The 57,671-nt window shown below is 49.4% G+C and carries 51 protein-coding genes (2 of these 51 only partly in view); 46 read left to right on the top strand and 5 right to left on the bottom strand.

Annotated elements, in window-relative coordinates:
• Together L6H65_RS16525 and L6H65_RS16520 are read right to left on the bottom strand one after the other, a co-directional pair.
• Positions 1 to 201, bottom strand: partial view of an NAD-dependent malic enzyme gene (locus L6H65_RS16525; RefSeq protein WP_236343692.1) — the beginning only. It extends 1,215 nt beyond the left edge of the window; the window shows 201 of its 1,416 coding nt (coding positions 1-201); it begins with the start codon at positions 199 to 201; the stop codon falls past the left edge of the window.
• A gap of 97 nt (positions 202 to 298) precedes the next feature.
• Entirely contained in the window at positions 299 to 1,414 is a 1,116-nt protein-coding gene (locus L6H65_RS16520; RefSeq protein WP_236343691.1) for an MGDG synthase family glycosyltransferase, read from the bottom strand.
• 186 nt (positions 1,415 to 1,600) lie between these two features.
• On the opposite strand from L6H65_RS16520, the gene kapB reads away from it, so the two are divergent.
• The 3 genes from kapB to L6H65_RS16505 all read left to right on the top strand — a co-directional run bounded on the left by kapB (position 1,601) and on the right by L6H65_RS16505 (position 3,268).
• Positions 1,601 to 1,993 carry a kinase-associated lipoprotein KapB gene (gene kapB, locus L6H65_RS16515; protein WP_236343690.1) on the top strand — a complete coding sequence of 131 codons (393 nt, stop codon included), beginning with the start codon at positions 1,601 to 1,603 and terminating at the stop codon, positions 1,991 to 1,993.
• A gap of 17 nt (positions 1,994 to 2,010) precedes the next feature.
• On the top strand, positions 2,011 to 2,547 hold the full coding sequence (locus tag L6H65_RS16510) for an orotate phosphoribosyltransferase (RefSeq protein WP_236343689.1): 537 nt from the start codon (positions 2,011 to 2,013) through the stop codon (positions 2,545 to 2,547).
• Between the two features lie 67 nt (positions 2,548 to 2,614).
• Positions 2,615 to 3,268 (top strand): TetR/AcrR family transcriptional regulator, encoded by a 654-nt coding sequence (locus tag L6H65_RS16505; protein WP_236343688.1) that lies wholly within the window; start codon positions 2,615 to 2,617, stop codon positions 3,266 to 3,268.
• A 653-nt stretch (positions 3,269 to 3,921) separates the two neighbouring features.
• Here L6H65_RS16505 and L6H65_RS16500 read toward each other — a convergent pair.
• Positions 3,922 to 5,379, bottom strand: a complete 1,458-nt coding sequence (locus L6H65_RS16500; protein ID WP_236343687.1) for a stalk domain-containing protein — start codon at positions 5,377 to 5,379, stop codon at positions 3,922 to 3,924.
• Positions 5,380 to 5,732: 353 nt separating this feature from the next.
• On the opposite strand from L6H65_RS16500, the gene gltB reads away from it, so the two are divergent.
• The 4 genes from gltB to L6H65_RS16485 all read left to right on the top strand — a co-directional run bounded on the left by gltB (position 5,733) and on the right by L6H65_RS16485 (position 12,080).
• Entirely contained in the window at positions 5,733 to 10,337 is a 4,605-nt protein-coding gene (gene gltB / locus L6H65_RS16495; protein ID WP_236343686.1) for a glutamate synthase large subunit, read from the top strand.
• Between the two features lie 1,034 nt (positions 10,338 to 11,371).
• The gene (locus L6H65_RS26610; RefSeq protein WP_290370440.1) at positions 11,372 to 11,506 is read left to right on the top strand and encodes a hypothetical protein; all 135 of its coding nucleotides are present in this window, start codon (positions 11,372 to 11,374) and stop codon (positions 11,504 to 11,506) included.
• 135 nt (positions 11,507 to 11,641) lie between these two features.
• Positions 11,642 to 11,815 carry a hypothetical protein gene (locus L6H65_RS16490; protein WP_236343685.1) on the top strand — a complete coding sequence of 58 codons (174 nt, stop codon included), beginning with the start codon at positions 11,642 to 11,644 and terminating at the stop codon, positions 11,813 to 11,815.
• A gap of 103 nt (positions 11,816 to 11,918) precedes the next feature.
• Positions 11,919 to 12,080 (top strand): hypothetical protein, encoded by a 162-nt coding sequence (locus tag L6H65_RS16485; protein ID WP_236343684.1) that lies wholly within the window; start codon positions 11,919 to 11,921, stop codon positions 12,078 to 12,080.
• A gap of 223 nt (positions 12,081 to 12,303) precedes the next feature.
• Here L6H65_RS16485 and L6H65_RS16480 read toward each other — a convergent pair whose 3' ends face one another.
• On the bottom strand, positions 12,304 to 12,672 hold the full coding sequence (locus L6H65_RS16480; RefSeq protein WP_236343683.1) for a helix-turn-helix domain-containing protein: 369 nt from the start codon (positions 12,670 to 12,672) through the stop codon (positions 12,304 to 12,306).
• A 313-nt stretch (positions 12,673 to 12,985) separates the two neighbouring features.
• Between L6H65_RS16480 and L6H65_RS16475 the strand changes: the two genes are divergently transcribed.
• From L6H65_RS16475 to L6H65_RS16315, 33 genes are all read left to right on the top strand, one after another.
• A complete protein-coding gene (locus tag L6H65_RS16475) occupies positions 12,986 to 13,735 on the top strand; it encodes a YveK family protein (RefSeq protein WP_236343682.1) in 750 nt (249 codons plus the stop codon).
• A complete protein-coding gene (locus tag L6H65_RS16470) occupies positions 13,716 to 14,405 on the top strand; it encodes a CpsD/CapB family tyrosine-protein kinase (RefSeq protein ID WP_236343681.1) in 690 nt (229 codons plus the stop codon). The genes L6H65_RS16475 and L6H65_RS16470 overlap by 20 nt, the downstream gene beginning before the upstream one ends.
• 250 nt (positions 14,406 to 14,655) lie before the next feature.
• Positions 14,656 to 15,549: a UTP--glucose-1-phosphate uridylyltransferase GalU gene (gene galU, locus L6H65_RS16465; protein ID WP_236343680.1), complete on the top strand. Its 894-nt coding sequence runs from the start codon at positions 14,656 to 14,658 to the stop codon at positions 15,547 to 15,549.
• A gap of 11 nt (positions 15,550 to 15,560) precedes the next feature.
• Positions 15,561 to 16,259: a sugar transferase gene (locus L6H65_RS16460; protein ID WP_236343679.1), complete on the top strand. Its 699-nt coding sequence runs from the start codon at positions 15,561 to 15,563 to the stop codon at positions 16,257 to 16,259.
• A gap of 29 nt (positions 16,260 to 16,288) precedes the next feature.
• Positions 16,289 to 17,227 carry a GDP-L-fucose synthase family protein gene (locus L6H65_RS16455; RefSeq protein ID WP_236343678.1) on the top strand — a complete coding sequence of 313 codons (939 nt, stop codon included), beginning with the start codon at positions 16,289 to 16,291 and terminating at the stop codon, positions 17,225 to 17,227.
• A 20-nt stretch (positions 17,228 to 17,247) separates the two neighbouring features.
• The gene (gene gmd / locus L6H65_RS16450; protein ID WP_236343677.1) at positions 17,248 to 18,237 is read left to right on the top strand and encodes a GDP-mannose 4,6-dehydratase; all 990 of its coding nucleotides are present in this window, start codon (positions 17,248 to 17,250) and stop codon (positions 18,235 to 18,237) included.
• Positions 18,238 to 18,261: 24 nt separating this feature from the next.
• Complete coding sequence (locus L6H65_RS16445; protein ID WP_236343676.1) at positions 18,262 to 19,653, top strand: O-antigen ligase family protein; 1,392 nt, start codon at positions 18,262 to 18,264, stop codon at positions 19,651 to 19,653.
• A 96-nt stretch (positions 19,654 to 19,749) separates the two neighbouring features.
• Positions 19,750 to 20,814, top strand: coding sequence for a glycosyltransferase family 4 protein (locus tag L6H65_RS16440; RefSeq protein ID WP_236343675.1), 1,065 nt, complete (start codon positions 19,750 to 19,752; stop codon positions 20,812 to 20,814).
• A 4-nt stretch (positions 20,815 to 20,818) separates the two neighbouring features.
• Positions 20,819 to 21,379, top strand: coding sequence for a putative colanic acid biosynthesis acetyltransferase (locus L6H65_RS16435; protein ID WP_236343674.1), 561 nt, complete (start codon positions 20,819 to 20,821; stop codon positions 21,377 to 21,379).
• Positions 21,380 to 21,381: 2 nt separating this feature from the next.
• Positions 21,382 to 22,617, top strand: a complete 1,236-nt coding sequence (locus tag L6H65_RS16430; protein ID WP_236343673.1) for a glycosyltransferase family 4 protein — start codon at positions 21,382 to 21,384, stop codon at positions 22,615 to 22,617.
• Between the two features lie 50 nt (positions 22,618 to 22,667).
• Positions 22,668 to 23,945 carry a UDP-N-acetylglucosamine 1-carboxyvinyltransferase gene (locus tag L6H65_RS16425; RefSeq protein ID WP_236343672.1) on the top strand — a complete coding sequence of 426 codons (1,278 nt, stop codon included), beginning with the start codon at positions 22,668 to 22,670 and terminating at the stop codon, positions 23,943 to 23,945.
• A gap of 41 nt (positions 23,946 to 23,986) precedes the next feature.
• Positions 23,987 to 25,279 (top strand): oligosaccharide flippase family protein, encoded by a 1,293-nt coding sequence (locus L6H65_RS16420; protein WP_236343671.1) that lies wholly within the window; start codon positions 23,987 to 23,989, stop codon positions 25,277 to 25,279.
• 26 nt (positions 25,280 to 25,305) lie between these two features.
• Positions 25,306 to 26,346, top strand: coding sequence for an NAD-dependent epimerase (locus tag L6H65_RS16415; protein WP_236343670.1), 1,041 nt, complete (start codon positions 25,306 to 25,308; stop codon positions 26,344 to 26,346).
• A 14-nt stretch (positions 26,347 to 26,360) separates the two neighbouring features.
• Positions 26,361 to 27,383: a glycosyltransferase gene (locus L6H65_RS16410; RefSeq protein WP_236343669.1), complete on the top strand. Its 1,023-nt coding sequence runs from the start codon at positions 26,361 to 26,363 to the stop codon at positions 27,381 to 27,383.
• Between the two features lie 13 nt (positions 27,384 to 27,396).
• Entirely contained in the window at positions 27,397 to 28,341 is a 945-nt protein-coding gene (locus L6H65_RS16405) for a glycosyltransferase family 2 protein (RefSeq protein WP_236343668.1), read from the top strand.
• Positions 28,342 to 28,346: 5 nt separating this feature from the next.
• A complete protein-coding gene (gene murB / locus L6H65_RS16400; protein WP_236343667.1) occupies positions 28,347 to 29,228 on the top strand; it encodes a UDP-N-acetylmuramate dehydrogenase in 882 nt (293 codons plus the stop codon).
• A 47-nt stretch (positions 29,229 to 29,275) separates the two neighbouring features.
• Entirely contained in the window at positions 29,276 to 30,649 is a 1,374-nt protein-coding gene (locus L6H65_RS16395) for a sugar phosphate nucleotidyltransferase (RefSeq protein ID WP_236343666.1), read from the top strand.
• Positions 30,650 to 31,783, top strand: a complete 1,134-nt coding sequence (locus L6H65_RS16390; protein ID WP_236343665.1) for a hypothetical protein — start codon at positions 30,650 to 30,652, stop codon at positions 31,781 to 31,783.
• 42 nt (positions 31,784 to 31,825) lie between these two features.
• Positions 31,826 to 33,163 carry a UDP-glucose dehydrogenase family protein gene (locus L6H65_RS16385; protein ID WP_236343705.1) on the top strand — a complete coding sequence of 446 codons (1,338 nt, stop codon included), beginning with the start codon at positions 31,826 to 31,828 and terminating at the stop codon, positions 33,161 to 33,163.
• Positions 33,164 to 33,681: 518 nt separating this feature from the next.
• Positions 33,682 to 34,932, top strand: coding sequence for a sulfotransferase family protein (locus L6H65_RS16380; RefSeq protein ID WP_236343664.1), 1,251 nt, complete (start codon positions 33,682 to 33,684; stop codon positions 34,930 to 34,932).
• Positions 34,932 to 36,866 carry an asparagine synthase-related protein gene (locus L6H65_RS16375; protein ID WP_236343663.1) on the top strand — a complete coding sequence of 645 codons (1,935 nt, stop codon included), beginning with the start codon at positions 34,932 to 34,934 and terminating at the stop codon, positions 36,864 to 36,866. The genes L6H65_RS16380 and L6H65_RS16375 overlap by 1 nt, the downstream gene beginning before the upstream one ends.
• 41 nt (positions 36,867 to 36,907) lie before the next feature.
• A complete protein-coding gene (locus L6H65_RS16370; RefSeq protein ID WP_236343662.1) occupies positions 36,908 to 37,075 on the top strand; it encodes a hypothetical protein in 168 nt (55 codons plus the stop codon).
• A gap of 38 nt (positions 37,076 to 37,113) precedes the next feature.
• Positions 37,114 to 37,242: a paeninodin family lasso peptide gene (locus L6H65_RS16365; RefSeq protein ID WP_236343661.1), complete on the top strand. Its 129-nt coding sequence runs from the start codon at positions 37,114 to 37,116 to the stop codon at positions 37,240 to 37,242.
• 50 nt (positions 37,243 to 37,292) lie between these two features.
• Complete coding sequence (locus tag L6H65_RS16360; RefSeq protein WP_236343660.1) at positions 37,293 to 37,430, top strand: paeninodin family lasso peptide; 138 nt, start codon at positions 37,293 to 37,295, stop codon at positions 37,428 to 37,430.
• A gap of 101 nt (positions 37,431 to 37,531) precedes the next feature.
• Entirely contained in the window at positions 37,532 to 38,458 is a 927-nt protein-coding gene (locus L6H65_RS16355; protein ID WP_236343659.1) for an HPr kinase/phosphorylase, read from the top strand.
• Positions 38,459 to 38,463: 5 nt separating this feature from the next.
• Positions 38,464 to 38,781, top strand: coding sequence for a lasso peptide biosynthesis PqqD family chaperone (locus L6H65_RS16350; protein ID WP_236343658.1), 318 nt, complete (start codon positions 38,464 to 38,466; stop codon positions 38,779 to 38,781).
• Positions 38,782 to 38,843: 62 nt separating this feature from the next.
• Positions 38,844 to 39,281 (top strand): lasso peptide biosynthesis B2 protein, encoded by a 438-nt coding sequence (locus L6H65_RS16345; RefSeq protein WP_236343704.1) that lies wholly within the window; start codon positions 38,844 to 38,846, stop codon positions 39,279 to 39,281.
• On the top strand, positions 39,274 to 40,470 hold the full coding sequence (locus L6H65_RS16340; protein WP_236343657.1) for a nucleotidyltransferase domain-containing protein: 1,197 nt from the start codon (positions 39,274 to 39,276) through the stop codon (positions 40,468 to 40,470). Before L6H65_RS16345 ends, L6H65_RS16340 begins: the two co-directional genes overlap by 8 nt.
• Positions 40,471 to 40,492: 22 nt before the next feature.
• Positions 40,493 to 42,295 (top strand): ABC transporter ATP-binding protein, encoded by a 1,803-nt coding sequence (locus tag L6H65_RS16335; RefSeq protein WP_236343656.1) that lies wholly within the window; start codon positions 40,493 to 40,495, stop codon positions 42,293 to 42,295.
• Positions 42,296 to 42,329: 34 nt separating this feature from the next.
• Complete coding sequence (locus tag L6H65_RS16330) at positions 42,330 to 44,057, top strand: right-handed parallel beta-helix repeat-containing protein (RefSeq protein WP_236343655.1); 1,728 nt, start codon at positions 42,330 to 42,332, stop codon at positions 44,055 to 44,057.
• A gap of 335 nt (positions 44,058 to 44,392) precedes the next feature.
• On the top strand, positions 44,393 to 46,294 hold the full coding sequence (locus L6H65_RS16325; RefSeq protein WP_236343654.1) for a right-handed parallel beta-helix repeat-containing protein: 1,902 nt from the start codon (positions 44,393 to 44,395) through the stop codon (positions 46,292 to 46,294).
• Positions 46,295 to 46,533: 239 nt separating this feature from the next.
• Positions 46,534 to 49,080, top strand: coding sequence for a Calx-beta domain-containing protein (locus L6H65_RS16320; protein ID WP_236343653.1), 2,547 nt, complete (start codon positions 46,534 to 46,536; stop codon positions 49,078 to 49,080).
• Positions 49,081 to 49,413: 333 nt separating this feature from the next.
• Positions 49,414 to 51,699 (top strand): Calx-beta domain-containing protein, encoded by a 2,286-nt coding sequence (locus tag L6H65_RS16315; protein WP_236343652.1) that lies wholly within the window; start codon positions 49,414 to 49,416, stop codon positions 51,697 to 51,699.
• A 123-nt stretch (positions 51,700 to 51,822) separates the two neighbouring features.
• Here the strand turns inward: L6H65_RS16315 and cysC are convergent, their stop codons facing one another.
• Positions 51,823 to 52,455 (bottom strand): adenylyl-sulfate kinase, encoded by a 633-nt coding sequence (gene cysC / locus L6H65_RS16310; RefSeq protein WP_236343651.1) that lies wholly within the window; start codon positions 52,453 to 52,455, stop codon positions 51,823 to 51,825.
• A 188-nt stretch (positions 52,456 to 52,643) separates the two neighbouring features.
• On the opposite strand from cysC, the gene L6H65_RS16305 reads away from it, so the two are divergent.
• The 6 genes from L6H65_RS16305 to L6H65_RS16280 form a co-directional block, all read left to right on the top strand.
• Positions 52,644 to 53,585 carry an LCP family glycopolymer transferase gene (locus tag L6H65_RS16305; protein WP_236343650.1) on the top strand — a complete coding sequence of 314 codons (942 nt, stop codon included), beginning with the start codon at positions 52,644 to 52,646 and terminating at the stop codon, positions 53,583 to 53,585.
• 69 nt (positions 53,586 to 53,654) lie between these two features.
• Positions 53,655 to 54,161, top strand: a complete 507-nt coding sequence (locus L6H65_RS16300; RefSeq protein WP_236343649.1) for a hypothetical protein — start codon at positions 53,655 to 53,657, stop codon at positions 54,159 to 54,161.
• Between the two features lie 335 nt (positions 54,162 to 54,496).
• Positions 54,497 to 54,958: a hypothetical protein gene (locus tag L6H65_RS16295; protein ID WP_236343648.1), complete on the top strand. Its 462-nt coding sequence runs from the start codon at positions 54,497 to 54,499 to the stop codon at positions 54,956 to 54,958.
• Positions 54,959 to 55,061: 103 nt separating this feature from the next.
• Complete coding sequence (locus tag L6H65_RS16290; RefSeq protein WP_371877709.1) at positions 55,062 to 56,375, top strand: UDP-glucose dehydrogenase family protein; 1,314 nt, start codon at positions 55,062 to 55,064, stop codon at positions 56,373 to 56,375.
• Between the two features lie 197 nt (positions 56,376 to 56,572).
• A complete protein-coding gene (locus tag L6H65_RS16285) occupies positions 56,573 to 56,860 on the top strand; it encodes a hypothetical protein (RefSeq protein WP_236343647.1) in 288 nt (95 codons plus the stop codon).
• A 220-nt stretch (positions 56,861 to 57,080) separates the two neighbouring features.
• Positions 57,081 to 57,671, top strand: partial view of an ABC transporter ATP-binding protein gene (locus tag L6H65_RS16280; protein ID WP_236343702.1) — the 5' portion only. Its footprint extends 282 nt past the window's final position; only the first 591 of its 873 coding nucleotides appear in the window; it begins with the start codon at positions 57,081 to 57,083; its stop codon lies off the right edge, out of view.

The following is a 57,671-nucleotide window of genomic DNA, read 5'->3' as shown; positions in this document are numbered from 1 at the left end:
TCGCTGCGAGGTGTCCGAATGGGCAATCTTCACGGTAAGGTCGCGTGTCGTTCGTTCACGGCTTGTATGTATGACGTCAATCGCGATGATATCGCCGCCTGCACGTTCAATAGCTGTTGCCGCACTTCCGAATTGCGCTTTCCCCGTATCCAGCTCAAGACGCAATATGATCGTTTTTCCATCCAACGGTTGTTTTCTCATCTTCATCATGCCTCCTGTAGCCATCATAAGCATCTCACGTTTGTTTACCCTTCAGAAGAGCAGCCTATTCAGAATCATATAGAGAAAAAACATGCCGTCATTGCATAAGCTGCAAGACGGCACGGGAGCATTGCATCGGATTATATTGAAGATTGCGCTTGGATAGAAGGTCCCGTCTATGCTGAATTGAGGTATAGGGCTCTTGAATAAGCGAGAACCATTTGTCAATTGTGTCTGAAGAGATGAGCATTTCGCCAAAGCCGCTTTCTACGAAATATTCGCAATTGACCTCTTCCTGACCGGGAATCGGCTCATAGAACAGCATCGGAATCCCTTTGCTCAGCCCTTCTGTACAGGTCATGCCGCCAGGCTTGGTAATAAGCAGGTCGGACACGTCCATCAGCTTGCTGACCTCACGGGTAAAACCGAGCACTTTAATGTTGGGATGCTGGTAAATGGGGTCGGCAAGCATCTTCTCTCTGGCCTTCTCGTTGCTGCCAACGCAGTAGATCAACTGGATCGAGTCCCGCCATCCCGCCATATATTTAAGCAGATTGTCACTGTACATGATTCCCCAGCCTCCGCCCATAATAAGGACTGTTGGCATTGGCTTCAAGTCGAATTGGGGCTGAATCTCCGACTTGTCATTCGTGCGCCAGAAGTTCGGGTGGACAGGAATGCCGGTTACTTCTACTCGACTGGAAGGAATGCCGCGATCCGTCAGCTTCTTCTTGACTAGTGAAGTAGAAACCAGATATTTGGTGACCTCAGGACTGGTCCAGGTTCCGTGGGCATCGTAATCTGTAATGAGCGTATATAAGGGAACATCCAATCCAAGCCGCTTCAATCGGCATACGACCGCATTCGGAACAGGGTGCGTACAGACGATGAGATCAGGTTTGAGCTGGGAGATGACTTGTGCTGTTTGGGTATAAAATATGCGATGAAGAGCAAGTTGAGTGAATCGATTCAACGATTTCTTGTATTGTCTCCGATATACAATTCCGACGAGCTTAGGCTGCTTGCTGACGGTCTTCTTATAGGCGGAAATAATTAATGGACCGATAACCGGGTTCAGGAAATTACCCAGTTCAATAACTCGCGTAACAATATTAGGATTCAGTTCCCTAATTCCGACAGCAAGTGCATAGGCTGCCTGGGTATGTCCGGAACCGAAACCTTCAGAGAGCAGAAGCACTCTTTTTTTACGCATCTTCTCACCTACTTTTCCTTATACTCATTTTACGATGCAACATGACCTGAATACAAGACATGAAATTAGGTTTGCTTGCTATTTGTACATTAATTTATGTTAAAATTTATTTGTAAATTAAGTTTTGCGGCGGGACGTATTATCGTAATCTCGCTATCCTATACGACGAAAGGAGATACGGAAAAGATGCACAACGATGATAAATTTCTGCCGGAGGCGGGATCAACCGTTTTCATAAGCGTGAAATCAGGCGAATATATAGGTGAGGTAGTGGAGGAGGGCACGCCTCGCGCGCTTGTAAAGGTGCTTGCTGTATTGAAGCATCCCGAACAGGGGGATTTGCACAATCCGTATAATCCGGATGTTCCGATGTTCCACGAACGGCGCGCGCTCAGCTACACAGAGAAGACCAATGTGCCGCTAAGCGACATCCGTCCTTATTATGGAGCAGTGCCGGAATATAAGGCGTCGCTGCTGCAGGCTGTGGAGAAGGAAATTGCGGCGCTTGATCGTTTGAAGCGCTGGGCTGATCGTGGATTGGAGCAGCTTGAAGGACTCGCTCAAGAATATCGCAAGTAGGAGAGGGGCTGGGATGAATGAATAGAATAAGTCTTTCGATGGCGAGGGATATTTACGCCCGAATTACAGACATCTCAAAAAATCCTGTAGGTGAAGTCACGGATGGCCCGCAATTTGACAAATATTTGCTGATGTCCAATCCCCGCTTGCTTGGGAGCATCTCGGCCGAGCTGGCGACACGGATTCCGGTGGGGACCGAGGTGCTTGCCGGCATAGAGCTGGGCGGCATTCCGCTCGTGACAGTGCTATCGATGGAAACGAATATTCCAGCGGCATTCATTCGCAAGCAGGCCAATGATGCATTGAATTGCAAGCTCACTGAAGGAACCAATACGATCGGGAAGCGCGTATGTATTGTGCATGATGTGGTCGTAACCGGCAGCCACATCGTACGGAGCGTGAATGCATTGCGAGAGGGCGGCGCCATCGTCCGTGATGTTATATGCATCATCGACAGCATCCCTGAGGCACGCGCGAAGTTTGAAGCAGAAGGGCTGCGCTACAACGCGCTGTTCACAATGGAGCAGCTCGTCCTGGCCGGTGAATCGGAGTGAGTGTTGGAATGCTACGTGCTGGCTGGTGAATGGAGTGAGAGTCGGATTGTATCGAGTTGGCTGGTAAATGGAGCGAGAGTTGGATTGCTACGTGCTGGCTGGTGATTACGAGTATAGGGAGAGACTAACAGTGGTGGAGCATTCGAAAAAAACAGTTGATCGCAAAACGCTAATCGTGGATGCGGCTGCCCAGTCGTTTGCTACGTTCGGCTATAAGGCAACAACTATGGACCTTGTTTCTAGAATTGCAGCTGTAGGCAAAGGAACAATATATACCTTTTTCGATACGAAGGAGGATTTGTTCGGGGCAATTATGGATCAGCTGGTAGCACAGCTAGGATCGCTGGCCCAGAGAACGCTTGATCACGATAAATCGTTTTTCGGTAATTTGGCGGCAATTCTGCATGAGCTGCTTCAGTTTAGGGAAAAGCATGCGCTAATCGTCAAGCTGTCGCATGAAGTGCGGGATATCGGTACGCCAATGGCGAGGGAAGGGCTGGAGAAGCTGGAGAATGCTATTATCGGGTTTATTCAACAGGAGGTTGTCCTTGCAATTGAGAAGGGGGAGCTGCGTGAGGTTGACCCGGCTTTGACTGCATTTCTGATGCTGCGGATGTATGTGGCTCTCACTACTGAATGGAGTCAGCGCCATGAACCGTTAAGCAAGGATGAAATTGCGGAATATTTCGTAGCCGTAATGAAATCCGGAGTAGCCTCTTAAAGAAGACGGCTGCTCGCTCGAATTTGTTCATCTGAATGATGGGATCAAGCTCAAGCTTCGCGTGTACTCCTACTGCCATCATCAGGCCATTCAATGGCTATTGAACAAACAAGTTAACCGTGCTTGCATACCTGAAAAACCAGCTAATTGATACAAGTGTCGCAGAATCGGCTTCATCTGCAGCTGTAAGACTGAAAAACCGCCTAACAGCACGGAAAAGTGGAGCGAGTTGCGCTGTAAGCTTGAAGAAACATCTTACATACAATAAAACGCTGTAGAATCGGCTTCATACGTCGCTGTAAGACTGAAAAACCGCCTAACAGCACGGAAAAGTAGAGCCAGCTGCGCTGTAAGCTTGAAAAACCCTCTTACAGAGATAATAAGACGCTGTAGAATCGGAATCAACTGCCGCTGTAAGACTGAAAACCGCATTATAGCACGGAAAAGTGGAGCCAACTGTGTTCTACGCCGCTGATTAATAATGCGGGGGGCGCTTATGATGCGAAAATGCAAGTTAGCGGATGGTTGTACAGAGAAAGAGCAGCGATCGCATCCAAAAGGCGATCACTGCTCGGCTGGTGTGGAGCTGCTGATGGGATCTATTCCGGTGTGGAGCTGCTGAAGTTATCTGTCCCGAGGGGGTGCAGATGATGTTATTTATTAATGAACACTGTGCCAATTGGTTTGCGGTACTCGACTTGATAGCCTAGCCCTTTGGAAAGTGCGGCGAGCGGCAGATAGGTGACGGCGTTGTTCCCTGACTTCGCAAGATATGCGGGCACGGCGAGCGGGACCTCTTGACCGTTTACTTTCATCGAGGGTGCGCCAATGCGGAATGCGACCTCTTTATTGCCTGCTTTGATCGTAGCGGTCTGAGTCTTGCTGTCCCATGTCAATGCTGCATTCATGGCGTTAGCCAGATCCCGCATCGGAAGGAAGGTTGTATTGCTTTTGAGCACCGGCTTGTTGGCGCCAGTCAGCTTCTTGCCATCAATGATGACATGCAGCGGTTCGCCTGCCGCGAGCTTCTCAGGCTGTCTGTACTCGCCCCAAATTTCCTCCGCGAACACTTGGCCCATGACTTGATAGCCAGCCTGCTGAGGGTGAATATCGCCTTTGACGATGCCAGTGTAGATCAATTCTTTGCCCGCGAATGGCTCCGATACGTTTACTGTATCAATCTTCGTTCCTTCATTCCTCAACGTGTCTGCAAGTGACTCCACGCTCTCCTTCAGCTTGGCGACCCCTCCGAGAAGTACAGCATATTGCTCCTCAGTTATGGCCTTGTTGACAACAGAAGGCTTTGGCACAGGCAAATACTGATCCGAAATAATGATGCGAGCTGTCGGATTGATGGCGATGATGGAACGAAGGGATGCTTCAAGCGATGTCTCGTAGGCTGCCAGCACCTCGTCAAAACGATTTGTAAGCTGCTCGGTTGTCAGCGGGCCCTGCCTGACCGCTTCGATGATAGAAGTAAAGTCATTGCCGCCGATTGTCATGACGATCAGGTCGGCTCCCTGTAGCGCGGTCTTGAGCGCCGCGGATTTGGCTATGGTTGCGGAGGCTAGCGGATAGCTGGATAAATTGTTCTGCGCTTCCTCTGCGGTGATTGCGTTGCCTTGTGCTGTCGCATTCAGCCAGGCCTGTAATCCGGCAGACTTCAATCCCATTACTCCGAAGTTCTGGATCGATACTCTTCCGTGATAGAGAGCTTGCTCATAAACCCGATCCACATAGCCGTAAGGCACGGAGCTCTCCGTCATGCCAGGCTCATAGCCAACTGTGAGCGAATCTCCAACTGCGACGATATCGAGTGCTTCAATCGCTACTGCACCAGCGGCGTCAGACGCAAAGGCTTGCGCGCCCACATTGCCGACTGTACTCGCATTGACTATCGTACCGACAACGTCAGCAAAGGCTTGCGCGCGTGCCTCCATGCTGCTGTAATTCGCGCTCATGCTGGCAGCCTTCATGCCTGCCAGCGCATTCGTTTTCGTTTCGACATTCGCTTCGGCATAAATTGCGCTGCTCACGCTTGTAGTTCCGACGATCAGGGAAGCTGTCAGAATGGCAGCCGGGAGCGCCTTTTTCCTCAATTTTCTATACAACGAACACACATCCTTTTGATATAGTAAGAAGGCAAGTAAGACAAAATCCGTTAAAGAACTCTTATCACAACCATAAAAATATTAAATTGATATCGCTATGGGGTGATGATAAAATAATACAATACCGAAAATCCGATTGTGCAGCAATTTATCAACCTCTGGATGCTGGCGGTAATGGCATGCTGACATGCCGTGAACAGCGTCTTTTTTTGTCAGCAATACTTGTTCATTATTCGACGGTTTGTTATATTGTAACCTTCTATTGCTTTCTATTCTAAGCGATAATGTGTCGAAAATGAAGCCGGACCTTATGAATGTTATCACAAAAATTTATGGATAGAAGGGTGTACGCAATGAAAGAGAATCGTTTGGGTTTGCCGCCGAAGCAAGGCCTCTACGATCCGCAGTTTGAGAAAGACGCTTGCGGTATGGGCTTTGTAGCTAACATTAAAGGAATTAAATCACACACCATCATTCAGCAGGCGCTGACGGTACTTGAGAATATGGAGCACCGGGGCGGCCAAGGCAGCGAGCCGAATACTGGCGATGGCGCAGGCATTATGCTGCAAATCCCACATGCCTTTTTCGCCCGTGAAATGAAGGGTCAGGGCATTGAACTGCCGGCAAACGGAGACTATGCGGTAGGCATGTTGTTCTTGTCGCAGGATGACAATGTCCGTGCAAGCCATGAGAGCCAACTGGAGCGCATTATTCGTGAGGAAGGCCAGACGCTGCTTGGCTGGCGGACGGTTCCGACGAACGATGCGAAGCTTGGCGATTCCGCTAAAGCGGTGAAGCCGTATGTGCGCCAAGTATTTATCGGCAAGAATGAAGGGCTCAAAGACGAGCTGTCGTTCGAGCGCAAAATCTATGTGATCCGCAAACGCGCAGAGCAAGTGATTCGCTACTCTGGCGAGGAAGGCGCGGATACGTTCTACTTCTCCAGCATGTCGAGCAAGAAGGTCGTTTACAAAGGAATGCTTACGACAGAGCAGGTTCGTTCCTTCTACACGGATATGAACGATGAGACGATGGAGACGGCAATCGCGCTTGTTCACTCCCGTTTCTCGACAAACACATTCCCAAGCTGGGAGCGCGCGCATCCATACCGCTACCTGATTCACAACGGAGAGATTAATACGCTCCGCGGCAATGTCAACTGGATGCATGCCCGCCAAACGATGTGCGAGAGCGAATTGTTCGGCGCGGATATGGACAAAATCAAACCGATCATTAACCCTGACGGCTCTGATACAGCAATGTTTGATAATACACTGGAGTTTCTATACCTCTCTGGCCGGTCCCTGCCTTATGTGGCCATGATGATGGTTCCTGAGCCATGGTCCAACCACGAAAGCATGAACGATGACAGAAAAGCATTCTACGAATACCACAGCTGCCTGATGGAGCCTTGGGATGGACCTGCCGCAATGGCATTCACCGATGGCACTCAAATCGGCGCAATCCTCGATCGCAATGGTCTTCGCCCTGCTCGTTACTACGTAACGAAGGACGACGTTATTATACTTGGCTCCGAAGCGGGCACGGTTCCTATTGACCCTGAGAATATTCTATACAAAGATCGTCTTCGTCCAGGCCGCATGCTGCTTGTTGACACGAAGGAAGGCCGCATTATTTCTGACGAAGAGGTTAAAGCCGGGGTTGCAGCCGAGAACCCTTATCGCGAATGGCTGGATGAGCATCTGGTTGGATTGGATGATCTGCCGGAAGCGCCGGAATTGCCTGAACCGAACCATGCTACGGTGCAGCAGCGCCAGCAAGCATTCGGCTATACATTTGAGGATCTGCGGAAGGTGCTTGAGCCTATGGCTGGAAGCGGCGTAGAACCAATTGCTTCGATGGGCTATGATGCTCCGCTCGCTATTCTGTCCGAGCGTCCGCAGCGACTGTTCAACTATTTCAAGCAAATGTTTGCACAAGTCACGAATCCGCCTATCGACGCGATTCGCGAGGAGATTATTACAGCCACAGGCACAACGATCGGACCAGAGCGCAATTTGCTTAATCCGGAGCCTGAGAGCTGCCGCCATATTCGTCTTGCATCGCCGGTGCTTTCGAACGAGGAGTTTGCTAAGCTGCGTCATGTGCGTCGTCCAGGCTTCAAAGCAATTACAATACCGACTCACTTCACAGCGTCTGAAGGCGAAGCTGGAATACGCGCTGCAATTGCGCAAATGTATGAGGCTGCAGATCGGGTTATTGCCAAAGGACATAACATTCTTATTCTGTCCGACCGTGGAATAGACCGTGAGAATGCCGCTATTCCATCCCTGCTAGCCGTCTCATCACTGCATCACCATCTGATTCGCCAAGGCACGCGCACCAAAGTAAGTATCCTGCTGGAATCCGGCGAGCCGCGCGAGGTGCATCACTTTGCACTGCTGCTCGGTTACGGAGTCAGTGCGGTGAATCCATACCTGGCGTTTGAATCGCTTGATGACATGATTCGCCAAGGCATGCTTAGAGGGGTTACGCACGAGAAAGCAGTCAAAAACTTCATCAAAGCAGCGACCAAGGGCATCGTGAAGATTTTGTCCAAAATGGGTATCTCCACAATCCAATCGTATCGCGGAGCGCAAATTTTCGAAGCGGTAGGTTTGAAGGAAGAGCTTGTCGACGAGTACTTCACTTGGACGCCGTCACGTATCGGCGGTATCGGTCTGGACGTTATCGCGTCTGAGACGCTGTCGCATCACAATCGCGCCTTCACAGAGCAAGAGGGCGGCGAGAAGGAACTGGATTCCGGCGGTGATTACCAATGGCGCAAGGATGGCGAAGACCATCTGTTCAGCCCGCAGACGATTCATACGCTGCAGATGGCGTCACGCTCCAATGACTATAAGCTGTACAAGAAGTTCTCTGAGCTTGTGCAGGGTGAGAATAAGAAGCATCTGACGCTTCGTTCGCTTCTTGAATTCAATTACAATGCCGATCCTGTGCCATTGGATGAGGTTGAATCGGTGGAATCGATCGTCAAACGCTTCAAAACCGGCGCCATGTCTTACGGTTCGATCAGCAAGGAAGCGCATGAAGCGCTGGCGATCGCAATGAACCGCATTGGCGGCAAATCCAATACAGGTGAGGGCGGCGAGCATCCAGCGCGCTTCATCCCGGATGAGAATGGCGATTCCCGCCGCAGCGCAATCAAACAGGTTGCTTCCGGCCGTTTCGGTGTAACGAGCAACTATTTGGTCAATGCGGATGAAATTCAAATCAAGATGGCGCAAGGAGCGAAGCCTGGTGAAGGCGGACAGCTGCCAGGACGCAAGGTGTATCCTTGGGTTGCCGAGGTTCGCGGATCGACTCCAGGTGTTGGATTGATCTCGCCGCCGCCTCATCATGATATCTACTCGATCGAGGATTTGGCAGAGCTGATTCACGATTTGAAGAATGCGAACCCGCGTGCTCGTATTAACGTGAAGCTCGTTTCTGAGGTGGGCGTCGGCACAATTGCTGCCGGTGTTGCCAAAGGCCGTGCAGATATTATTCTCGTGAGCGGCTACGATGGAGGTACTGGCGCATCGCCGCTGGCATCTATCCGTCACGCAGGTATGCCGTGGGAGCTTGGTCTTGCCGAGACGCACCAGACGCTTATGCTCAACAATCTTCGTGACCGCGTAGTTGTGGAGACAGACGGTAAAATTATGAACGGACGCGACTTGGCTATTGCAGCCCTGCTCGGCGCCGAGGAATATGGCTTCTCAACAGCTCCGCTTATCGTTCTTGGCTGTATCATGATGCGTGTATGTCATCTGGATACTTGTCCGGTTGGCGTTGCGACTCAGAATCCGGAGCTTCGCAAGAAGTTCACGGGCGATCCGGCCCATCTGGCGAACTACATGCTGTTCATTGCACGCGAGCTTCGCGAGATTATGGCAGAGCTCGGATTCCGTACCATTACTGAGATGGTTGGACGTGTAGATCGTCTGGAGACGAAGTCTTTAATCAATCATTACAAATTAAAAGGTCTTGATCTGTCTCCGCTGCTGCATCAGCCTGAGCTGCCGCAGGACGCTGCACGCTATTGTGTACAGGAGCAGAATCACCTTCTGGAAGAGTCGCTTGATATGCAGACTCTGCTTCCGCTGGCGAAGCCGGCATTGGAGAATGGGGAACAGGTTCGGGCAGCGCTGCCAATCACGAATACGAATCGCGTAGTCGGTACGATTGTCGGCAGCGAGGTTACTCGGAAGTACGGCGCTCAAGGCTTGCCGGAGGATACAATTTCATTCCATTTCACCGGTTCTGCTGGTCAGAGCTTCGGAGCATTCGTACCGAAGGGTATTACGTTGACTCTGGAAGGCGATTCCAATGACTATGTGGGCAAGGGACTTTCCGGCGGCAAGATTATCGTAGCGCCATCGTCGAAAGCAACCTTCGTCGCAGAAGAAAATGTCATTATCGGGAATACAGCACTCTATGGCGGAACGAGCGGCGAGGCTTATATTCGCGGTATTGCAGGCGAGCGCTTCGCAGTGCGCAACTCCGGCGTGAAGGTTGTCGTTGAAGGTGTCGGTGATCATGGCTGCGAATATATGACTGGCGGACGCGTTGTTGTTCTTGGCGGCACTGGCCGCAACTTCGCCGCAGGTATGTCGGGCGGCGTCGCATATGTCCTGGATGAGAAGGGCGACTTCTATAAGCAATGCAATCTGGAGATGGTGTTGCTGGAGCGTCTGGAGAATCCGAAGGAAATGGAAGAGCTTCAAGACATGGTTCGTCGTCATGTTCAATATACAGGCAGTGCTGTTGGTGATCGACTGCTGTCCAGTTGGGATGCGGCATTGGCGAAGTTCGTCAAAGTTATTCCTAAGGATTACAAGCGGATGCTGGAGCAAATTGAGAAGATTGAGGAAACCGGTCTGACTGGTGATGCAGCACTTCTTGCAGCATTCGAAGCGAATATGAAAGAACTGGCGCGTGCAGGCGGCAACTAAAGTGGATTGTACTTGTACATGAGCGTTACTTGATTGTCTACCTGCAAAGGTAAAGTGGATCATACATGAGTGTCATGTGATAGAATGCCTGCAAAAGTAAAAGTAAAAGTAAAAAGTACAAAGTAAAAAGTACAAATTCAGGCATTCGCTGTGTAAGGCGTGAAAACCGTGTTACAGCAGGGAAAAGTGGAGCGAAGCACGCTGTAAGCATGAAAAAACCTCTTACAGATGACAAGGCGATGCAAAATCGCCTTCGGCATTCGCTGTAAGGCGGGAAAACCGCGTTACAGCAAGGAAAAATGGAGCGAAGCACGCTGTAAGCGTGAAAAACCCTCTTACAGATGACAAAGCGATGCAAAATCGCCTTCGGCATTCGCTGTAAGGCGGGAAAACAGCGTTACAGCAGGGGAAAATGGAGCGAAGCACGCTGTAAGCGTGAAAAACCCTCTTACAGATGACAAGGCGATGCAAAATCGCCTTCGGCATTCGCTGTAAGGCGTGAATGCCGCGTTACAGCAAGAAATAGTATACGAGGAGCGCTGGTTATTCGAGAAGTAAGTGACGGCTGATGCAGCCCACCGAGAAATGTCTCTTGTGGGACGTCATCGATGTCATGAGTTTTTGCAACAATTGTGCGCTCCTTGCCCCCTTAGGTCTTTAGGAAGAGGCTGTCCCATAAGTCATCAAATGATGACACTAGGGGGCAGCCTCTTCTTCCATTAATCGAACAGCAGCTGGCCATACACGGAGTGTTGCTTATACCTCTCTGCTTCTACCTCTCTGCATTCTATTTCTTGCGTTCATCAGCTCTTTGATGTACGGTAACGGGGCTGTAATTTGTTAAAACGTTTACATATATATTAGAAAATCCTCATTATGTTTAGATGAAAAGCCTTACATTCTAATGTTTCGGTTGATTCGACAAATAGAACAAAAAGATTTCAGTTTCCGACTTCCATATACCGACACCATCTTTCGGACATGTTAGCTATAATTACACTGTTCTTAGATGAAGAAGGGAGAGGGAAATCGCAATGATGCTCATTGTTGAGACGACTGAATACGAGCCATTAATGGAGATAGATATTCGCATATTGCTGGAGCAGGTCTGTATTCCAGAGGAGAGATGGCGGCAAGAGCTCATCTCGTTGGAGTTGGTGGAATGTTGACGTCACGCTGAATCGGCCATTGCTGTAATAAATAACATCTGATTTCATTGACCGACAGATTCTATCAAGCTTCCTAACTTCAATAGCGGAACGCCGCTATTCGTGAATAATAGGAGAGTAGGAGTCGGAGTGTTTATGAAACTTAATAATCTCGACAAGAAAAAGGAGCTAACGATTTCCCCTCAAGATTCCAGCATCGTTGAGCTGGATGTCACAACTATTCTTGAGCAGTTGGGCATCGATTCCTCGAACTGGTCTCGAATGTCTCTTCAACCTAATAACAGCACGCAAAATAAAACAAAACCATAGAAGGCCTATACGGCATCCTATGGTTTTGTTTGTAAGCGGCAATAGGTGCAGATACGGCTAATTGCTGGCACATATCGTCCTGCTGGCCTGTTGATGATGCTGCATGATGCTGTTGCAGATGCTGCTGCAGATGCTGTTGCATGATGCTGTTGCATGCCGCTGCATGATGCTGTTGCAGATGCTGTTGCATGATACTGCTGCATGCTGCTGCATGATGCTGTTGCAGATGATGCTGCATGATGCTGTTGCAGATGATGCTGCATGATGCTGTTGCAGATGATGCTGTTGCAGATGATGCTGCATGATGCTGTTGCAGATGCTGCCGCATGATGCTGTTTCATGATGCTGTTGCAGATGCTGCCGCATGATGCTGTTTCATGATACTGCTGCATGATGCTGTTGCAGATGCTACTGCTGCATGCTGCTGTTTCATGATGCTGTTGCATGCCGCTGCAAGCTGCAAGCTGTGCAACGGCTATATGGTAACTTCACTTCATCATTCTCTCCGCACGAACGAAGGCTATGAATCGGCGAGCTTCCTCAGCTGATAATTTGCGGCCATCTATAGTAAGCGCGAATTTCTGCAGCAATTCCTCATCGGCTAATTCCAACTGGTCAACGAATTCACGTATAGGTTCATCAAGAACGGAATGAGGAGTATTGGTTCGTCCGACAAGGTAGTCAACAGTTACGTGGAACAAATCGGCAAATTTCGATAACGTATCGGTGTCCGGTTCTCTGCGATTCTTCTCATAATGAGACAATGCAGCGCGCGAAATCCCAAGAAATCCTGCTGTCTGTTCTTGAGTCCACCCCCGATCCTCTCTCAATTTAGCAATTACGTTACCCAAGTTCATATGACTCCTCCTTACTAACTATACCAACATATTAATACGAAACGCTTTCAATTGCATGTTATGAAACAAAATGTCGCAATCTTGAAAAAACCATGAAAAAACTATTGACATGTTACGTTCTGTATCGTAAAGTTAACCTAGAAATAGATACAGATTGTATCAATACGCAACATTATCATTGCCGCATTGATCGGATTTTAAACGTATTTCTTCAAATTATGCAGACCCCAGTAATAATACTCCTTGTTCCAGGATGTTGCAAACGATATCTCATATTTATCTTCAATAACTTTCCATATCGGAGGATTACTAGATGGAACTGAAACAATATTATAAAGTCATCAAAAAAAAGCTCTGGCTAATCGCTCTCATTGCCCTCGTTGCATGTGTCTTCACAGCAATAAAAAGCTACTATCTCGTTACTCCTATCTACCAAGCGAATGCCAAACTGATCGCGAATCATTTTCCCCAATCGGATGATGGCGCAACTGTTCAAAGTGTCGGTTCCATACAGTTCACGCTTATGCTTATTAATTCCTATAAGGAAGTTATTCGAACAACAGCCATTATGAATAAGGTTGCAGAGCAATATCCGGAGCTTGAGGTGACGCCAAGACAATTGATCGCAAGCGTCCAGGTAACCTCCGCCAATGATTCGCAAATTATGAATTTAGTCTATAGCGATGTCTCTTATGAACGAGCTGCCACAATCCTTAATGCGATATGCAAAGTATTCAAGCAGGAAGTTCCTCATATTTTCAACGTTGATAATGTGACGATATTAAATGAAGCCATTGTTGAGGAGCCCTCGGGGCCGATCAATATGAACCCTACGAATGACATTCTGATTAGCTTCTTCGTTGCAGTCATGCTCGCGATTGGTCTTATCTTCCTCCTTGATTATTTGGACAATTCTTATAAGACCGAAGCTGAGCTGCAGGAAGAGCTGGACCTGCCGATCCTGGCCGTCATTACAAAAATCAATAATGAGGATCGGAAGAAGACGACGCCTTCAATAACTCAAAAAGCAGGTGATGGCAATTATGCGGCGATCAATCAATGACAACAACTTAATTACGCTCATCAACCCGAAATCCAAAATTTCAGAAGCCTTTCGCTCCTTGCGGACCAATATTCAATACTCAGCGATGGATTCACAGTTGAAGGTCATTATGGTCACCTCCGCCCAGAAGGAGGAAGGGAAAACGACAACGGTCAGCAATCTGGCTGTAGCCTATGCGCAGGAAGGGAAGAAGGTGCTGTTAATAGATACGGATTTGCGCAGGCCGTCTCTCCATCAGGTCTTCATGCAGAGCAATCGCGTCGGATTGACGAGTTTATTAGCGTATCAGCTCAAGTGGCAGGAAGTAGTGAAGGATACGATGCAGGATAATCTATCGATTATTACATCGGGACCGATTCCTCCGAACCCTTCCGAGATGCTCGGAAACCAGCGCATGCAGCTGCTTGTAGAGGAGCTTAGAGAGCATTACGACATTATTCTTATTGATACACCGCCGATTCTGGCTGTTACAGACGGTCTGGTCATCAATTCACTTTGCGATGGCGTCATTCTCGTTGTTATTGCAGGCAAGGTTGAGAAGGAATTGGTCAAAAAAGCGAAAGCGAATCTGGACTATGTGAATGCGCGGATTATCGGCATCGTGTTCAATAAGATCAATCGCAAGGATGTAAAGGCAACACTCAATTATGAATATGGAGTAAGAGACTAGTAACCCGTAAGGCATCACCCGGTTCTCTTAGGTAATGTCTACTGTACCTCTATCACTGTAGGCACTCGGTCATGCTGTGGGTCAACGGACCTTAGACATTATTGTCGGTGGTGTGATGTGAGGACTGGTTAAATGCCATATTACTAAAAATCCGAGCTATCGGTTCTTCTGCCAAAGCGGAATCAATAGCTCGTATTTTTAGCATCAAGAGATGACATCACAAATAATATAGAAGGATAGGGTGAGGAGCATGAGTAAAGTACGCAAAGCCATCATTCCAGCTGCAGGTTTAGGGACCAGGTTTCTTCCAGCAACAAAAGCGATGCCGAAGGAAATGCTTCCGATTGTTGATAAGCCGACTATCCAGTATATCGTTGAAGAAGCCATCGCTTCAGGGATAGAAGATATTATCATCGTCACAGGCAAAGGGAAGCGCGCGATCGAGGATCATTTCGATATCGCTTTCGAGCTGGAGCAGAATTTGATGGAGAAGGGCAAATATCATCTGCTGGAGGCGGTTCAGAAGTCATCCGGGGTTGATATTCATTATATTCGCCAAAAGGAAGCGAAGGGACTTGGCCATGCGGTCTGGTGCGCCCGCAATTTCATCGGCAATGAGCCGTTCGCGGTTCTGCTCGGCGATGATATTGTCGTCTCGGACACTCCTTGCACGAAGCAATTGATAGACCAATATCAAGCTACACAGCGGTCCGTAATCGGGGTGCAGGCTGTATCGTTCGAGCAGACGGAGCGTTACGGCATTGTCGATCCGTTCGACGGCAGCGGCAATTTGTATCAGGTGAACCGGTTTGTCGAGAAGCCGAAGCTCGGGACGGCTCCTTCCAATCTGGCGATTATGGGGCGTTATGTACTGACCCCTGAAATATTCAATTTTCTGGAGCATCAGGAGGCGGGCGCCGGCGGAGAGATTCAGCTTACAGATGCGATTCAGAGGCTTAATGAGCTGCAGGGCGTATATGCCTATGATTTTGACGGAATTCGGTTTGATGTGGGAGAGAAGCTTGGATTTATTACGACGACACTTCATTTTGCGCTCAATAATAAAGAACTGCGAACTCCGCTGCTGGCGTCACTGGAAGAAATCATTAAACGTGAACACGCGCAAAAGATTATTCAAAAATGAGGTGATTTACGATGGCTCCTACCCCGCAAAGGTCCGATGCAGAAGTTGTAGTAGAAGGCCGTCCCTTATACAAGGGCTATGAGGCTGAACGCAAAAGATCGATTCGGCTGTATCTGATGATCAAACGAGCGACAGATATTATTTTGGCATTCCTTGGACTCGTGCTTCTACTTCCTTTGTTTCTGGTCATCGGAATTCTCATTAAGCTTGAAGACCCGCGCGGGTCCGTGTTTTTCCATCAGATTAGAATCGGCAAGCATGAAAGGCCGTTTCGGATGTACAAATTCCGGTCCATGGTATCCAATGCGGAGGAGCTGCTGGATAATCTGCTGGATCAGAATGAGATTGATGGAGCCATGTTCAAGATGAAGGATGATCCGCGCATTACGAGAATAGGCAAATTCATCCGCAAGACGAGCGTGGATGAGCTGCCGCAGCTCTGGAATGTGATCAAGGGCGATATGTCGCTTGTCGGTCCACGGCCTCCGCTTGGCAGAGAGGTGGAGGATTACACGAAATACGACAAGCTCCGGCTTAAAGTGCAGCCAGGCTGCACGGGGTTATGGCAGGTAAGCGGACGCAATGAGCTGAGCTTCGAGCAGATGGTTGAGCTGGATTTGCAATATATTAAACAACGAAGTCTCCTGTTTGACCTGACGATTATACTGAAGACGATTAAAGTGCTTTTCGGCTCCAAGGACGCGTTCTAGTCCAATCATAGGGGATTGAGGTTGTTCATATGAATCTGAATTCAAAAATATATGTAGCTGGACACAGAGGTTTGGTAGGATCGGCGATTCTACGGACACTGGTGACTAGGGGCTATACCAATATCGTATATCGCACGAGTGGCGAATTGGATCTGAGGAAGCGGGAGGATGTTCTGCGTTTCTTCGAGGCGGAGAAGGTCGATTATGTGTTTTTGGCAGCAGCGAAGGTGGGCGGCATTGCTGCCAACAATGATTATCCGGCGGATTTCATCCGAGACAATCTGCTCATTCAGACGAATGTCATTGATGCGGCTTTCCAGTGCCAGGTAAGGAAGCTGTTGTTCCTTGGCTCAACTTGCATCTATCCGAAATTCGCCCCGCAGCCCATCAAGGAAGAATATCTGCTCTCCGGCGTATTAGAACCGACCAATGAGCCTTATGCGATTGCGAAGATTGCCGGTATTAGTATGTGCCAGTCGTATAACCGTCAATATGGAACGAGGTTTATTGCGGCTATGCCTACTAATATGTATGGACCGAACGATAATTTCGACTTGAAATCCTCCCATGTCCTTCCGGCGCTCATAAGAAAGTTCCATGAGGCGAAGGAAAGCCGGTCCCCTCAGGTAGAGGTATGGGGGACAGGGACTCCACGGCGGGAATTTCTCCACTCGGATGACTTGGCTGAAGCATGCCTGTATTTGATGGAGCATTATGAGGACAATGAAATTATTAATATCGGCGTTGGCAAGGATATAGCCATTAGAGAGCTGGCTGAATTGATCAAGGAGCTTGTCGGCTATGAGGGCGACATTGTATTCAATGCTTCCATACCTGATGGAACGCCGAGGAAACTGGTGGATGTAACGAAGATCAACCAATTAGGCTGGAAGGCTGGCATTTCTTTGGAAGAAGGGCTGCGAGCTGTCTATTCTTCCTTCTATCAAGGCGATCCTATTAAACTATAATCGATTGTGGAGGAATAGCTATGAAGAGAGCTTTGATTACGGGAGTAACCGGACAAGACGGCTCCTATCTCGCGGAGCTGCTGCTTGAGAAGGGCTACAAGGTGTACGGCATGCGCAGACGCACAAGTACGCCGAACTATGAGAATGTGCAGCATATTAGGGACCGCATTCACTGGATCTCCGGTGATCTGAACGATCTGGCTTCTCTTATTGAAGCGGTTCGGCAATCCGACCCGGATGAGGTGTACAATCTGGCTGCTCAATCGTTCGTTGCCGCCTCTTGGCCGCAGCCGATTGCTACTGCGCAGATGACGGCGATATCGGTTACGCATATGCTCGAAGCGGTTCGAATCGTAAAGCCGACGGCAAGGTTCTATCAAGCATCCAGCAGCGAAATGTTCGGCAAAGTCGTGGAGACGCCGCAGAAGGAGTCGACACCCTTCTATCCTCGCAGTCCCTATGGAGTTGCCAAGGTGTACGGGCATTGGATAACGGTCAACTATCGAGAGAGCTTCAACATGTTCGCATGCTCCGGCATTCTGTTCAATCATGAATCGCCGCGGCGAGGACTCGAATTTGTAACGCGGAAAGTGACAGACGGCGTAGCGAGAATTAAGCTCGGCTTGCAGCAGGAGCTGCGAATGGGGAATTTGGATTCGCTGCGTGATTGGGGCTTCGCAGGCGATTATGTGAAGGCGATGTGGCTGATGCTGCAGCAGGATGAGCCGGATGATTATGTGATCTCGACAGGCGAGATGCACTCTGTTATGGAGCTGCTGGAGACGGCCTTCTCTTATGTCGGCTTGAATTATAAGGATTATGTCGTGCTGGACCCGGAATTTGTAAGGCCGGCTGAAGTGGATCTGCTGCTCGGCGATTGCACGAAAGCGAAGGAGAAGCTCGGCTGGGAGCTGGAGGTAGGCTTCAAGCAATTGGTTCATATGATGGTGGATGAAGATATGAAGAGGGTGCAGTCGGAGACGCGGTATTATGAATTAATGAACACCTAGACAGTTCAGTCGGGAGAAAATCATATGAATTTTTTAATTTATATCGCTGCTTTTTTATTGCCGCTAGACAATTTCCCTATTATGTTCGGAGGAGCTTACAAACCGGTATCACTGGTTTTTATAGCTCTTTTTTTTGCCGTTAATTTTCATCATGTATTGCGGATGAAGTATAAGAAGGCGGAAATTTGCATCGGAATGATCGTGATCGGCGCCATCATCGTTACAGCGTTTCAGAATATAAGCCTGCACTATTCCTTCTTAGGCTTGAAGGATGCGGCCTCTTCGTTGGCTGCGGGACTGGTCATTTATTTGAGCTTCAAAATCTTCGTGGCGCAAAATGGGCAGCGTGATTCTTATGTGAAGCTGTTCAAATGGATGCTTCGCGGTTATGGCATCGCCCTGGCGGTCGGCGTGCTGCAAATTGTGTATATGTATATATCGAGCAGCGGCGTTATCAGCAGCTTTATCGGGCTTTTCATTGAAAGAAAGGCCTATATTCAGGCGCATCGGCTGCAGTTCACCTTCTCGGAGCCTTCTTACATCGGCCTGCATACCAATCTGTTCATCTTTCCAGCTTATCTGGTGCTGAAGCATACGAACAATCTGTCCCGCTATGACAGGATGATCGTACTGCTGTTCATACCGATGTCGATTCTTTCATTGTCGATTCGCTATTTTCTAGATCTGGTTATTCTCTATCTGGTCTACACCTTCGTTACGTCCAGATCGAAGGAGTTCGTGAACCTATGTCTGAAGCTGGGGGCTGCCGTCGGGATCGGCTTGCTGCTCATTCACGTCGTACTTGTGAATAATGTGTTTAACTTGGACTCCTCTCACTATTATCGCATTCTGCACATCTATAATGATCCGGATAAATTGATGAAGGATGACTCCTTCAGTATAAGAGCCACTTATTCCAAAATTGGATGGCATGCTTTTCTGGATAAGCCAATATTGGGCTATGGGGTGGGGAATTATCACTACGGGTATATCAATCATCTGGATAAAATACCGCCCAAGGATTTTAAAGATGGCAGTGAGCTAAGCGATGCGACGAATCAGCTAAGCCTGCCTCAATACAATATGTATACGCGCCTGCTGTCTGAATTCGGCCTGATGGGGATTGCGCTGTTCTTGCTGTGCGGGTTCTTGCTGTTATCTGCCAAGGGCCGCAATTTCTCTACGATGATCATTCTGCTGCTCGTGTTTGCTCTCTTGCAGTTTGATTCCTTTGCTTTCATTCAGCTCGTATTCTGGATTGCCCTGCTGCAAAGCAAATTTATATCGGAGCTTGTCGTATTGAAGCTGCCGGGATCAGCCGTGGCTGCGAGGCAGGAAGTCGGCGGGAGCCGCCTGGTACGGCCCAATGTCGGGCTTCCGCTCCGAACTACAACGATATTAGGTGAGAAACTATGAAGCGAATATGCTTGATTGAACAATCAAGGATGTTAGGTGGGATAACATGAAGCGAATATGCTTGATTGAACAATCAAGGATGTTAGGTGGGAAACTATGAAGCGAATATGCTTGATTGGACAATTCCCTCCCCCGATACACGGGCTGTCCATTGCGCTGCGAACGATTATGAATTCGAGGCTCTTCAACGATAAGTATCAGCTTTCCTGCGTGGACATTAAGGACAATAAGAGGATTGCCGCCCATCTGAATCAAGTGGGAACCATGGAAGCGGATATTTATTACTTTACAATATCCCAGACCAAGCTTGGCAATCTGAGAGATATGTTCATTTTGTGGAGACTGCTGAAGAAGAGGAAGAAGATCGTTATTCATTATCATGGCGGATACTACAAGGAGCTGTACAGGCAGTTCAATCCCCTTCAACGCTGGCTGAACAAGAAGATGCTCTCCCGGATCGATATTATGATCGTCCTGAGCAGCGGTCTCCGGCATCTGTTCGCCGATGTCATAAGCGCCGACAAGATTAGAATTTGCGAGAATTGCGTAGAAGATCAGGTGCTGCTTAGCGACCATGAATTTGCCCATAAGGTCGAGCGGCTAACGGAGGGCAAGGAGAAGCTTGAGATCGTCTACATGAGCAATTTTATCAAGAGTAAAGGCTATTACGACCTGCTTGAGGCGGCGAGCTTGCTGAGAACGAAGCGGGTTATGATTCATTTTGCCGGCAAATTCTTCAATGATGGGGACAAGGACGAGTTCTTCGGCTATGTACGGGATAACGGGCTGGAAGGGATCGTTCATTATCATGGCGTTGTTATGGGAGAGGAGAAGAAGCGGCTTCTCTCGCAATGCGATGTGTTCGTTCTGCCTACGTATTATCCGAATGAAGGCCAGCCGATCTCGATTATTGAGGCGATGGGGAATGGGCTTGCGATTATATCGACCAGCCACGCAGGCATACCTGACATCGTCACGTCAAGCAATGGTTCTCTGGTAAGGCCCCGTTGTCCGCAGGATATCGCAGATGCCATTGAGGCGTTGGATCAGGAGCGTACGAGGCTGATTGCGTATGCGAATGAGAATAGACGAACAACGCTGATCAAGTTCAAAGAGAACGATTACTTGAAGAGGCTGGAAACCATAATGGATGAGGTCTGACGAGATGAATATGAATATTGACTTGACCAAATACGATCAATCCTGGTACTCCCGAGGAAGAAGCGGCATAGCCGTGCTGTTATGGTGGTTCGTACAGGGGACGCTGTTCCGGTTCTCGCTGCATCCGATGTACAATTTCCGCAATGCGCTGCTTCGGCGGTTCGGGGCTGCAATTGGCAAGGGTGTGAGGATCAGACCGTCTGCCAGGTTCACTTATCCGTGGAAGGTTCGCATTGACGAGCACTCATGGATTGGCGATCATGTGGAGTTCTACAGTCTTGATGTGATCGTCGTCGGCAAGCATTGTGTCATATCGCAGCATTCTTATCTGTGTACGGGCAGTCATAAGCTGAATGATCCCAGCTTCGGGCTGATCGTGAAGCCGATTGTTATTAAGGATGGCGCATGGATAGCCAGCGATGTGTTCGTCTGCCCCGGTGTTACGGTTCATGAGCTGGGAGTGGCCGGGGCGAGAAGCACGGTCATGAAGGACATTCCGGCAGGCGAGATTCATGTCGGATATCCCGCAAAGTTTCTTAAAGAGCGAAAGATGGAAGAGGGATAGGGATGAAGCATAATATTGTGTTTGTTATTAATTATTTTCATCCGGACTTTGCATCGACGAGCCAGCTGCTGACAGAGCTGTGTCTGCATCTGCAGCATGACTTCAACATTACGGTTATCGCTGAGCTGCATCCTGATGCTGATGAGTGGAAAGACAAGCGCAAGCGGATTGTTTATGACCGGCTGGAGAATATCAATATTATACGAATCCGGCTTCCTAAAGTGGATAAGGGGAACAAGCTCAGTAGGCTGCGTTATATTGCAGCTTACTTTTTTTATGCCAATGTGATGGTGCTTCGGCAGAAGAAGCTCAGCTTCATCTATACGATCTCGCAGCCTCCGATATTGGGCGGCCTCATCGGGACAATCGGCAAGCTGTTCAAGCGAGCCAAGCATATTTACAATATTCAGGATTTCAATCCCGAGCAAGCGGAGGCAGTCGGGTATACGAAGCGGAAGCTGCTCTTCCGCGCTGCAAGGTGGATGGATACGCTTAATTGCAGGTGGGCGGATCACATCATTACAGTGGGTCAGGATATGCAGCAGACGCTGCTGCACAGATTCGCCAATCTGCCTGTGACGGATAATTCGGTCATCAACAATTGGACCAATGAGCAGGATATTGTCCCGCTAACGAAGCAGCATCCGAAGGTAGCGGAATTTATCGAGCGCAACGGCTGGAAGGATAAGTTCATTGTTATGTATTCGGGCAATGTGGGGCTGTATTATGATTTGGAAAATTTAATCCGAATTACGAAGCAGCTAAGCGATATTAAGGATCTTGTCTTTGTGTTCATCGGCGAAGGGGCTGTGAAGAGGCAAATGCAGACGTTCGTAGATGAGAATGAGCTGTCACAGGTGTACTTCCTGCCGTTTCAGCCCTTTGACCAATTGAAATATTCCTTGAATGCAGCTGACGTGCATCTGGTCGTTAATCAGAAGGGCATTAAAGGGGTATCGGTTCCAAGCAAGATCTATGGCGTGATGGCTGCCGGCAAAGCGGTCATGGGCGTTCTGGAGAGCGGAAGCGAGGCAGAGCGTCTGATTGAGGAAAGTCAGTGCGGGGTATTGGCTGAGCCGCAGCAGTATGAGGCCATCGAGCGACAGCTCCGTTATTTGCACAATCTGAGCAGCAGCGAGATTACAGCTTACGGAGCGAGAGGACGGGCGTATCTGGAGAAGCATTTGCGCCGCGAGCAATCACTGGAGAAGTACAGGGAGCTGCTCTTGTCCATGTAGCAGAGGCGGAAATGATATACACTATATACAAAAAAAGGATAGGAGTGGTCATGATGACGGCAACGTTAACGGGCACGAAAACATTTGTAGTAACTGGCGGCAATCAATTAACGGGTACGATCAAGCTATCAGGCGCCAAAAATGCAGCTCTTCCGATGATTGCGGCAGCATGCTTGGGAGAAGAGCCGACCTTGCTGGACAACGTTCCGGTGGAATTGCGCGACGTTAAGATTCTCATTCAAATTTTGCAGGAGTCCGGGGCTGCGATTGAAGTAAACGGCAGTACAGTATCATGCGCCAGAGGCAGCTTCCCGAATGGGAGCATCAATCCGATTGCAAGCGAGATTCGGTATTCGCTGCTGCTGCTTGGATTAGCAGCAGCACTGCAGTCCGAGCTGCTGCTGCCAATGCCAGGCGGCTGCAAGATCGGGGACCGCAAATATGATCTTCATCTGATGGGACTGAGCAAGCTTGGCGCGACGATTGATGAAACAGAGGAAGGGATTCATATTTCCTCCAAGGGAAGCGTTGGATCAGAGATTGAATTTTACCTGCCAACGACGTCCGGTACTGAGAATATTATGATAGCTGCCGCCATTGCTGAGGGAACGACGACGATACTCAATGCCAACACGCGGCCGGAAATTATGGAGCTGGCCAAGCTGCTGAATTTGATGGGGGCAGAGGTGGAATGCTCGAATCGTATCGTTCAGATCAAAGGCGTGAAGTCGATTAGAGGCGGAGTTCGCTACGCGGTTATGCCGGGGTGGGATGAAGCGGTCACCTATATTGTGGCATCTACGATGACGGGAGGGGAAATATGCATCCCGGATTTCTCTCTGGACTTCATCAAGGAGGATGCGCGTCTGTTGAAGGAAATCGGCATTGATGTGTTCGAGTGGGGAGGAGCTGTGTATGCCTCGGGGAAAAAGGAGAAACGCGCTTTTGACCTGTTCACAGCCCCCTATCCCGGTATTAATTCCGACATGCAGCCGATCTTTGCGGCGCTGGCCTTTGTCGCTAATGGCAAGAGCACCATTACGGATCTGCGGTTCACGGAACGGTTCAAATATATTGACGAGCTGAAAAAGTACGGCGGCAGCGTCCATGCCTTCGGCAATACAGCGATTATCGAAGGAGGCAGAAGGCTGCAGGGCGCGGAGGTAAAAGCAACTGATCTTCGCGGCGGCGCCTCTTGCATATTGACAGGACTTGTATCAGAAGGTGTAACGATCATTAGCAACGTCAGCCAGATTGAGCGCGGCTATGAGAATATCGTCAGCAAGCTGCAGCAGCTCGGCGCCAATATTGAAAGCCGTATTTCCTAAAGAGCACCGGCTAAAATTTATGATAAAAAGAGTTGATTACCTTGGCTGAAATCGCAGCGGCACGTCCCAGAGCATCCAAAACGGCAAAAGATCTCGCAGTTACAGTCGTAACAAAAGGGGTTACGCTATTCGGCGCTTTTATTATTTCCGCCATGCTTGCCAGAATGCTCGGAGCGGAAGGCAGAGGCATTGTGACGGTCATCTTCATGGTCCCTACGCTGATGGCTACAATAACCGATCTGGGCATCCGTCAGGCAACGGCTTTCTACATCGGGCAGAAGGTGTATCCGATCAACGATATTATGAAGACGACGTATCTGCTCTGGGTTCTATCATCACTACTGTCGGTGATATTCATTGCTGTCTACTTCGGAATATTCTATTACGGCAAGTATAGCAGCACGCTGCTGCTGATTGCGCTGCTGAGCGTTCCGTTCACGTTGTTCGCCAGATATTCCAATGGTGTGCTGCAGGGATGTGACCAGCTCGGCAAAATCAATAAGCTGGACCTGTGGAATATCGCGCTTAACTTCGCCAGCGTCGTCATCCTTGTCTGGCTGCTGCAGCTTGGCGTGCTTGGCGCGACAATCGTCAACTTGCTGATTGCCGCCATGCTTGCCGTACAGTCCTGTCTTATCGTCATGAGGCTTGCGCCGTTCCGTATAGGTCATGTGAATGGACTGCCTCTGAAGTTTCTAAAGAAAGGAATTTCCTATGCGATTGCGCTGTTTATTCTGCAGCTGAACTACCGGATCAACATTCTCATGCTGGAGCAGCTCTCGGATTTGAGATCGATCGGGAACTTCGCTGTCGGCGTCATTCTGGCTGAATTGATCTGGCAATTGCCCGCTGCGGCCGGCATGGTGCTGTTCGCGAAGAGCGCTAACAGCCGGACACAGGAAGAGGCGATCAACAGGGCAGCCAAGCTGCTCAGGATGATGCTGCCGGTCGCGCTGGTCAGTTGTCTTGTCATCGCTGTATTCGCGCCGATTATTGTAGGTGTTCTGTACGGCGAACAATTTACCGATGCGGCTAATGTCATTCGTCTTCTGATGCCCGGCATTTTTATTATGTTCTTCTATAAAGTGTTGAACGCGGATTTGGCAGGAAGAGGGAAGCCGCTGTTCGCGCTGGCTGTGTATATCATTCCGCTCATTCTCAATATTGTGTTGAATTTGATTCTGATCCCGCTTTATAACATTAACGGGACAGCTATCGCTTCCTCCATCAGTTATATTATTGGCGGCATTCTGTTCTTGATTGTCTATTCCCGTCAAACAAAGGTTTCGATCAGAGATCTGCTTATTATGAAGCGAAGCGATCTCAGGAGATAAATCGGTATAGAAAGCAGGTTGATTCAGTGGCAAATATACTCGTTACCGGGGCGGCTGGTTTTATTGGATTTCATCTCGCGAATAAGCTGCTTCAAGAAGGCTGCGAGGTGCTTGGCTTGGACAGCATGAACGATTATTATGATCCGGGTCTGAAGCAGTCGCGCCTGGAGCTGCTGAAGGAGCACCGAAATTTCAAGTTCTTCTTATGCCAGTTGGAGAAGCAGGAGCAGGTTGATGAGATTTTTGAACAGCATAACATTGCAGTTGTTGTACACCTTGCCGCGCAAGCGGGTGTGCGGTACAGCATTACGAATCCAAGGGCATATGTCGATTCAAACCTTGCCGGATTCATGAACATTCTGGAGGCCTGCCGTCATTATAAGGCCGAGCATTTGATCTATGCATCCTCCAGCTCGGTATATGGCGCGAATACGCAGATGCCTTTCTCTGTGACGCATAATGTCGATCATCCTGTCAGTCTGTACGCAGCGACGAAAAAAGCCAATGAGCTGATGGCGCACACTTACAGCCACCTGTATCGGCTGCCAACGACCGGCCTTCGCTTCTTTACGGTATATGGTCCATGGGGCCGGCCGGATATGGCGTACTTCTCTTTTACCAAAGCAATCATGAATAACGAGCCGATTAAAGTTTTCAACCACGGCAACATGAAGCGCGATTTCACTTACATTGACGATATCGTAGAGGGAATCGTGAAGCTGATCGGCAAAAAGGCCGAGCCCAACCCGCACTGGCAGGGCGACGATCCAGATCCAAGCACGAGCACCGCACCCTATCGGATCTATAATATCGGGAACAATCAGCCAGTAGAGCTTGGCCACTTCATCTCGATCATCGAGAAGAAGCTGAGCAAGACGGCGATAAAGGAGTATCTCCCGATGCAGGCTGGCGATGTTCCCGCTACTTTTGCGAATGTGGATGATTTGGTCCGTGACATTGATTTCAAGCCTTCAACTTCCATTGAAGAGGGACTGGGCAAATTTCTGGATTGGTATGTGCAGTATTATGCGTCCATTCCGAATCCAGTGTCTAATCCAATAACTTGAGGTGAATGGCAATCATGGTATCTATCGTGACTGTGTACTATAATCGTGAAAATTATGTGGTGGATTCCATCGAAAGCTTGCTGAAACAAACGTATTCGGATATTGAAGTCATTGCGATAGATGATGGATCAACGGACGGTACGCTCGTTAGACTGCGCTCCATTCAAGATCCCCGTTTAAGGGTGATCACCCATAGCAATAGGGGGTTCGTCCAATCGATCCGAAGCGCGATCATGCAGACGAGCAGTGAAATTGTTGCTATTCATGGCTCTGGGGATATTTCGTCCGAAACCCGGATCGAACGTCAGCTGGAGCTGCTGCAATCACATCCCGACATTGGCGTTGTCGGCTGCTATGTTGAGAATTACTTCGAGAATACCGGTACATCGTTTATTAATAAGCCTGTAATCGACGAGTCCATCTCATTGACGAAGCAAATTATAAAAGAGAATCCTTTTACGCATGGGGAGGTCATGTTTCGGAAGAAGGTCTATGAGCAGGCTGGCGGATACCGGGAGTTTTTCAAGTTTTGCCAGGATTATGATCTCTGGCTGCGAATGAGCATGCTGACTTCCTTTGCGATCGTTCCTGAGGTGCTGTACAGAAGATATTTTCTATCCGATGGTGTTAGCGCCTCGCTCGATAAAATGTTGATGCAGAAGTATTTTGATGAGATGGGCATCCAGTGCATCGAGCTGAGAATGCGCAATGAGCCGGACTTCATTGATCGATACGGGATATATGGCGCATTCTATCGGGCTCGGACACGAAGGCTGTCGAAGATTATTGGGCGGCATGCGATGACCGCCTTGTACCGGGGAAAGACCTCGGAGGCGCTTTATTTTAACCGCAAAAGTATGGAGGAGAAGCTGGGGCTGTCTAATGCTTGCCTGCACCTCTTTCTATTCCTTCTGAATCGAAGCAAGCTGCTGCAGCGAATGACAGCGAAAGGCTTGTCGATCGTTAAAGCAAGAAGAAGCGGTGCTGGCAAGCCGCTTGCCAGTGAGCAGCAGGAAGGAACGCTGGAGCATATGTAAAAGGAGGTGCAGCATGAAAGTCTCGGTTGTCATACCGGCCTACAATAGCGAGCACTTGATTATTGAAGCGATCGAAAGCGTCTATAATCAGACTGCTGATCCGTGCTATCAATTGCATGAGGTTATCGTTGTAGACGATGGCTCCAGCGATCGCACAGAGGAGGTCATTGGAGCCTATAAGGAAACTGGGCAGCGGGACTCGCTTCACTATATCAAGCAAAGCAACGGCGGACCCTCGGCAGCAAGGAACGCAGGCCTGCTGCGGGCAACCGGCGAGCTTATTGCACTGCTCGATGCGGATGATCTGTGGATGCCGGATAAGCTCAAGCTGCAGGTTGCTGGGTTCCAGACGAACCTTGGAGCGGGAATTGTGTATGGACAATTCATAAACAGGGTGTACAAGAAGAATGGCGAGTTCTTCGAATACCCGGTTGTAAAATGTTTCTATAAAGGAGATATCAAGAAGGAGCTGCTGCGATGCAATTTCATCGGAACCTCGACGGTCATGATCAAGCGGGAGGTCGTAGCACGCATCGGCTTATTTAATACTGAGCTGCGTCTTGCAGAGGATTATGATTATTGGCTGAGAATCGCGGACTGTTATTCGGCTGCTTATTGCGAAATCCCGATATTAATGAAGCGATACTACGGGGATCAGAACGTCAGTGGGGGAAGAAGCCTGAAGATGCTGATGAGTACGAGAGATGTTGTCTCCAGTCATCTCCATTCTCTGAATCAGGCGGAGCGCAGCGATGTCTTGAAGGCGCAGGATATCTCGGAAATTCAAACCTATATCCTGCTTGGGGATCGAGCCAAGGCATTCCGGAAGATTGCGGCCAGCAAAACAAGCGGATTATCGAAGCTGAAGTATGGCTTGCTTGCACTCGTTCCAATGAAATGGATCAATTACTTGATCTTCAGAAGAAACATGCGGATCATAACAAAGATAAGCAGGTGATGGATATGTTTGGAGAGCTGGCATGCAGGGTAGAGAGTAATTACTCTTTGAAATCGATCACGACGATGGCGGTTGGTGGAAGGTGCAGCTATTATGTCGCCCCGCAGAGCGTAGAGGACCTTCAGACTGTTGTGAGAATATGCCGGGATCGCGATGCCCGCATGGTGCTTATCGGCAACGGGTCGAACATTATCGTTGATGATGAGGGCTTGGACGGAATTGTTGTACATATCGGCAAAGGGCTGAGCCGGATGAGGCTTGACCAGCAGCTCCTATATGCTGAGGCAGGCGCAACGCTGCCCAATATGGCTTTTAAGATGGCAAAAGAAGGTGTGAAGGGGTTTGAATTTATGGTCAGCATCCCTGGAACTGTCGGCGGAGCAGTGATGATGAATGCAGGCAGCTCAGGCAAGGAGCTGTCGGATGTGCTGCATTCCGTCACGTATCTCGATGAGAATGGCGACTGCCGGACGAAGCTGGCAGAGGAATGCGGGCTGTCTTTTCGCCACAGCGGATTTACTGGAACCCGAAATATTATACTGAGCGCTGTATTCCACGCCCCTTATGACGATGATAAAAATAAGCCGATGCTGGCGACCAGAGAAATTGCTAATGTGAGGAAGAAGAAGTTTCCGATGAATGTGGCGACTGTCGGCAGTACGTTCAAAAGCCCGGCCAATGGGCCCCATCCGGGAAAATGCATTGAGGCAGTCGGACTGAAGGGATATCAGATCGGGAATGCGGAGATTAGTCCGGTCCACGGGAATTGGATCATTAACCGGGGCAATGCCGCCTCGCAGGATGTGAAGGACTTGATTCAATTAATGCAAAGCACGGTAGCCGCGCAGCTGGGAATAGAGATGGAGCAGGAAGTTATTTACGTATAGGCTTGCGGCAAGCCGAGAATCGATAGGGAAGCTAGGAGGGGTATTAGATGAAACTAGTGCTGCTATCCGGAGGCTCAGGCAAACGATTGTGGCCGCTGTCCAATGATTCGCGGTCGAAGCAGTTTCTTAAAGTGCTTGGGAATGATGGCAATGAGCTCGAATCGATGGTTCAGCGTGTATGGAAGCAGATTGCTGCAAATGGATTGGGTGAGGAGAGCTATATTGCGACGAGCAAATCGCAAGTGGAAATGATGCAAAGCCAGATAGGCTTGAACGTTCCGTTAATCGTTGAGCCGTCAAGAAGGGATACGTTCGCGGCGATTGCGCTGGCGGCAGCCTATCTGTATTCCTTCAAGGTGATCGGACTGAGCGAGGTCGTATGCATACTGCCGGTGGACCCTTATGTAGAGGATCATTTCTTCGATGCGGTCCGGAAGCTTGAGCAAGTGCTGCAGGAGGATGATGATTGCGATCTGGCGTTAATTGGCGTGAAGCCGACTTATCCTTCCTCGAAGTACGGTTATATTATTCCTGTCGCTGAGGAGCGGGACGCTTCCTTGAATCAGAAGGTCAGCTATTTCCAGGAGAAGCCTTCGGAGGAGCAGGCGCAAGCGCTAATCGATCAGAATGCGTTGTGGAATTGCGGTGTGTTTGCGTTCAGGCTCGGCTATATGATTGGGCTGCTTCAAGACAAGGGACTCCCTATTCAATATGAAGAGCTGGTCAAACAATATCATAAAATCCCTCAGATCAGCTTTGATTACGAGGTGGTGGAGAAGGCAGAGCGCATAACGGTACTGCCATATGAAGGATATTGGAAGGACCTGGGAACCTGGAATACGCTGACAGAGGAAATGGAGCATCAGCAAATTGGCAAGGGAACGATCAGCGGTGATTGCCAGAATACGCATTTAATCAATGAAATCGATATTCCTGTCTCGATTCTCGGCCTGTCGAATGTCGTAGTCGCAGTAAGCCCTGACGGCATACTAGTGACGGATAAGAGCGCCAGTCCAAGAATTAAGGACTTCATTAACTATGATCAAGGACCGATGTACGAGGAACGGCAGTGGGGATGGGTACGCATTCTCGATGACCAGCATTATGATGACGGACGCTGTGTAGTTACGAAGCGAGTGGGCATTCAGGAGGGCAAGAACCTGAGCTATCAGCTGCACTCCAATCGTGAAGAGGTGTGGACGCTTGTAAAGGGCGAAGGCGAGTTCATTCAGAACGGTAATTTCATGAGGGTCAAAGCAGGTAATGTTCTGCATATTCCGATGAAGACATTGCACAGCATTCGGGCGATAACGGAGCTTGAGGTGATTGTTGTACAGAGCGGGGTTCAGCGGGATGTGAACCAGGTGGTGGAGCTGTACAGCACTTGGAATGAAGTTGCCGAGCATTGCATGAAGATGTAGATGCAGATGCAGATGGAGATGGAGAAGCAAAGCACGATTTGTTATTATATCTCGGATTATGGTTATGGGCATGCAGCGCGGGGAATCGCGCTTATTCGTCGTTTACTGGAAACGTCTCCGAGACCGTTTCGGTTCATCGTTTGCTGCTCCAGACCGCTTTCATTTGTACGGGAATCGTTGCGGGCAGCTGCACAGAAGGGTCTGGAATTTCGCGACGCTGCGACGGATTTGGGTTATTTCGTGCAGGAGAATAGTATGGAGCCTGATCTTGACCGTCTACAGGTTGAGTATCGCAGCTATATGTCTGTATTCCCGGACTTGATAGCACGGGAGAGAGACTATCTGCTTCAGAACAAGGTGGATATGGTGCTGTCCGATATTTCCCCGGTTCCGATCAAAGCGGCCAGTCAGGCCGGTATAACCTCCATCGGCATGTCCAATTTTACGTGGTACACGGCATACGAGAAGATGCTGGATAGCGGGCTGCTTGCACCGTTGTATGATGCTTATCTTCATATGGACTATTTCATAAGTCTGGCAGGCTCGGAAGAGCCTCCCTGGGGCCGTCGCGGATATGTCAAGGCGGGCTTTTTTTGTCGTGCGCCGGAGAAGAGGGAATGGAGCAGGTTGCAGTCGTTGCATGGGAAGGGCAAGGGCAAGGATGACGGAGCGTTAACGGTGTTCGTCGCATTAGGAATGGATATTCATGCTCGCGATATGAAGGATATGGCGATGTGGAAGGATGAGGACTGCACATTTATCGTCTCCAGCCATATGGATGCAAGCGGCCCTAATGTTGTTCGAATTCCGCCAAGCTATACAGAATCGCAAAATTATTTGGCCCTCGCAGATATCGTCATTACGAAGCCTGGCTGGGGGGTTATAAGTGAAGCCGTCCATTGCAATAAGCCGCTGCTGATGGTGAAGCGGGACTTATTCATGGAGGACCTTCATACAACGAATGCCCTGACAGGGCGGCATCCTTACAGAATGATCGGGTGGGATGAGCTGAAGGGGAGCGCGATAACAAGGCAATTTGTAGATGCCATCTATGCGGCTCCCACAGGAGATGCTGCTTCTGACAGTGACGAGCAATTGCAGCGGATATGCGCATTTCTCCATGAATGGGTGTAGGTAGGTTCAGGCTTCTCATGATATGAGGAAGGAATGATAAGGATGAAACTGGCTGTTATTGGCACTGGTTATGTGGGGCTCGTATCAGGGGTCTGTTTCTCTGACCTTGGCAATGATGTCACATGCGTCGATCATGCAGCAGGTAAAATTCATATGCTTCAGCAGGGAGAGGTCCCGATCTATGAGCCGGGCCTCAAGGAATTGATCAAGAAGAGCACAGATGCCGGCCGACTGCGATTCACGACTGATTTGGCAGCGGCAGTAAGGAATGCCGATGTCGTCATACTCGCAGTCGGCACACCGTCGCTGCCGAATGGGGAAGCGAACCTCAGCTACATTATGGAGGCCGCCAGGGAAATAGCGGGCGCCATGAACGGCTTTAAGGTGATCGCAACCAAGAGCACAGTTCCCGTAGGAACGAACGAGAAGCTGGAAAGCTTGATACGCCAGCATAGCTCGCACTCTTTTGCCATCGCATCGGTTCCCGAGTTTCTAAGAGAAGGCTCCGCCATACGGGATACGATGAATCCCGACCGCATTGTTATCGGGACCGAGAGCCAGCAAGCCAGAGAGCTGCTCACAGCGCTGCATCAGCCATTGACAGATCGCATTCTCCTTACGGATGTAAGAAGCGCCGAGATGATCAAGTATGCCTCGAATGCATTCCTGGCGACGAAGATATCGTTTATTAACGAGATTGCCAACATTTGCGAGAAGGTGGGGGCAGATGTGACGAGAGTTGCGGAAGGCATGGGCTATGACAAGCGAATCGGCTCATCCTTCCTCAAAGCCGGAATCGGCTATGGCGGCTCCTGCTTTCCGAAGGATACCGAGGCGCTTATTCAGATTGCCGGACATGTGGACTATGATTTCAAGCTGTTGAAGTCAGTTGTCGAGGTGAATCGCGATCAACGCTTCAATGTTATTCGCAAGCTGGAGACGATTCTTGGCGACTTGAGCGGTACGACGATTGCGATATGGGGGCTGGCCTTTAAGCCGGAGACAGATGATGTCCGCGATGCGCCTGCATATGAGATTATGGCCTCTTTAATAGAGCGGGGCGCAAAGATCAAAGCTTATGATCCTGTAGCAGCTGATAATTTCCAGAGTAACTTGAAGCATTCCCGAATCTCCTATTGTCTGTCTGCGCAAGAAGCGGCACTAGGGGCTGACGCCTTATGTGTGCTGACAGAATGGAGAGAGTTCCAGCTCATTCCACTGGCTGCAATTCAGACCTGGCTGAAGAAGCCCAATCTGATTGATGGCCGGAATATTTATAGTGAGGAAGAGCTGGCAGGCACTGAATTCGTTTATTACTCAGTCGGCCGTCCCAACATGAGCAAGGGCGTCAGGGAGCAGATTCCCTTTCTTTCCTTCTAATGCTGAGAAGCCGTCTCCCATGCGGCATAGGCACTATCTCCTTCTACTTTTCCTTTGTAAGCAGGAAATACCGCGTTAAAGCAAGAACTGGCAGCACGAAGGGGTGCTGTAAGCAGGAAAAATCGTGTTATAGGCTTAATAAAGCCACTCCGATCGCGCTCCCTGCCACTTTTAAACGGAAAAACCTGCTTACAGCGTACGAAATGAGCATTTCGCCAGCGTTAAGCCGGAAAAAACGTCTTAATGACGGCATCGCGGACAGCTTCAATCGCGTGGTTTAGCGCTGTATTGTATGACGGGACTGCGGACAGCTTCAATCGCGCGTTTAGCGCTGTGCATGACATGACGGCGGCAGGCTTTTTTGAGCAGAATGAGGGTTGGAAGCGGTTCAGCGCTGGTTTTGGCACAGAGTCAATTATTAATGGTAAATTTTTAAAAATTTTTGTGCGAAGCAATAAAAATAATGATACAAAACGGATTAAGTGTGATATACTTGATACAGTTAGTATCATAGAGGGTTGCAAGGAGGGGTCAAGCTGGTAGACAACCATGGTAATAATTTGACATTTCTGCTCTGCGTACCGCGAAGCGGAAGCTCTCTGGCAACATTAATGCTGCAGAATCATAGCCAAGTATTCGCTACCCAGGAGATGTGGTTTCTGATGAGCTTGCTGGATTTGAAGCTGACTCCGCAGAGGCCGTATGGGGGCACAGGCATCCTCAAGCAATTTTATAACGGCATACTTCCTGATGAAGTATTCAAGCAAGCCTGCCGATCCTATGCGCTCCAGGTTTATAACGGACTGCTGCAGAGCAGCGGCGCCAAGATCGTCATCGACAAGTCTCCCCGCTATTATTATGCGCTGGAGTTTATCGATTCGCTCTTCCCGCACGCAAGGAGAATTGGGCTCATCCGCAATCCATTGTCGATAATCGCTTCTTACAAGAAGGTGAATGATCGAGGTGGCGAGCCGTCCGATTTGGCGGCAGATTTATGGGACCCAAGGTTCAATATTAAGATAGCGGATATAACCGTCGGTTTGTTCCGATATCTCAATTATTTCAAAGGTGACAGTCCTTATGCGTACCGGCTGTATTATGAAAGGCTCGTAACTGCTCCCAGGGATGAAATGATGAAGCTGTGCCGATTCCTTGGCATTGCTTATGAAGAAGGTCTGGAGCGCTACGGGAATTATATGGATACGGCTAAGGCGGGCTTGTACTTCAGTATGGGAGTTGGCGACCCTTACGTGAACGGACATAAGGAGGCGCATCAGGACTCCGTTGACAGCTGGAGGGAAACGCTGAGCAAGGAAGAGATTGAAGGCTACTGCCGCGTCATTGGCGCGCAAGTCTTCCATGATCTGGGCTACGGCGAGCAGCTTCAAGAGGCGGAGCGATTGACAGGGGTCCAATTCGAGCTGGAGCCGAATCGGGAGCTCATGCAGCTTCGAACGAGACAATTGGAGGAAGCGACTGGCTGCAAGTGGGAGGACAGCTACGGGCTATGCTCGGATGCTCCCTCCGGGCTGCCAAGCGAGCCGGCCGAAGACGGGCTCGGCCAAGGTATTGATCCGCACGTGCTGCAGCTGCAAATTACGCTGCGGTCACTGGAGATGAGGCTGGAGAAAAGCTACGCCTCGCAGGCGCAGCTGCGTTCCCAACTAGACAATATGAAGGCCAAAATTAATCGGGTGAAATCCATGATTCCATTTGGCAATCGATTATCGCATTGGGCAACCCATTATTTGATAGGTGGGAAGAAGTAATGAGCGCAATAGCGGGAATTTATTACTCGAATGGAATGAATGTCGAGATTGAGGAATACGGCCAATTGATGCAAGGGCTGCAAAGATACCATGCCGATGCTGTTCATACCTGGCATGATCGCTCCGTGTTTCTAGGCTGCCACGCGCAATGGATTACGCCGGAGTCGAGGAATGAAGTGTTGCCCTATTACGATGCGCTGAACAAGCTGGCGATTACTGCGGATGTCATCCTCGATAATCGGGATGATTTATTTCATCGGCTGCAGGTGGACCCTTCGCGGCGCAGCGGGATGACAGACAGCGAACTGCTCCTGCTTGCCTATCGCAAATGGGGGCAGGATGCGCCGAACTACTTGATCGGCGACTACGCCTTTATCATCTGGGATGAAGAGCGGCAGCTGCTCTTCGGAGCCCGTGATCTGTTTGGCAATCGCACACTCTACTACCATCAGAGCTGGCATCGGCTTGCATTCTGCACGACAATTATGCCCCTGCTGTCATTGCCCGGTGTGAAGAAAGAGCTTAACGAGATGTGGCTGGCATCCTTCATGGCCATTCCGGTCATGGTTGAATCGGGTGATATTGAATCAACGGTCTACAAGGGAATCTGCCAGATACCACCCGCCCATTCGTTCACTGCTGCAGCGGGCAAGCTTACACTGTCCAAATATGGTTCCATTATTCCTGCCCAGCCGCTTCGATTGAAATCGAATGAGGAATATGAGGAAGCGTTCCGCGCAGTGTTCCAGGAAGCGGTGCAATCGGGTCTGCGCACAGATCGTCAGGTAGGCGTCTTCCTAAGCGGGGGGCTGGATTCCGGCTCGGTTGCCAGCTTTGCAGCCCGAACGCTGCAATCGCAAGGGAAGAAGCTGAATTCGTACAGCTATGTGCCTGTTAATCAATTTGTCGATTGGACGAATCGTCATGTGGTTGCCGATGAATCGCCTTATATTAAGGCGACGGCGCAGTATGCAGGCAATATAAACGACCACTATATGGATTGTCCTGACAGGAGTCCGTTGTCGGTTGTGGACGATTGGCTTGATCTGCTGGAAATGCCTTATAAATTTTTTGAGAACTCGTTCTGGATTAAAGGCATTAACGAGCAGGCGGAGCGGGATGGAGTGGGAATGCTCCTGACAGGAGCAAGAGGCAATCAGACGATATCCTGGGGCTCGGCCGTTCAATACTATGCGGTGCTGCTCAAGAAGCTGAGATGGGTTCAGTTCTATCGAGAGGTGCAGTCCTTCAGTAGAGGAATGGGGATAGGGCGATCAAGGCTGCTGTCGCTGATCTGCAAGCAGGCGATGCCCTTCATGCCTCAGGCTTCATTGCTGAGAGGCGAGCCGGATGTGCCGCGCATGATTCATCCCGAGTTCGCAAGAAAGACCAATGTGATGGAGCTGCTGCAGGAGCAGGATGCCGAGCTGAGCGGATTTCTAAGAAGCAACCCGGTGGAGGCGAGAGTGAGCCAACTGCAAAGTCTGGTTATTGCCAACCTGCGGGGAACGAAAGGGACGAAGCTGTCCCTGCAGCACCGGCTTTGGGAGCGTGATGTAACCTGTGATCCCAGAGTGGTCCGCTTCTGTCTGTCCGTACCGCTGGAGCAGTATGTTCAGCAGGGGGTGGATCGTTCGCTCATTCGACGCGCTACGAAGGGGTACCTGCCTGACATGGTCAGACTGAATCAGCGCATACGCGGCATTCAAGGCGCGGATTGGGTGCATCGCATCCTTCCGGCTTGGCCGGCGATAGTCGATGAGCTTCAACAGCTGCGCAGGGACGACAGCGTGAATGAAATGATAGACGTTAATCGGATTGAAGCTGCATTGGCCGACATTGGAGAAGTGCCGACGCCGGACAGCGCATTCAGCCCTCAAATCAGATTTCTCATGCGCAGCCTGATTCTTTACCGGTTCCTCAAGCAATTCTAAATAAGATGAAAGTGAAAGAACAAGGAGCGGAGCGAGGGGGAATGATTCTGAAGAAGCGTCAGCGCTCGCCTTTGTTCCCGGAATTCCACCAGCAACAACTAAATTCAGAAATTCCGGGAACAACAGCGATCGTAAGAACATTCCCCCTGCACAGCGGCGTAATTGTTCATTTCAATCATTCAATCTATTTGGCAACAATCCCCCTTTAAATAGATAGACTGGGACAACATGAAAGGAGGTGAAAAGTATGAATAACGTGAAAAAAGAGTGGAACCAGCCTGCATTGGAAACGCTGGAAGTTGCTTCGACAATGGAGGGCAAAGGAACAAAGATCATTGACTTTGTTTCCGTACATGACTTCGACATCACTTCCTAGTTAGAAAGTAGTTGCGTGCCTTCATATCTGCTTGCAGGAGGTGATCAAGAATGGTAAAGAAAAGCTGGAATCAGCCAGTGTTGGATGCGCTGCATGTGAATAGGACATTGGAAGGCACAGGCACTCTTTATGTAGATCTGGTTACCCCGGCCGATTTTGATGTCACCAACACACCTCCGCCTTCTTAGATCGTCATTACTTAAGAGAAAGCGTCTATCGGCCCTTGTACAATGCACATTGTTGTATAAGGGTCTTTTCTTTCAATCTCTGCATAACAAAGGGTGAGGACATGATACTTACAAGGAAGAAAATGATCTACAGAGCCTTTGGGCTGCGCGTGTTGAGCGAATTTCCGCTTCCCGAGCTCGTGCAGGTGGACGATTGCGAGGGGCAAGCCGATGTTGTTATCGAAAGGGCGGATTTGTCCGGGCTGTGGAATGGGCTGGAGGTTCATCATCAATTTTTTGCAGTCAAGGACAAGGGAATCATTCACCATATCCCTGACACGGCAATCCTATGCATTCAGGAGGGCAAGCGCATACTTGTCTCGCCAATGGCGGGGGCAGAAGAGAACAAGATCCGGCTCTATCTGCTTGGAACCTGCATGGGCACGATATTAATGCAGCGCGGCATTCTTCCCCTGCATGGGAGCGCTGTCGCAATTAATGGCAAGGCATATGCGTTTGTCGGAAATTCAGGAGCAGGCAAGTCAACGCTTGCGGCTGCTTTACTGAGCAAGGGCTATTCGCTTCTAAGCGATGATGTCATCGCGGTATCGCAGGGCGCTGACGGCATTCCGATTGTAACGCCTTCCTATCCACAGCAGAAGCTGTGGCAGGCGAGCATTGAGCAGCTGGGATTGGGAAGCCATGAATACAAGCCGATTTACGAGGAAATTAACAAGTATGCCATTCCTGTTCGGGCTGAATTCTGCTCTGATCCGATACCGCTTGGCGGGGTGTTCGAGCTGGTGAGAACTGAGGAGGGCGAGGTTCATGTGGAAGAGGTGCAGAGCCTGCAGCGCTTCCCTCTCATTCATGCGCATACGTACCGCAACTTTCTCATTCCGCTGCTGGAATGCGAGCAGTGGCATTTCTCTTCCTCGGCGAGTACATTGAGCCGCATCGATGTGTATCAATTAAGAAGGCCGCTGCAGGGATTTACCGCGTATGAGCTAGTTGAACTAATCGAGCGCATTGTGAACAAAGGAGCGTGAATGGAATGACGAACAAGGAGCGAATCTCGCTGTCCTTGCATGATTCGGTTGTTCAGGCTAAAGGGAATCTGGTTAGCGATATGAATGGCGAGAAGGTCATGATGAGCATCGGCAGCGGCAAATATTATAATCTTGGCCAGATCGGCGGCAGAATATGGGAGCTGATTGAAGTCCAGATTTCGGTGGAGCAATTAGTGTCCTTGCTTGTCGCGGAATACGATATTGAACAGGCGCTGTGCGAGGCTCAGACCAAGAGCTTTCTGGAGCAGATGATTCAAGAAGGGCTGATCGAGATTCGGGATACGGCGAAGATCATTTCATAATTGGAGAGGACGTCGGAGCCGTGTGGAAATATGTGCGAACGTTCCTGTCACTGCGTCCATCCATGATGCTGCTCATTATTGAAGCTTTCCTGTACCTTGGCTGGGCGCGCATTCTGAAGGCAAGGCCCTTCGCAAAGGTTGCACCCGGACTGGGCGTCCAGATGGAAGAAACGCCGCTGTCGAGAGATCGAGCCAATGAACAGCTGCTGCTTCGAATTTCAAAGGCGCTTCATATGGTGAGCCGTCATACCTGGTGGGAAAGCAAATGTATGGTGATGGCAATGGCAGGCATGAAAATGCTGGAGCGCCGCCGGATCGAAAGCACGCTCTATATGGGGACGGGCAAGGATGACAACGGTCGAATGATTGCGCATGCCTGGCTGAGAAGCGGCATTATCTATCTGACCGGGGCTGACGAGATTCCCAAGTATACCGTAGTAGCGAAATTCAGAAAAACGATTGTTAATAACGAGAATCAAAGGAGTACTTCCAATGGATAACGAGAGGACGCTCGATGTGAGCCTGTTCCCCAAGGAGCTCAAGCTGCTGCTGGCGCTCATTGGCCCAATATCGCCGCCGACAAGCGCTGCGCTGAAGGAGCGTATGACTGGAGGAGGGGATCTGAGCGGTATCGACTGGGACCACTTTGTCAGACTAGCGCTGCATCACCGCGTTTATCCGACCGTCTATACCAATCTGTTGAGATGGGATAGCAGTCCCATTCCGGAAGCAGTGATGAAGGCGCTTTACGCAGCATACGGGAAAAATACGTTTCAAATGATGCATCTCACTGCGACTATGGATAAAGTAAGCCGGCTGTTCGATGAGAACGGCGTCCGCTCTCTTATGCTTAAAGGGCCGATTCTCGCAGAGGAGCTCTACGGCGAGCTGTCGCTTCGAACATGCAAGGATCTGGATATTCTGGTTTCGGCAGATGAGGTGGAGCTGGCGGAGACCATTCTGCTGGGCGCTGGATATGAGCTGGATGAAGGCGAGGTCCGCATACTGAATGATTGGAAGTGGCGCGTCCATCATATTTCCTATACGAATCCGCAGACGGGTGTACAGATCGAGCTTCATTGGAGACTGAATCCGGACAAGGGCAAAGAGCCGTCCTTTGAGGAGATGTGGGCACGGCGAAGAACCAGTGTGCTGACAGAGCATCCGCTGTATTATCTGGGCAGCGAGGATATGTTTCTCTTCCTTGTGCAGCATGGCGCGCGTCATGGATGGTTTCGTCTGCGCTGGCTGCTCGACATTGACCGCATGCTGGAGAAGCAATTGAACAGCAGCGATATTGCTGCGCATTTGAAGCGATACCACAGCTTGGCTATCGGAGGACAAGCGCTGCTGTTGGCCTCGCAATTGTTAGGCACGCCCATTGGACCTGAGATGAAGCCCATTGCTGCCGGCAATCATGCGCATCGCCTGGCCAGAAGCGCGATCATTTTCCTGAATGAGATGATTACTTTATCGCCGGTTCCGCAGCATCTGACGATCTACTATCGGCGTTACCTCTTCTCCTTGCGATCTGCTTCTCAGAAGCTCCTTTTCATCGTTAGCCTGCTCTATCCGAACAATAGAGATATTGAGACATTGCGGCTGCCCAAAAAATTGTATGTGCTGTATTTCCCGCTAAGGCCGTTCTTATGGATCTGGAGACGAAGAAAGCAGCAGGCATCATCATAAGACTGACAAGGGGATGAACGTAATGGCTCAAATAGGGTTCTTCTTGAGGAGGCTTCATCTTTTTGCCGGGAGGAAGCTGTACCTCAATATGCTGGCGATGATCGTGATGAGTGCGTTCGAAGGCATCGGCATTTATCTCATCGTTCCCCTGCTGGGTTTGATTGGCATCTTTAGTCTGGACCTGAATCAAATCGCGATTCTGGCCTGGATGACCGACGGGTTGAACCGATTGCCGGAGGGCTGGAAGCTGCCCCTTATTCTTGCCTTATATGCGGCCATTGTTGTAGGCCAGGCGTTTCTGCAGCGGAGCCAATCGATTCAGAATGTCAGCATCCATCAAGGCTTCGTCCGTTCTCTGCGAACAGAGAGCTATCGCGGGCTGCTCCAAGCCAATTGGCTGTTTTTTCTGAGCAAAAGAAGATCGGATTTCATTCACATCCTTACTTCAGAGATCGCTCGTGTCAGTCAGGGCATTCAATTAACGCTGCGGTTGGCAACCTCCTTTGTTTTCATGTCGATCCAAATTGTATTTGCATTAATCGTATCCGTAGAGCTTACAGTTCTTGTTATCGTCAGTGGACTTGTGCTTGCTTACGTCTCCCGCAAGTTTATCCGAACTGCCAAGTCGATCGGAGATCGAACATCCGAATTGTCGCAGACTTATTATGCCGGAGTAACCGAGCATTTCAATGGGATTAAAGATATTAAGAGCAACAGATTGGAGCAGCTTCATTACAGGTGGTTTCGTGAGCTATGCTCACAAATGGAGAACAACCTGGTGCAGTTCACCAGGCTGCAGTCAACGACACAGTTCTCTTACCGGGCAGCATCGGTCGTACTCATCGTTTTATTCGTATATACGTCCATCAAGCTATTCCGTGTAGAGCCTTCACAGCTCATGATTATTGTCATTATATTCTCTCGTCTATGGCCGCGCTTCACCGATATTCAGAGCAGCTCAGAGCAGATTGTAACGAATCTGCCCGCATTCAAGAATGTCATTGCGATGCAGCGGGAATGCGAGGAATCCAGGGAATGGCAATCAACAGCTTCATCTTCCCGTGAGAATTCGCTTCGCATAGAGCATGGCATGGAATGCCGCCATATCGACTTCCGGTATGACAGCAAGCAATCCGCTTATGCGATTCATAATATAAATTTGCGCATACCTGCCAATAGTATGACTGCCATTGTAGGCAAGTCGGGCGCAGGCAAAAGCACGTTGATCGACATTCTGATCGGTCTTATTCAACCCGAGAGGGGGGAGCTCCTCATTGATGGCGCCCCTCTGCGCAAGGATCACATAGCTGCGTTAAGAGGCGCTGTCAGCTATGTCTCGCAGGAGCCATTCTTGTTCCATGCCTCGATTAGAGAGAATCTCTTGCTGGTCGAGCCGGATGCGACCGACGAAGAGCTGTGGGAAGCGCTCGAAATTACAGCGTCTCATGAGTTCGTTAGCCGGCTGCCGCAAGGGCTGGATACGGTCATCGGCGACCGTGGCGCAAGGCTGTCGGGAGGAGAGCGGCAGCGTATCGTGCTGGCCAGAGCCATTCTGCGCAGACCTGCTATTCTGGTGCTGGATGAGGCGACCAGCGCATTGGACAATAAGAATGAAGCTACCATTCAAGCTGCGATCGACAAGCTGAAGAGCAGGATGATCATTATTGTAGTCGCCCATCGCTTGTCAACGATTCGGAATGCGGATCAAGTCATCGTTCTGGAGCAGGGGGAGATCATTCAGCAAGGGGGATATACGCAGCTCTCTAGGGAAACAAAAGGAACATTCAGTCAATTATTGTCCTATCAAATGGAATCAAATGGGTAATAATAGACGGGAGTGCAAGATGGAGGGTAACGAAATGGGCAAACGGCAATCGATTGGATTTGTATTATTATGGCTTGTATTCCTATTGGCGATGACGGCAGCTTCCAATTCGGGAGTTACAGAAGCGACGGATCGATATAACACGCTGAACAGCAAGCTGGCAGCTGCAGCAGTCAGCAGCTATCAGACCAGCGCTCCGAACAACTATTCCGTTACATTGAATGTGAAGAGCAGCAGCTTCAAGGCTGTGGGGGATGGAAAGACGGATGATACGGCAGCCATTCAGAAAGCGATGAATAAAGCGAAGTCGCTAGGCGGAGGCGTTGTCTATCTGCCTGAGGGGACCTATAAGACGTCGAATAATATTTATGTCTACTCCGATACGAAGGTGCTCGGAGACCGTGCCAGAATTGTAAGATCCAACGTCAATAAGGATAATGCGGTGCTGGTTATATCCGCTTCACAGCAGGATGTCGTCGTTGAGGGGCTCATACTGTCGAATACGAAGACAAGCAACGGCATTGGAATCGATCTGCATGCAAATGTGAAAAATGTGTGGATTACGAATAATCTTTTTACAGGCATCAGGTCTCAGGCGATCAATATTAACTCAGTCGGCATCAAACATGTGCAGGTGAGCGGGAATCATTTCGAGAAGGTGACGTACGGGGTGCTGACGAACAATGGCGCCAAGGATGTTACCGATGTGCGTGTCGTCAACAATCAGTTCATTGATATTTATGGCGATGCAATCGAGCTGAATCATTCGGGCGTGGCTTATCAATCAGGCTCTCAATTCGTCATTGCCAACAATTATATTTCCGTACCGAAAGGGGTAGGGAAATCGGCTAATTCCGGCTTCGGCGTCGGTATTTCCGGTGCGACGAATGTGACCATTATCGGGAATGTATTCGAGAAAGCCCGCTATGAGGCGATTCATATTGAGGACGAGGCGAAGCATATCACGATTGTAGGCAACATTATTAACGGTGTGCAAAATGATCCGGACACGGGCCTCAATTCGGGCATATACGTGATTGATGGCGATTATATTACGATAGCTGACAATTCGATCTACCGCGCTCATGATTTCGGCATTCAGCTGGAGTATGCGATAGACAAGCAGGCGACCAATGTTGTCATTACCGGCAATACCGTTACAGACAACTCTAGCGGCGGCATTCGGGTAGCAAGCTATTCCGGTGAATCGAACATTATTGTCTCTCACAATATCGTTACGAGGAATAAGGGAGACGGAATCAGAATCGATGGAGAGGTTCGCAATCTCAAACTGACGGACAATATTGTGAGCGATAATACAGGGTATGGCCTGTTTTTGAGGAGATCAGGTTTAGGCTGGTATATATCTGGGAATTCCTTCTATGGCAATAAATCGGGAGACATCGGTTATGGCGCTGAATACAAATACCCTGTGCCGATTCGCAATCAGAATAAGGTGGCCATCGTAGATTTGAAGGACACAAAGACCGACTGGATCAATGCTTTTTCACTAGGGTCCAGCTCGGAAGGCATACTCTATGCAACTGCGAAGCAAGGGACGTCCTACTCTACCAAGCTGTATAAGCTCAGCTGGAATGGCTCCAAGCTGACGATTGCGCAAGCGGCTCATGACAGATCAGGCACTATCGAGGTGCTGGAGCCGCGAATGAATGGACGAACGCTGCAGGTTCAAGCTACCAGCGCAACGGCAGGCAAGATCGCCATCGATATCCAATTCGAAGGATTGACCCTACTAAAATAAAGGGATGAGACATCCCCTGCATGATACGGTGGATGTTTGGAGGGGGCCTGCAAGAGGGGCCTCCTTCTTGCAGTTCATATTATGAAGCAGGGGAATGTTTCTGGAGAAGCGTCAGCGCTCGCCTTTGTTCCCGGAATTCCACCATAACAACCACAATTCAAGAATTCCGGGAACAACAGCGATCGTAAGAACATTCCCCCAGCGCAGCGACCCCTTGTTCCTTTCAATCTTTCAACTTATAAAATATAAACGCTTTCATCATTTTCGGGAATCAGTTCCTCTGGAGTGAACACTCAATGAAAACCCTTAATATACTAAGAGGGGGTGAGAATTCGGTGACAACTGACAACATGGGCATGAAGGAATGGACGAATTCGGAAGTTGTACAACCTGAGGCATTGAGTGAGAATTTTCGCGATATTGATAAAGAATTCACACAGAGAGGATTTAACATTCAGTGGAAGGGAGCTGACCCAACGGGAGTGCGCAGCAGCTCGGAGGCCCTTGTCGCAGCGCTTGCTGAAGATACGGACACGATCCTTATTCCGCAGGGCGTCTACTTGTTGAGGACTAGTGTTACGATTCCGGCCAATAAAGAGCTCATCTTTGGACATCATGCACGATTGAAGCCTGCACTGAATAGAACGATAGAGATAAACGGTTCAATAACCGCAAGCCCGGATGATTGGCTGTTTGATACAACAGCTGGCGGCACAGTCAGCGGCAATATGAAATGTGCGATGCTGTATCCCCGTTGGTTCGGAGAGGACGATACGGCTGCTATGCAAAAGGCGCTGGGCAGCGCTTCTTCAACAAAAATTCCACTGCAGCTGAATGAGAATGTAACCATCACGAAGACGCTTACTTTAGGAAGCGGTGTCAAAGTTCTAGCTTTTGGCAACAGGAAGATTACGAATACGAATGCAAGTATATCCGGCGAGGTTAGAATCAACGATTCGGATATTGATATCGACCAGGTTGAACTTGACGGGGGCTCCGTGCAATGCGTATTTTTTACTGGCAATCCGAAGCGTGTGAGACTGGCCAGAATCAAGATTCAGACCGCAGGGCATGGCGTACAGCTGAATACCGCCAACGCGGAGAACATCGTCCTCATAGATAGTGATATTGCTGCAAATCAGTATGGGGTCCTAATCAATAGCGGCGCCAAGACCGGCAAAAATATGAAAATTCTATTCAACAACATCTACTCCAGGACAGCGGATGCGATAGAACTGAACACCCCGACTGCAAATGCGGGACTGCAGTATGATAATTTCAAGCAGGTGTTTATTATAGGCAACCGACTCTGCGCGGATGAGCAGGGATCAAGCAGCAGCTCGGGATTCGCAATCGGCATCGCGAATACGCATGATGTCATTATGACAGGCAACATAAGCGAGAAGTCCCGTTTGGAAGCAGTGCACATTGAAGGGAATCAAGAGAACATTATTATTACAGGGAATGTGTTCAACGATTGCATCGGTGACGGCGCCCGCATTCAGAACAGCTCCTGGGCAAGGCCGCCGCTGGTGACGAATAATATATTCATTCAGCAAAATATGTCTCAGAACGGAAATGGTATTCATCGATTGTACGACCCTAAGGGGCATCTTGAATGCAATTTCGCCAACAATTATATTCGCGGCTTTAATAAAGGATACTGGATTGACGGCAGCAGCTCCTGCAACGTTCAAGGCTCCTTCGTTGAGGATTGCAAAGTCGGCGTGTATGCAGGGGTAAGCGGAAAGGTGCATGGCAGCTTGTTTGTAAAGAATTGCCCCACGCTCGCTTCTGCCCAGAGCGGGGCTTTGATCGAGCGGATTGTATCGCTGAGCGTCCCGACCAACGTTCTGACCTATAGCGGGACTAGCGGATATTTGGGCGCTACCTTGCAGAGCTTGACCGCATTTACTGCTCCGATATCGACGAGCATAAACAGCTTTAAACAAATTGATCTGTTCCCGATGCCAAGCTTGCTGAGTGTGAAATTGACCTGCCGGGTTAGATCAGGGGGCTCCAAGCTTATGCTGACAGCTGATGTTTCGTGGGATGGCAGCCAATTGAATGTTGCGAATCTATTAGTGAGGCAGGCAGGCAGCATCTTGATCGGATATGCAGGGGAACCGCCTTTCGTTCATAACAATGGCCAACTGGCATTGAATATCTATACGGTGCGGTCGCTGTCTCAGGTGATGACCAACTACGATTTTACAGGCACCTATTATGTCGATTAAGTAACAGGGGCATACGCTCCGCATATCCGCACGCAACGTAAAGCCGGAAGCAACTGACTCATGCATGAGAGCCCGCTATCATTGTGAAATGAGCGTGTATTCGTGCATGAGTTGTTTATATAGATTGCAATACATAGTTTTCATCTAGAACAAGATAGCAGCCTGATACAAAAAAGTCATGGGTAGGGTGAGTGAGATCATATGATGCTGTAGGTAGTATTGGATGGAGGTTGTTGAATATGTTCAAGCGTACAAGAACGCAGTTCAGCCGTAGCCTGATTCTTACTGTCATTTCAACGATTGTTGTCTCATTGTTCATTCAGCCTATACTAATGGAAACTGCGCATGCATCATTATCATTGCCTGGGAAGCTTTCACTAGAATTATCCGAATACAGCCTGGAGGAAAACGAAGATGGGAGCGCGAGCATGTTCATCCGCGTTGATCGCGCCGGAGGAGCAGATGGTGAAGTTGAGGTCGATTATACGACGACAGACGGAACCGCAACCGCCGGAGAAGACTATGAACAGGCACAGGGAACACTAGTCTTCGAGCATCATCAATTGTACCAGTACATCCCGATTAAAAGCCGTGGGGATTCCTATCTGGAGGGCGATGAATGGTTTGCGATTACACTTAGCAACCCCACTAACGGCGCTGTTCTGGATACCATCTCCAGTGCCGAAATCGTCATTCATGATGACGAAAATACGGATAATGGCCTCGTGCAGTTCAGCTCACCTGCCTATACCGTCGAAGAAGGCGAGTATAAAGCAACCTTTACAGTAGTCCGTACTGGAGCAAGCAGCAGATATGCTTCCTTCAATTATCATGTCTATACCGGGACTGCTACTCCGTACATGGATTATGACATGCCGCAGCCGACCTACGCACATTTTGAACCAGGCGCAACAGAAAGTGAAGTCAGTATCATCTTGTACGACGATGAAGAATATGAGGGGGATGAAACGATTGTTATTGAGCTGGAGGGCGCCGATGGTGCTGCGATTGGCGCTCAGCATCGGGCGACGATTACGATTCTGGACAACGATGCTCCGCCCTCTCCCGGTCAATTCAACTTCAGCAGCGAATCAGCCGGGCTGCAAGAGGATTATGGTTATACGTATGTCAATGTCATTCGAGACGGCACGTTGGAGCCTGCAACTGTTGACTACTTTACTATTGACGGAACGGCTGTCAGCGGCGAAGACTTTCGGCCTCTCTCCGGAACGTTAAGGTTCAGCGAAGGGCAATCGCAGCAGGGATTTCCTGTTTATGTGATGCGTGATACGAAGGTGGAAGGCCGTATTCCGGAGACGTTCACGATTCAGTTAAGCAATCCAACCGGCGGCACAACAATTGGCGATTCGGACAGTCTGGAAGTAACCATTGCGGATAATGATTATGGGCAGCCAGGTCAGTTTCAATTGAAGCTGGAGGAGGCTGTCAATGAGGATGGTGGATTCGCACTCGTCACTGTACTGCGGAAATATGGGTCAATCGGCGATGCCGCCGTCAACTATGCGACTGTGGAAGGCAATGCCTTGGCATCTGCTGATTATGTGCCAGTCAGCGGAACATTGCTGTTCGCTGAGCATGAAGTGAGCAAGACGATAGCGATTCCGATCATCGACGATTCTGATGAGGAGGACGGCGAAGATTTCTCCATTGTATTAAGCAGCCCGACGGGAGGTGCTGTGCTTGGCACGCCCCATAAGGCGCTTATTTGGATTGCGGACAATGATCTGAATACTGCTCCTGGTGTTCTTGAGTGGGGCACCGATACATTGGAGGTTGAAGAAAGCAGTCTTGTCGATCTGCTGGAGATTGTGCGTAGCGGAGGCACTTATGGCGATGTAGCTGTTGATGTGAATGTGTACAGTGGTTCTGCAACGAAGGGCGTTGATTTCAAGAGTCTATCCACGACCGTGGAGTTCGGACCGGGGTGGGATAAGAAGCGGTTATATCTGGATCTGGCCATTAATGATTACAATCACGAGGAAAATGAGACCTTCACAGTTGTTCTAAGCAACCCGCAAGGCGGTGCAACGCTTGGCGCGAGGAGCACGATGACCGTGATTCTATTGGATGATGATCCTAATCATTCAGGATCGCTTGGTTTGGACGCCTCTATTATCGCTGCGGAGAGTGATGGTGCGGTTCAGGTGACGGTCCATCGATTGGACGGTGTGACAGGAGAGGTTTCGGTCGATTACTCAACAAGTGACGGGACAGGTACAGGCGGCAGTGATTACGGGGCGGTCTCAGGCACTATGGTGTTTGAGGCTGGCGAGTATAGGAAGACGTTTGCAGTGCCGATCTATGACGATTCTATTATCGAAGAAGCAGAAACGTTCATTGTAACGTTGAGCAATCCGACAGGAGGCGCGAGTATCGGCTCTTCGGAGGCAATTGTTACGATCAGCGACAATGACCTCAAGCCAAGCAGGCTGACCTTCGATGCACCGACTTACAGACTGGTGGAGGAGTCAGGGGATGTCCGGTTGAAGGTGCTGCGGCAAGGGGGATTGAAGGGCGCAGTTGCCGTTGATTATTATGCAGTCGCCCAGTCGGCGGACAGCGCTGATTATGTGCTGGCTTCGGGGACGCTGACGTTTCAGGAGGGAGAGATGTTCAAGTATATAGAAGTGTTCATTGAGGATGATGCCATCCCCGAATACAATGAAAACTTCCTTGTGCAGCTCGCCAATCCAACGGGCAATGCTTCACTCGGCAAAAATCCTACACGCACAATTACGATTTTCGACATGGATCATTTGAATTGAAGTATCAGGCTTGGGATGGGTCTACCCCATGCAAACTGCAGTGATGAATAGGTCGAGTGGAGGGGAATCTGCCCCTTGCTCGGCCTTTTCATTGGCACTTTATAGTAGTTGAACTTAAGAAAGAACAACAGAGCGGAGCAGGGGAATGTTTCTGGAGAAGCGTCAGCGCTCGCCTTTGTTCCCGGAATTCCACCATGAATCAATTAAATTGAAGAATTCCGGGAACAACAGCGATCGTAAGAACATTCCCCAGCGCAGCGGCCTATTTGTTCATTTCAATCTTGCAGTGTATATCGAAAGCAAGCGGATGATAAAATTATAGGAGGTTTTCGAATGAATACATGGTGTCTTCAAAAATTGAATCGCGGGTTGGCAATTCTGCTTGTGGCTGCTGTTCTCCAGCTCTTGGTATTGCCCGGCTTTGGTCAAACGGCAAATGCGTCAGGGACACCTGCAGGGGTAATCGGTTTTCAATATGGGGCTGCATCTGTCTATGAGCGTGATCTGGAAAGCTTGGAATCGAACCCATATTATAATGTTTGGATTATACTTAATCTGGAGACAACAGATGGCGAAATACATATTCCGACTGTTGATTTCACGGTGACAAGCGGAACGGCAATCGAAGGGGTCGATTTTGAGTTTGATTCGTATCAACTGCAATTCGATACTATCGGACGCGCTTATTTGAATTTCAAAGTACTGGACAACAGCAATTATGAGGGAGATAAAACCTTCACGGTAACGCTGACTAATCCGACAGAAGGCTATATTCTCGGAGCGATTACGACATTAGAGGTAACCATTGTTGAGGATGATCCGGCCCCATCTCCGGGCACTTTCTCCTTCAAGAAGAATGCGGTATATGAAGTCAGCGAATCGGAGAGCGTTGTTACAGTTGCTGTTTACCGCGCTGGCAATCCGAATTGGGAGCATGATGTGACGGTTGATTATTATACAGCACCAACAGGAGTGGCCGGAGATGCGACGGCAGGAGTGGATTATACGGCCGTTAGCGGAACGCTGACCTTCGGAACAGGCGAAGCTGTGAAAACGATCACGATTCCAATTCTGGAGGATAGCGCGGCAGAGGGAATCGAGCGCTTCGATGTGAAGCTGACCAATGCTACTGGCGGCGCCTACATTGACGGAACAGCCTCCTCCAAGAGAGTTGGCATTCTGGATAATGATGCCGGTAATATTAAAGCGAAGCTGTCCTATGTATTTGCTGAAGAAGAAGTGCCTGAGAATTACGATTACGTAGAGGGCGGACCCTATTATATTTCCATTGCACGAACTGGAAGTCTATCTGGACAAGTAACAGTAGACTACGCGACAGTTAACGGGACGGCAATTGCTGGACTTGACTACACAGCCAAGAGCGGGACGCTGACGTTCCAGCCGGGAGAGACGATGAAGCAGGTCGGCATTGTACTGCTTGATGATTCTTTAAGCGAAGGCGAAGAAGATTTCAGTATTGTGCTTAGCAACCCATCCAGCGGCGCCGAGCTGGGGGCCATTCCATCCTTCAAGGTTAAGCTGCAGGATAATGAGAATGTTCAAGCTGGAACCTTTCAATTTGAACAATCCAGTTATTCTGTTGATGAGGATTCAGGCAAGGTCTCATTCAAGATTATACGCACAGGCGGCTCCAGCGGCGAGGTGACTGTATACGTTAAAGATCAATCAGGCAGCGCAGTAGAGACTAACGATTATTTTTTCGGCTACATGACAGGCAGCATCCTGTTTGGCGATGGACAGACTGAGGCTGCGATAACGGTTGATATTTATGAGGATCCTTTTGTGGAAGGCAACGAAACCTTCACACTTGAGCTTGCGATTGGGGACTCTAGCGGAGCGGGCACGAATGCGAGCAGTACTGTGCCGGTAACGATCGTTGATTCTCCAACAGGGCCTACTCCGGGCAAGTTCCACTTTGCGAGCGCTTCTTCAGAGATCAATGAGGGAGCTGGGCAGATCTATGTAACGGTTAGCCGTGACAGCGCCTATAGGGATGTTAGCGGTGTTGCGTCGGTCGTTTATTCTGTCTATGACGGCACAGCCACTGGAGGCAGCGATTTTGTAAGCTCGACGGGGACTCTGACCTTCGCCGAGAACGAATTGGAGCGCACGATCGCGATACCGATTATCGATGACAGTGCTGTCGAGGGGAATGAGAAGTTTACCGTCCAGCTGAGCAGCCCAACAGGCGGGGCGGCGCTCGGATATCCGGTCACGACCCAAATTACAATCAAGGATAACGATGGCCTAGCGGGCAAGCTGTCCTTTGAAACAGCCAACTATTATGCCATTGAGGAAACCGGACCTATCAAAGTGAAGGTGTTGCGCGGAAACGGATCAAGCGGCACGGTAACAGTTCAATACAATCTCGTCGCCAAAACAGCGACCGCAGGACAGGATTACGTGGCAGCCTCCGGCACGCTGACCTTCAATGCGGGAGAGACGGTGAAGTCGTTTGTTGTAACAATTCTAGACGATGCAATCGTCGATAATCTGGAATCGTTCACGATCAAGCTGTCCAACCCGACAGGCGGGGCAACATTGGGTCCGGTTTCGAATCAGAAAGTTGTTATCTATGATACGGATCATTTGTTTTAAATAGCAGCTCGGCTCCTGCTGCGCTGCTGTCATAGCGTGAGTGTGAAGAAGAAGCCTCTGGGACCACATCGCAGTGGGACCGGGGGCTTCTTTGTCGGGGCAGATGGGGAGTGTGTGGGGGCTCTAGGCGATATCGTGCCTCAGCTTCAAATAATCGAGGACAAGCTGTACAGCCTGTTCGACGGAAAGCTGTTCAGTATCGATGGTAATAGCGGGGTTTACAGGAACATCATAAGGAGCCGAGATGCCGGTAAAATTAGGGATGCTTCCGTTCCTTGCTTGTCGGTACAGACCTTTGGGATCTCTTCGCTCGCATTCTTCCAACGAGCATTTGATATAAATTTCAATAAAATCATGGGGCAAGAACAGCTCTTTAACTGTAGCCCGGTCGCCCTCGTTAGGTGAGATGAAGGCGGCGATGACGACCATTCCTGCATCAACGAACAGCTTGGATACCTCGCCGATTCTACGGATATTCTCAGCGCGATCCTCCTCCGTAAACGCTAGATCCCGATTCAATCCATGCCGAATATTATCCCCATCAAGTACATAAGAGTTAATATGATGCCGATACAGCTCCTTCTCAATTGCGAAGGCGATTGTGGACTTGCCGGAGCCTGATAATCCGGTCAGCCAGAGCGCACAGCTTCCATGCTTGTTAAGCGCGCAACGCTCCTCTCTTGTAACAATAGAATTAGACCACGTAATATTGCTGCTCTTATGCGGCTTCGTTTCTCGGGCCGAGCTTGTTTTCATAGCGTGTTCCTCCTATCTCAATCGTTCTTATCCATACTTTATGATACAAATAGTAGCATGTCAATCCTGTATTTTGCTTGCATACCGCTAAAATTCAGCATAAACGAAAGGTTATCGAGTGATATGAGCAGGGAAGGCGTTTTTACGACATCAATGATACAAAATGTATCATAAAGGAGACATTACTAATGAACCGTACATGGAAAAAAATCATCGTTTGGTCAGGTTCCATCTTTCTTTTCTCCCTGCTATTGACGGGTGGCTATGTCTGGTATTTATATGCTTCGGTCGAGAAGGTTGCCGCCCAAATCTATGAGGAAGCAGCTAAACCTGTTTATCAAAGCAAGGACCCCGAGGTCAAGCTTCGGGTGAAGCCTGTCCAGCTAGAGAACAGAGATTCCTTCACCGTGCTGGTTCTCGGCGTTGACGAGCGGAAGAATGACCGGGGACGCTCCGATACTATGATTGTGCTGTCTGTTAATCCAACCAGGAAGTCGATGCTAATGTTCAACATCCCGAGGGATACAAGGACGGAAATTGTCGGCCGCTCCGGAGAGGACAAAATTAATCATGCGTACGCATTCGGCGGTATTGAGATGTCAATCCACACGGTAGAGCATTTCCTCGATTATCCCATCGATTATTATATGAAGGTTAATATGGAGGGTTTTGCAAGATTGATTGATTTGATCGGCGGCGTGAAGGTCGATAATCCGCTCTCTTTTACAATCAATGGACATCAGTTCAAGAAGGGCGATCTGTCTCTGAATGGCTCAGAAGCTCTGCTGTACTCTCGCATGCGCTATGATGATCCTAAAGGAGATCTTGGCCGCAATGGCCGGCAGCGCGAAATTCTTCAACAAATTATGCGCAGCTCAATGAGCCTGTCTACTCTGACCCGTGTGCAGGATTTGTTGAATGAAGTCGGAGACAGCATTAAGACCAATCTATCATTCGAGGATTTGAAAACATTTATAAGTGATTACAGCTCGAACATTCAAGAGATCAAGACGGTTGAGATTAAAGGCAAGGGGCAAATGATTCATAGCATTTGGTATTACATCGTAGACGCGGCGGAGCGGGACCGCATTCACAGCCAGCTTAAGAAGCATTTGAATGCGGGACAATAATCAGGCCGCGGTATAAATTCAGGCCTTGTCTCATAGAGTGTAATAGCGTCAGGGTAAGGAGGTCGCATTATGCTGAGAAGAAGGCGACGTGCAGGTCCGCTGAGATTAAAGCTGCTTGTCGGTCTAATGGTTGCCGTTATTGGATGGATGATGTGGCATAATGCAGTCTCGCTGTTCACTGCAAGCGAAAGCGATGATCCTGAAGCGCTGCAGCTTGTGAAGAAGTTCTATGCATTCGAGCAAGCAGGTGATTTCGGAAGCTCGTGGGAGCTGTTTCATCCGCTGATGGAAGCTTATTTCAATAAGTCGGCCTATATTCAACGTCGCGCCCACATTACAATGCAGGATTATGGGGTGAAGACCTTTCAATTCAGCACCAGCGAGCCGAAGCTGCTCATCGACTGGCGAATGAATAAGGAGGCAGCTCCTTTCGCCGAGGCGTACGAGATTATCGTCACCCAAGCCTTTCAAACTCCATTCGGGAACTTTGAGCTTGTTCAGCCCTGCTATGCGGTATGGGAATCAGGGGAATGGCGAATGCTATGGTCATATGTGGAGAAGGCAGAGGGCGATTGAAAGGATATGAAAATATAAAATAACGCTTGACATGATACGTTATGTATCATAAATTATAAAGGAAATGAAAATCATTGGAGTAGGCATTCATGTCTGCTCCTATGGTATATCTATTGAGGAAGTTACGGATGCTTGTCCAGTTAAATAGCTGTTATTTCAGTAGAGAGGCGGAATTCGATAGAGGGAAAATAGAAGGGGATTCATAATCAACCAGCTGAGGGGACGCAATTGCGAGAGGGTTATATGCTTATTATGAAGCAGTGTTTTATTATATTCGATACGTAATGTATCTGGAAAATTCGTGTTGAAATAATAGGGATAGAGGCTGAGCAAGCATGAATAAGAAGGACAATGGAAGCGCAGTGAAGGGGACGCATATGCGCATTCGAATTCGCAGCGGAGCAGAGGCTTCCATATCGATTATCGATGTGCTGGGCAATAGCTCGGAGTCGAGTGCAACGCGAGTGTTGCTTCACGATCTGGGACCTTATGGCATGCAGTTTCAAACCCATCTGCGGTTCCCTGTCAGCAATGACTATGCTATCCGTGCGATCATCACATTGGGGGACTGGCAGTTCAGTGTGATCGGGAATGTCAAATGGCGGCGCGTGGAGGAGAACCAGTACGTGTACGGCTGTGAATTCATCCCTGACCGCCGCCTTAGTCTCGCGATCATACATGCATTGGGTGAGAAGCTTCGTGAGATGTCGCCCCGTCAATTGCGAATCCATGCTCTATATCGGCGCATGTCTGAGCAGATTAAGGAAGTCGGGCATCATCTGGATATGAAGCGTTGAAATGCAATCGCTTACTTAGCCCGGCTGTATGACAGGCGTATATGGCATCCCTGTACAGCAGAAGCCTATTGGGGTCAGGATAAGTTTCAGGGAGGCGCAAGACGTGGAGATGGCGGTTATCGGGACGGGGCATGTTGGGTTAGCGACGGGCATCTGCTTCGCACAGCTCGGTCATCGCGTAGTGTGTATCGATCGGGATGATGAGAAGATCAATGAATTGTCAGCAGGCCGCTTAACCATATATGAGGAAGGGCTTGCTGATCTGCTGCTGCAGCAGACTGCCGAGCAGCGCTTGTTTTTCACTACCTCAATGACTGCAGTTGCTGCGGCGGATGTCGTCATACTGGCAGTAGGAACAGCGCAACTGCCTCATGGGGAAAGCGATTTAAAAGATTTGGAGGCGGCGGTTCGCTCATTCGCCATCTATTTGTCCGGCCATACCTACGTGATGACCAAGAGCACTGTACCTATCGGGACGAATGAAAGGATCAACAAGTGGATTGCTGAGACAACAACAGAATCATTCGATGTGGTGTCCGTTCCAGCGTTTATGCGGGAGGGCTCTGCGGCAAGCGATACGATGAGGCCGGAGCGCATCGTAATCGGAGCAAGCAATCCCAATGCGGCTGAGGTTATAGCCGGTCTGCACCGGCCGTTGACCGAACAGGTCGTTCAGACCGATTGGCGCACAGCAGAAATGATCAAGCATGCTTGCAATGCTTTTCTGGCGACGAGGATTTCGTTCATGAATGAAATGGCCAATCTCTGTGATGGCGTCGGGGCAGACATTGTGACTGTCGCGCATGCGATGGGATTGGACAGGCGGATCGGCTCTCCGTATCTGAGGGCAGGTATTGGCTATGGGGGCGCGTGCTTCCCAAACAAGGATGCGAATGGGCTTCTGCAGATTGCAGGGAACGTCGGCCACGGCTTCAAACTTCTTAAAGCCGTTATCGAAGTGAATAAGAGCCAACGAGAGCATATCAGAGGTCTGCTTACGGAGGAGCTGGGAGAGCTTGCAGGCAGAAGAATAGCGCTCTGGGGAGCTTCGTTTAAGCCGCATACCGATGATGTCCGTTGTTCACCGTCTCTGGATATTGCTGGCGACCTGCTGAATGAAGGCGCTTTCTTGCATCTGACCGATCCAGCAGGGGAGCTTAATTTCCGCAAACATCTGGAGCATCCTGCGCTGAGCTGGTTTTCTGATCCGCTCGCAGCCGCTCAAGGGACAGAAGCGGTATGTCTCATTACGGAGTGGCCGCAATTTGCCTCCGTTGATCTGCAAGAGCTTGCTCGCTGCATGAAGCGTCCGGTTCTGATTGATGGCCGCAACGTATTCCAGTCCAGCCAGCTTGCAGGAACAGGCATCCACTATGTTGGGATAGGCAGACCGAATATGCGGGGCGTTCACAGCTAATATGGGTAGCAGCGAACACTATTTTCAAATCACGCGTTGTAAGCGTATTCACGACAAAATAAGCCAGCAATCTGCTGATCTCTATTGACAAACCTCGATATTTGTCATATTGTAATTGAGTAACGATACAAAGTGTAACATATTCAAGTTTTATGATACATATAGTAGAATAAATGGGTGAAAAGGAGAGGACAGAGATGCAAGATAAGGATCGGTTTTGTTGTGTTAGCTGCGGCAGCATGTGTATTCTTCATGAAGCGGATCTATTGTTTAGAACCGGATTTTTCCGAGGAATTCATCCGCTGGGCTGTTGTAAAGCCTGCAGTGGTACATTGTCAAGGGAAGATATGCTAGAGTGCGCCGAAACAATGAGCGGACAAGGAAAACGAAATGTCCTGCACATCCCGACCAATACCCAGTACAACGATTCTGCTGCAGTACCTGAGGTTCTGTACACAACAAATTATTTGCCAGCCTATTCTTGATCCTGATGCCTGTCTCAAGCAGTGTAAGCACACTGCAGAGGCGGGTATTAATTTTCTCTAAAGGAACTTCCAATCGTTTCCTCCGTTCTGTATAATAAATAAGATTGGATGGGAAACGAAGCCGGTGGCGCGGCAGGATCGTTGTTGAACAGGAGGAATTCGGGTGGAATTGAAGAAAAGTAACGAGCCCATTGTACAATTAAAGAATGTAACCAAAACCATGAATAAGAGAAAGATTATAGACAATCTTTCCATTGATCTGAATGAAGGGGAAGTATTTGGATTTCTAGGACCGAACGGAGCGGGCAAGACGACGACGATTCGGATGATGGTCGGACTCATCTCCATGACTGAAGGCGATGTTATCATCCGGGGGAATAGCATTCGGCAAGATTTTGAGAAGGCGATTCGGCACGTTGGAGCGATTGTTGAGAATCCGGAGATGTACAAATATTTGACCGGCTATCAGAATTTGCTTCATTACTCCAGAATGGTTCCGGGCATTACCCGTCAGCGTATAGACGAAGTGGTGGAATTAATCGGATTGAAGGGTCGAATTCACGATAAAGTGAAGACGTATTCATTAGGGATGCGTCAGCGTCTGGGCATCGCGCAGGCTGTCATGCACAAGCCATCGCTGCTCATACTGGATGAGCCGACAAACGGGCTTGATCCCCAAGGCATACGCGAGCTGCGCGACTATCTGCGCAAGCTTGCCAAGGATGAGGGCATTACCGTATTTGTCTCCAGCCACTTGCTGAGCGAGATGGAGCTTATGTGCGACCGTGTCGTTATTATACAGGGCGGCAAG

This window comes from Paenibacillus plantiphilus, from assembly GCF_927798095.1.
Taxonomy (GTDB): Bacteria; Bacillota; Bacilli; order Paenibacillales; family Paenibacillaceae; genus Paenibacillus_Z; species Paenibacillus_Z plantiphilus.
The sequence above is the reverse complement of the archived record's forward strand: the minus strand, read 5'-3'. Positions and strand labels throughout refer to the sequence as shown.

What these genes read in the sequence shown, in the direction of transcription:
- L6H65_RS16520 (WP_236343691.1), bottom strand. Translation starts at nt 1,414, where the DNA reads ATGCGTAAAAAAAGAGTGCTTCTGCTCTCTGAAGGTTTCGGTTCCGGA.
- L6H65_RS16480 (WP_236343683.1), bottom strand. Translation starts at nt 12,672, where the DNA reads ATGAACTTGGGTAACGTAATTGCTAAATTGAGAGAGGATCGGGGGTGG.
- L6H65_RS16350 (WP_236343658.1), top strand. Translation starts at nt 38,464, where the DNA reads ATGACGAACAAGGAGCGAATCTCGCTGTCCTTGCATGATTCGGTTGTT.
- kapB (WP_236343690.1), top strand. Translation starts at nt 1,601, where the DNA reads ATGCACAACGATGATAAATTTCTGCCGGAGGCGGGATCAACCGTTTTC.
- gmd (WP_236343677.1), top strand. Translation starts at nt 17,248, where the DNA reads ATGAAGAGAGCTTTGATTACGGGAGTAACCGGACAAGACGGCTCCTAT.
- L6H65_RS16330 (WP_236343655.1), top strand. Translation starts at nt 42,330, where the DNA reads ATGGGCAAACGGCAATCGATTGGATTTGTATTATTATGGCTTGTATTC.
- L6H65_RS16315 (WP_236343652.1), top strand. Translation starts at nt 49,414, where the DNA reads ATGAATACATGGTGTCTTCAAAAATTGAATCGCGGGTTGGCAATTCTG.
- L6H65_RS16320 (WP_236343653.1), top strand. Translation starts at nt 46,534, where the DNA reads ATGTTCAAGCGTACAAGAACGCAGTTCAGCCGTAGCCTGATTCTTACT.
- L6H65_RS16285 (WP_236343647.1), top strand. Translation starts at nt 56,573, where the DNA reads ATGCAAGATAAGGATCGGTTTTGTTGTGTTAGCTGCGGCAGCATGTGT.
- L6H65_RS16455 (WP_236343678.1), top strand. Translation starts at nt 16,289, where the DNA reads ATGAATCTGAATTCAAAAATATATGTAGCTGGACACAGAGGTTTGGTA.
- L6H65_RS16440 (WP_236343675.1), top strand. Translation starts at nt 19,750, where the DNA reads ATGAAGCGAATATGCTTGATTGGACAATTCCCTCCCCCGATACACGGG.
- L6H65_RS16470 (WP_236343681.1), top strand. Translation starts at nt 13,716, where the DNA reads ATGCGGCGATCAATCAATGACAACAACTTAATTACGCTCATCAACCCG.
- gltB (WP_236343686.1), top strand. Translation starts at nt 5,733, where the DNA reads ATGAAAGAGAATCGTTTGGGTTTGCCGCCGAAGCAAGGCCTCTACGAT.
- L6H65_RS16370 (WP_236343662.1), top strand. Translation starts at nt 36,908, where the DNA reads ATGATTCTGAAGAAGCGTCAGCGCTCGCCTTTGTTCCCGGAATTCCAC.
- galU (WP_236343680.1), top strand. Translation starts at nt 14,656, where the DNA reads ATGAGTAAAGTACGCAAAGCCATCATTCCAGCTGCAGGTTTAGGGACC.
- L6H65_RS16365 (WP_236343661.1), top strand. Translation starts at nt 37,114, where the DNA reads ATGAATAACGTGAAAAAAGAGTGGAACCAGCCTGCATTGGAAACGCTG.
- cysC (WP_236343651.1), bottom strand. Translation starts at nt 52,455, where the DNA reads ATGAAAACAAGCTCGGCCCGAGAAACGAAGCCGCATAAGAGCAGCAAT.
- L6H65_RS16385 (WP_236343705.1), top strand. Translation starts at nt 31,826, where the DNA reads ATGAAACTGGCTGTTATTGGCACTGGTTATGTGGGGCTCGTATCAGGG.
- L6H65_RS16490 (WP_236343685.1), top strand. Translation starts at nt 11,642, where the DNA reads ATGAAACTTAATAATCTCGACAAGAAAAAGGAGCTAACGATTTCCCCT.
- L6H65_RS16340 (WP_236343657.1), top strand. Translation starts at nt 39,274, where the DNA reads ATGGATAACGAGAGGACGCTCGATGTGAGCCTGTTCCCCAAGGAGCTC.
- L6H65_RS16405 (WP_236343668.1), top strand. Translation starts at nt 27,397, where the DNA reads ATGAAAGTCTCGGTTGTCATACCGGCCTACAATAGCGAGCACTTGATT.
- L6H65_RS16360 (WP_236343660.1), top strand. Translation starts at nt 37,293, where the DNA reads ATGGTAAAGAAAAGCTGGAATCAGCCAGTGTTGGATGCGCTGCATGTG.
- L6H65_RS16460 (WP_236343679.1), top strand. Translation starts at nt 15,561, where the DNA reads ATGGCTCCTACCCCGCAAAGGTCCGATGCAGAAGTTGTAGTAGAAGGC.
- L6H65_RS16375 (WP_236343663.1), top strand. Translation starts at nt 34,932, where the DNA reads ATGAGCGCAATAGCGGGAATTTATTACTCGAATGGAATGAATGTCGAG.
- L6H65_RS16510 (WP_236343689.1), top strand. Translation starts at nt 2,011, where the DNA reads ATGAATAGAATAAGTCTTTCGATGGCGAGGGATATTTACGCCCGAATT.
- L6H65_RS16305 (WP_236343650.1), top strand. Translation starts at nt 52,644, where the DNA reads ATGAACCGTACATGGAAAAAAATCATCGTTTGGTCAGGTTCCATCTTT.
- L6H65_RS16355 (WP_236343659.1), top strand. Translation starts at nt 37,532, where the DNA reads ATGATACTTACAAGGAAGAAAATGATCTACAGAGCCTTTGGGCTGCGC.
- murB (WP_236343667.1), top strand. Translation starts at nt 28,347, where the DNA reads ATGTTTGGAGAGCTGGCATGCAGGGTAGAGAGTAATTACTCTTTGAAA.
- L6H65_RS16475 (WP_236343682.1), top strand. Translation starts at nt 12,986, where the DNA reads ATGGAACTGAAACAATATTATAAAGTCATCAAAAAAAAGCTCTGGCTA.
- L6H65_RS16395 (WP_236343666.1), top strand. Translation starts at nt 29,276, where the DNA reads ATGAAACTAGTGCTGCTATCCGGAGGCTCAGGCAAACGATTGTGGCCG.
- L6H65_RS16335 (WP_236343656.1), top strand. Translation starts at nt 40,493, where the DNA reads ATGGCTCAAATAGGGTTCTTCTTGAGGAGGCTTCATCTTTTTGCCGGG.
- L6H65_RS16435 (WP_236343674.1), top strand. Translation starts at nt 20,819, where the DNA reads ATGAATATGAATATTGACTTGACCAAATACGATCAATCCTGGTACTCC.
- L6H65_RS16410 (WP_236343669.1), top strand. Translation starts at nt 26,361, where the DNA reads ATGGTATCTATCGTGACTGTGTACTATAATCGTGAAAATTATGTGGTG.
- L6H65_RS16445 (WP_236343676.1), top strand. Translation starts at nt 18,262, where the DNA reads ATGAATTTTTTAATTTATATCGCTGCTTTTTTATTGCCGCTAGACAAT.
- L6H65_RS16505 (WP_236343688.1), top strand. Translation starts at nt 2,615, where the DNA reads ATGGAGCGAGAGTTGGATTGCTACGTGCTGGCTGGTGATTACGAGTAT.
- L6H65_RS16295 (WP_236343648.1), top strand. Translation starts at nt 54,497, where the DNA reads ATGAATAAGAAGGACAATGGAAGCGCAGTGAAGGGGACGCATATGCGC.
- L6H65_RS16390 (WP_236343665.1), top strand. Translation starts at nt 30,650, where the DNA reads ATGCAGATGCAGATGGAGATGGAGAAGCAAAGCACGATTTGTTATTAT.
- L6H65_RS16425 (WP_236343672.1), top strand. Translation starts at nt 22,668, where the DNA reads ATGATGACGGCAACGTTAACGGGCACGAAAACATTTGTAGTAACTGGC.
- L6H65_RS16300 (WP_236343649.1), top strand. Translation starts at nt 53,655, where the DNA reads ATGCTGAGAAGAAGGCGACGTGCAGGTCCGCTGAGATTAAAGCTGCTT.
- L6H65_RS26610 (WP_290370440.1), top strand. Translation starts at nt 11,372, where the DNA reads ATGATGCTCATTGTTGAGACGACTGAATACGAGCCATTAATGGAGATA.
- L6H65_RS16345 (WP_236343704.1), top strand. Translation starts at nt 38,844, where the DNA reads ATGATGCTGCTCATTATTGAAGCTTTCCTGTACCTTGGCTGGGCGCGC.
- L6H65_RS16430 (WP_236343673.1), top strand. Translation starts at nt 21,382, where the DNA reads ATGAAGCATAATATTGTGTTTGTTATTAATTATTTTCATCCGGACTTT.
- L6H65_RS16485 (WP_236343684.1), top strand. Translation starts at nt 11,919, where the DNA reads ATGATGCTGTTGCAGATGCTGCTGCAGATGCTGTTGCATGATGCTGTT.